The 57,671-nt window shown below is 40.5% G+C and carries 53 protein-coding genes and 2 pseudogenes (1 of these 55 running past the window's edge); 40 read left to right on the top strand and 15 right to left on the bottom strand.

Annotated features, from left to right (window positions below):
• Nucleotides 1–231 precede the first annotated feature (231 nt).
• From cysK to PCY08_RS06960, 3 genes and pseudogenes are all read right to left on the bottom strand, one after another.
• A complete protein-coding gene (gene cysK, locus PCY08_RS06950) occupies nucleotides 232–1,158 on the bottom strand; it encodes a cysteine synthase A (protein ID WP_301559896.1) in 927 nt (308 codons plus the stop codon).
• 96 nt (nucleotides 1,159–1,254) lie between these two features.
• Nucleotides 1,255–1,697: pseudogene (locus tag PCY08_RS06955) on the bottom strand (PH domain-containing protein).
• A gap of 16 nt (nucleotides 1,698–1,713) precedes the next feature.
• A complete protein-coding gene (locus PCY08_RS06960) occupies nucleotides 1,714–2,349 on the bottom strand; it encodes a YigZ family protein (RefSeq protein ID WP_301559897.1) in 636 nt (211 codons plus the stop codon).
• A 55-nt stretch (nucleotides 2,350–2,404) separates the two neighbouring features.
• On the opposite strand from PCY08_RS06960, the gene PCY08_RS06965 reads away from it, so the two are divergent.
• The 9 genes from PCY08_RS06965 to polA all read left to right on the top strand — a co-directional run bounded on the left by PCY08_RS06965 (nucleotide 2,405) and on the right by polA (nucleotide 13,150).
• Nucleotides 2,405–3,703, top strand: a complete 1,299-nt coding sequence (locus PCY08_RS06965; protein ID WP_301559898.1) for a DEAD/DEAH box helicase — start codon at nucleotides 2,405–2,407, stop codon at nucleotides 3,701–3,703.
• Nucleotides 3,700–4,362, top strand: coding sequence for a ComF family protein (locus tag PCY08_RS06970; protein ID WP_301559899.1), 663 nt, complete (start codon nucleotides 3,700–3,702; stop codon nucleotides 4,360–4,362). The genes PCY08_RS06965 and PCY08_RS06970 overlap by 4 nt, the downstream gene beginning before the upstream one ends.
• Before the next feature lie 79 nt (nucleotides 4,363–4,441).
• Nucleotides 4,442–4,984 carry a ribosome-associated translation inhibitor RaiA gene (gene raiA / locus PCY08_RS06975; protein ID WP_045762429.1) on the top strand — a complete coding sequence of 181 codons (543 nt, stop codon included), beginning with the start codon at nucleotides 4,442–4,444 and terminating at the stop codon, nucleotides 4,982–4,984.
• 146 nt (nucleotides 4,985–5,130) lie between these two features.
• On the top strand, nucleotides 5,131–7,104 hold the full coding sequence (locus PCY08_RS06980; protein WP_301559900.1) for a DHH family phosphoesterase: 1,974 nt from the start codon (nucleotides 5,131–5,133) through the stop codon (nucleotides 7,102–7,104).
• Entirely contained in the window at nucleotides 7,101–7,553 is a 453-nt protein-coding gene (gene rplI / locus PCY08_RS06985; protein ID WP_000864205.1) for a 50S ribosomal protein L9, read from the top strand. Before PCY08_RS06980 ends, rplI begins: the two co-directional genes overlap by 4 nt.
• Before the next feature lie 42 nt (nucleotides 7,554–7,595).
• Nucleotides 7,596–8,954: a replicative DNA helicase gene (gene dnaB, locus PCY08_RS06990; RefSeq protein WP_000852500.1), complete on the top strand. Its 1,359-nt coding sequence runs from the start codon at nucleotides 7,596–7,598 to the stop codon at nucleotides 8,952–8,954.
• Nucleotides 8,951–9,217 (top strand): Veg family protein, encoded by a 267-nt coding sequence (locus tag PCY08_RS06995; RefSeq protein ID WP_000128621.1) that lies wholly within the window; start codon nucleotides 8,951–8,953, stop codon nucleotides 9,215–9,217. The genes dnaB and PCY08_RS06995 overlap by 4 nt, the downstream gene beginning before the upstream one ends.
• A gap of 101 nt (nucleotides 9,218–9,318) precedes the next feature.
• Nucleotides 9,319–10,452: an SH3 domain-containing protein gene (locus PCY08_RS07000; RefSeq protein ID WP_301559901.1), complete on the top strand. Its 1,134-nt coding sequence runs from the start codon at nucleotides 9,319–9,321 to the stop codon at nucleotides 10,450–10,452.
• Nucleotides 10,453–10,516: 64 nt separating this feature from the next.
• Complete coding sequence (polA, locus tag PCY08_RS07005; RefSeq protein ID WP_301559902.1) at nucleotides 10,517–13,150, top strand: DNA polymerase I; 2,634 nt, start codon at nucleotides 10,517–10,519, stop codon at nucleotides 13,148–13,150.
• Nucleotides 13,151–13,265: 115 nt separating this feature from the next.
• Here polA and PCY08_RS07010 read toward each other — a convergent pair whose 3' ends face one another.
• Nucleotides 13,266–14,714 (bottom strand): APC family permease, encoded by a 1,449-nt coding sequence (locus PCY08_RS07010; protein ID WP_301559903.1) that lies wholly within the window; start codon nucleotides 14,712–14,714, stop codon nucleotides 13,266–13,268.
• Between the two features lie 424 nt (nucleotides 14,715–15,138).
• Nucleotides 15,139–17,223 carry a GH92 family glycosyl hydrolase gene (locus tag PCY08_RS07015; RefSeq protein WP_301559904.1) on the bottom strand — a complete coding sequence of 695 codons (2,085 nt, stop codon included), beginning with the start codon at nucleotides 17,221–17,223 and terminating at the stop codon, nucleotides 15,139–15,141.
• A gap of 171 nt (nucleotides 17,224–17,394) precedes the next feature.
• Here PCY08_RS07015 and PCY08_RS07020 point away from each other — a divergent pair, with 171 nt between their 5' ends.
• The 10 genes from PCY08_RS07020 to PCY08_RS07065 all read left to right on the top strand — a co-directional run bounded on the left by PCY08_RS07020 (nucleotide 17,395) and on the right by PCY08_RS07065 (nucleotide 30,948).
• Nucleotides 17,395–18,675 carry a glycoside hydrolase family 125 protein gene (locus PCY08_RS07020; protein WP_301559905.1) on the top strand — a complete coding sequence of 427 codons (1,281 nt, stop codon included), beginning with the start codon at nucleotides 17,395–17,397 and terminating at the stop codon, nucleotides 18,673–18,675.
• Between the two features lie 187 nt (nucleotides 18,676–18,862).
• The gene (locus PCY08_RS07025; protein ID WP_301559906.1) at nucleotides 18,863–21,508 is read left to right on the top strand and encodes an alpha-mannosidase; all 2,646 of its coding nucleotides are present in this window, start codon (nucleotides 18,863–18,865) and stop codon (nucleotides 21,506–21,508) included.
• A gap of 84 nt (nucleotides 21,509–21,592) precedes the next feature.
• Nucleotides 21,593–22,462, top strand: coding sequence for an ROK family protein (locus PCY08_RS07030; RefSeq protein ID WP_301559907.1), 870 nt, complete (start codon nucleotides 21,593–21,595; stop codon nucleotides 22,460–22,462).
• Nucleotides 22,456–24,336 carry a beta-N-acetylhexosaminidase gene (locus PCY08_RS07035; RefSeq protein ID WP_301559908.1) on the top strand — a complete coding sequence of 627 codons (1,881 nt, stop codon included), beginning with the start codon at nucleotides 22,456–22,458 and terminating at the stop codon, nucleotides 24,334–24,336. Before PCY08_RS07030 ends, PCY08_RS07035 begins: the two co-directional genes overlap by 7 nt.
• Before the next feature lie 206 nt (nucleotides 24,337–24,542).
• Nucleotides 24,543–25,472: a sugar ABC transporter permease gene (locus PCY08_RS07040; protein ID WP_301559909.1), complete on the top strand. Its 930-nt coding sequence runs from the start codon at nucleotides 24,543–24,545 to the stop codon at nucleotides 25,470–25,472.
• Between the two features lie 13 nt (nucleotides 25,473–25,485).
• Nucleotides 25,486–26,406: a carbohydrate ABC transporter permease gene (locus tag PCY08_RS07045; RefSeq protein ID WP_001074703.1), complete on the top strand. Its 921-nt coding sequence runs from the start codon at nucleotides 25,486–25,488 to the stop codon at nucleotides 26,404–26,406.
• A gap of 109 nt (nucleotides 26,407–26,515) precedes the next feature.
• Nucleotides 26,516–28,003 carry an ABC transporter substrate-binding protein gene (locus tag PCY08_RS07050; protein ID WP_301559910.1) on the top strand — a complete coding sequence of 496 codons (1,488 nt, stop codon included), beginning with the start codon at nucleotides 26,516–26,518 and terminating at the stop codon, nucleotides 28,001–28,003.
• A gap of 158 nt (nucleotides 28,004–28,161) precedes the next feature.
• Nucleotides 28,162–28,851 (top strand): CPBP family intramembrane glutamic endopeptidase, encoded by a 690-nt coding sequence (locus tag PCY08_RS07055; protein WP_045762441.1) that lies wholly within the window; start codon nucleotides 28,162–28,164, stop codon nucleotides 28,849–28,851.
• 128 nt (nucleotides 28,852–28,979) lie between these two features.
• Nucleotides 28,980–29,966, top strand: a complete 987-nt coding sequence (locus PCY08_RS07060) for a rhodanese-related sulfurtransferase (RefSeq protein WP_045762442.1) — start codon at nucleotides 28,980–28,982, stop codon at nucleotides 29,964–29,966.
• 124 nt (nucleotides 29,967–30,090) lie between these two features.
• The gene (locus PCY08_RS07065; protein ID WP_301559911.1) at nucleotides 30,091–30,948 is read left to right on the top strand and encodes a DUF4299 family protein; all 858 of its coding nucleotides are present in this window, start codon (nucleotides 30,091–30,093) and stop codon (nucleotides 30,946–30,948) included.
• A gap of 157 nt (nucleotides 30,949–31,105) precedes the next feature.
• On the opposite strand, the gene PCY08_RS07070 is transcribed toward PCY08_RS07065, so the two are convergent.
• From PCY08_RS07070 to PCY08_RS07100, 7 genes are all read right to left on the bottom strand, one after another.
• On the bottom strand, nucleotides 31,106–32,077 hold the full coding sequence (locus PCY08_RS07070) for a DUF6574 domain-containing protein (RefSeq protein ID WP_301559912.1): 972 nt from the start codon (nucleotides 32,075–32,077) through the stop codon (nucleotides 31,106–31,108).
• A gap of 88 nt (nucleotides 32,078–32,165) precedes the next feature.
• On the bottom strand, nucleotides 32,166–33,074 hold the full coding sequence (locus tag PCY08_RS07075) for a DUF4097 family beta strand repeat-containing protein (RefSeq protein WP_301559913.1): 909 nt from the start codon (nucleotides 33,072–33,074) through the stop codon (nucleotides 32,166–32,168).
• Entirely contained in the window at nucleotides 33,067–33,660 is a 594-nt protein-coding gene (locus PCY08_RS07080; RefSeq protein ID WP_251938738.1) for a DUF1700 domain-containing protein, read from the bottom strand. The genes PCY08_RS07075 and PCY08_RS07080 overlap by 8 nt, the downstream gene beginning before the upstream one ends.
• Nucleotides 33,647–33,973, bottom strand: a complete 327-nt coding sequence (locus PCY08_RS07085) for a PadR family transcriptional regulator (protein ID WP_000273853.1) — start codon at nucleotides 33,971–33,973, stop codon at nucleotides 33,647–33,649. The genes PCY08_RS07080 and PCY08_RS07085 overlap by 14 nt, the downstream gene beginning before the upstream one ends.
• A gap of 173 nt (nucleotides 33,974–34,146) precedes the next feature.
• Nucleotides 34,147–34,572 (bottom strand): hypothetical protein, encoded by a 426-nt coding sequence (locus tag PCY08_RS07090; RefSeq protein ID WP_223338573.1) that lies wholly within the window; start codon nucleotides 34,570–34,572, stop codon nucleotides 34,147–34,149.
• A 41-nt stretch (nucleotides 34,573–34,613) separates the two neighbouring features.
• A complete protein-coding gene (locus tag PCY08_RS07095; RefSeq protein WP_301559914.1) occupies nucleotides 34,614–36,110 on the bottom strand; it encodes a gliding motility protein in 1,497 nt (498 codons plus the stop codon).
• A gap of 566 nt (nucleotides 36,111–36,676) precedes the next feature.
• Nucleotides 36,677–37,843, bottom strand: coding sequence for an MFS transporter (locus PCY08_RS07100; RefSeq protein ID WP_301559915.1), 1,167 nt, complete (start codon nucleotides 37,841–37,843; stop codon nucleotides 36,677–36,679).
• A 219-nt stretch (nucleotides 37,844–38,062) separates the two neighbouring features.
• Between PCY08_RS07100 and PCY08_RS07105 the strand changes: the two genes are divergently transcribed.
• The 4 genes from PCY08_RS07105 (at nucleotide 38,063) to PCY08_RS07120 (ending at nucleotide 42,072) form a co-directional block, all read left to right on the top strand.
• Nucleotides 38,063–38,893, top strand: coding sequence for a glycosyltransferase (locus PCY08_RS07105; protein WP_301559916.1), 831 nt, complete (start codon nucleotides 38,063–38,065; stop codon nucleotides 38,891–38,893).
• A 70-nt stretch (nucleotides 38,894–38,963) separates the two neighbouring features.
• Nucleotides 38,964–40,814 (top strand): nucleoside-diphosphate sugar epimerase/dehydratase, encoded by a 1,851-nt coding sequence (locus tag PCY08_RS07110; RefSeq protein ID WP_301559917.1) that lies wholly within the window; start codon nucleotides 38,964–38,966, stop codon nucleotides 40,812–40,814.
• Nucleotides 40,815–41,077: 263 nt separating this feature from the next.
• Nucleotides 41,078–41,503, top strand: coding sequence for a DUF805 domain-containing protein (locus PCY08_RS07115; protein WP_301559918.1), 426 nt, complete (start codon nucleotides 41,078–41,080; stop codon nucleotides 41,501–41,503).
• Nucleotides 41,504–41,655: 152 nt separating this feature from the next.
• A complete protein-coding gene (locus PCY08_RS07120) occupies nucleotides 41,656–42,072 on the top strand; it encodes a DUF805 domain-containing protein (RefSeq protein ID WP_223338579.1) in 417 nt (138 codons plus the stop codon).
• 86 nt (nucleotides 42,073–42,158) lie between these two features.
• On the opposite strand, the gene PCY08_RS07125 is transcribed toward PCY08_RS07120, so the two are convergent.
• Genes PCY08_RS07125 through sdaAB form a run of 3 tightly spaced genes read right to left on the bottom strand, consistent with a single transcriptional unit; the run spans nucleotide 42,159 to nucleotide 44,376 of the window.
• Complete coding sequence (locus PCY08_RS07125; RefSeq protein WP_301559919.1) at nucleotides 42,159–42,800, bottom strand: HAD hydrolase-like protein; 642 nt, start codon at nucleotides 42,798–42,800, stop codon at nucleotides 42,159–42,161.
• 23 nt (nucleotides 42,801–42,823) lie between these two features.
• Nucleotides 42,824–43,696 carry an L-serine ammonia-lyase, iron-sulfur-dependent, subunit alpha gene (sdaAA, locus tag PCY08_RS07130; RefSeq protein ID WP_301559920.1) on the bottom strand — a complete coding sequence of 291 codons (873 nt, stop codon included), beginning with the start codon at nucleotides 43,694–43,696 and terminating at the stop codon, nucleotides 42,824–42,826.
• An 8-nt stretch (nucleotides 43,697–43,704) separates the two neighbouring features.
• Complete coding sequence (sdaAB, locus tag PCY08_RS07135) at nucleotides 43,705–44,376, bottom strand: L-serine ammonia-lyase, iron-sulfur-dependent subunit beta (RefSeq protein WP_001191178.1); 672 nt, start codon at nucleotides 44,374–44,376, stop codon at nucleotides 43,705–43,707.
• 241 nt (nucleotides 44,377–44,617) lie between these two features.
• Between sdaAB and PCY08_RS07140 the strand changes: the two genes are divergently transcribed.
• The 17 genes and pseudogenes from PCY08_RS07140 to rplC all read left to right on the top strand — a co-directional run.
• Entirely contained in the window at nucleotides 44,618–45,244 is a 627-nt protein-coding gene (locus tag PCY08_RS07140; protein ID WP_301559921.1) for a LysM domain-containing protein, read from the top strand.
• A gap of 196 nt (nucleotides 45,245–45,440) precedes the next feature.
• Nucleotides 45,441–46,562: a tRNA 2-thiouridine(34) synthase MnmA gene (gene mnmA, locus PCY08_RS07145; protein WP_301559922.1), complete on the top strand. Its 1,122-nt coding sequence runs from the start codon at nucleotides 45,441–45,443 to the stop codon at nucleotides 46,560–46,562.
• Between the two features lie 22 nt (nucleotides 46,563–46,584).
• A complete protein-coding gene (locus PCY08_RS07150) occupies nucleotides 46,585–47,016 on the top strand; it encodes an SseB family protein (protein WP_301559923.1) in 432 nt (143 codons plus the stop codon).
• A gap of 150 nt (nucleotides 47,017–47,166) precedes the next feature.
• Nucleotides 47,167–47,622 carry an NUDIX hydrolase gene (locus PCY08_RS07155; protein ID WP_301559924.1) on the top strand — a complete coding sequence of 152 codons (456 nt, stop codon included), beginning with the start codon at nucleotides 47,167–47,169 and terminating at the stop codon, nucleotides 47,620–47,622.
• A gap of 8 nt (nucleotides 47,623–47,630) precedes the next feature.
• On the top strand, nucleotides 47,631–48,062 hold the full coding sequence (locus PCY08_RS07160) for an NUDIX hydrolase (RefSeq protein ID WP_301559925.1): 432 nt from the start codon (nucleotides 47,631–47,633) through the stop codon (nucleotides 48,060–48,062).
• Nucleotides 48,052–49,968: a tRNA uridine-5-carboxymethylaminomethyl(34) synthesis enzyme MnmG gene (gene mnmG, locus PCY08_RS07165; protein WP_000221901.1), complete on the top strand. Its 1,917-nt coding sequence runs from the start codon at nucleotides 48,052–48,054 to the stop codon at nucleotides 49,966–49,968. The genes PCY08_RS07160 and mnmG overlap by 11 nt, the downstream gene beginning before the upstream one ends.
• A gap of 89 nt (nucleotides 49,969–50,057) precedes the next feature.
• Nucleotides 50,058–50,192, top strand: coding sequence for a hypothetical protein (locus tag PCY08_RS07170; RefSeq protein ID WP_301393357.1), 135 nt, complete (start codon nucleotides 50,058–50,060; stop codon nucleotides 50,190–50,192).
• Between the two features lie 44 nt (nucleotides 50,193–50,236).
• Entirely contained in the window at nucleotides 50,237–51,790 is a 1,554-nt protein-coding gene (locus tag PCY08_RS07175; protein WP_301559926.1) for a damage-inducible protein CinA, read from the top strand.
• A gap of 118 nt (nucleotides 51,791–51,908) precedes the next feature.
• Complete coding sequence (gene nrdD, locus PCY08_RS07180; RefSeq protein ID WP_301559927.1) at nucleotides 51,909–54,116, top strand: anaerobic ribonucleoside-triphosphate reductase; 2,208 nt, start codon at nucleotides 51,909–51,911, stop codon at nucleotides 54,114–54,116.
• Nucleotides 54,117–54,127: 11 nt separating this feature from the next.
• Nucleotides 54,128–54,268 carry a hypothetical protein gene (locus PCY08_RS07185; protein WP_045762464.1) on the top strand — a complete coding sequence of 47 codons (141 nt, stop codon included), beginning with the start codon at nucleotides 54,128–54,130 and terminating at the stop codon, nucleotides 54,266–54,268.
• A gap of 37 nt (nucleotides 54,269–54,305) precedes the next feature.
• Complete coding sequence (locus PCY08_RS07190; protein ID WP_045762465.1) at nucleotides 54,306–54,806, top strand: GNAT family N-acetyltransferase; 501 nt, start codon at nucleotides 54,306–54,308, stop codon at nucleotides 54,804–54,806.
• A gap of 5 nt (nucleotides 54,807–54,811) precedes the next feature.
• A pseudogene (locus PCY08_RS07195) lies at nucleotides 54,812–54,898 on the top strand (anaerobic ribonucleoside-triphosphate reductase activating protein); the annotation flags it as partial.
• A 339-nt stretch (nucleotides 54,899–55,237) separates the two neighbouring features.
• Nucleotides 55,238–55,738: a GNAT family N-acetyltransferase gene (locus PCY08_RS07200; RefSeq protein ID WP_301559928.1), complete on the top strand. Its 501-nt coding sequence runs from the start codon at nucleotides 55,238–55,240 to the stop codon at nucleotides 55,736–55,738.
• Nucleotides 55,739–55,743: 5 nt separating this feature from the next.
• The gene (gene nrdG / locus PCY08_RS07205; RefSeq protein ID WP_045762466.1) at nucleotides 55,744–56,340 is read left to right on the top strand and encodes an anaerobic ribonucleoside-triphosphate reductase activating protein; all 597 of its coding nucleotides are present in this window, start codon (nucleotides 55,744–55,746) and stop codon (nucleotides 56,338–56,340) included.
• Nucleotides 56,337–56,960, top strand: a complete 624-nt coding sequence (locus PCY08_RS07210; protein ID WP_301559929.1) for a uridine kinase — start codon at nucleotides 56,337–56,339, stop codon at nucleotides 56,958–56,960. Before nrdG ends, PCY08_RS07210 begins: the two co-directional genes overlap by 4 nt.
• Before the next feature lie 264 nt (nucleotides 56,961–57,224).
• Complete coding sequence (rpsJ, locus tag PCY08_RS07215; RefSeq protein WP_001284513.1) at nucleotides 57,225–57,533, top strand: 30S ribosomal protein S10; 309 nt, start codon at nucleotides 57,225–57,227, stop codon at nucleotides 57,531–57,533.
• Between the two features lie 82 nt (nucleotides 57,534–57,615).
• On the top strand, nucleotides 57,616–57,671 hold the beginning of the coding sequence (gene rplC / locus PCY08_RS07220; RefSeq protein ID WP_000160197.1) for a 50S ribosomal protein L3. Its footprint extends 571 nt past the window's final position; the window shows 56 of its 627 coding nt (coding positions 1–56); its start codon is at nucleotides 57,616–57,618; its stop codon lies beyond the right edge, outside the window.

The following is a 57,671-nucleotide window of genomic DNA, read 5'->3' on the forward strand; positions in this document are numbered from 1 at the left end:
CTCTTATTCAAGTGGGCTTTTATCTGTTTTATCATAGGAAGTACCTCCTTAACTATCAGTTTAGCACATAAAAAAAGAAACCCAAATACAGAATTGTATTTGAATTTCTTAACTTAATGACATTGGCAAATCTGCTTCCTTTTCTTTTGTTAGAGGGGACTCATAGGAATCCTTTTTTATTTTAAAAGATAAACAAAAAGCCCTATACAAGGGCTTAGTGTATTTAGGAGACTACACTTCGAATTCATAGAGTGCTGTAGATAGGTAACGTTCTCCGTTATCTGGTGCAAGCGCAAGGACTTTTTTACCTGCTCCAAGTTTTTTAGCGACTTCAATTGCTGCATAGATAGCTGCTGCAGAAGAAATACCGACTAAGAATCCTTCTTTTCCACCGATTTCACGGCCAAGTGCAAGAGCATTATCTGATGTTACACGAACGACACCATCGTAAGCTTTTGTATCAAGTGTATCTGGAATGAATCCAGCAGAGATACCTTGAATTTTGTGAGGACCTGGCTTTTCACCAGACAAGATAGCTGACTCGTCTGCCTCAACAGCAAAAACTTGAATGTTTAAGTTAGCAGTTTTAAGAGCATGAGAAACACCAGAAATAGTTCCTCCAGTACCAACACCAGCAACAAAGGCGTCTAAACCATCAGCTCCGAAATCAGCTAGAATTTCAGCTCCTGTTGTTCTTTCGTGAACCTCTGGGTTAGCTTGGTTATTAAACTGTAATGGTAGGAAACCATCACGCTCAGCAGCAATTTCCTGCGCTTTTGCAATCGCACCTTTCATTCCTTCGCTACCAGGAGTGAGGACTAGTTCAGCTCCATAAGCTTGGATAATTTTACGACGTTCCACGCTCATTGTTTCAGGCATAACGATAACAACTTTATAGCCTTTAGCAGCACCAACCCATGAAAGTCCGATACCAGTATTTCCACTTGTTGCTTCCACAATGGTAGAACCTGGTTTCAATTTACCTTCTTGTTCTGCTTTTTCAATCATGCTTAGGGCGATACGGTCCTTAACTGACGATCCTGGGTTAAAAGCTTCAAGTTTTACATAAACATCTGCTGCACCTTCTGGTACAATGTTATTCAATTTAACAATCGGTGTTCTACCGATGAGTTCTGTGATATTGTTATAAATTGCCATATTAGCACCTCTTTATATAAGATGCTACTAGTATAACGCTAACTTTAACTTTTGTAAAATATAGAAATCCTATCGGAGTGATAGGATTTTTTTATATCAGTGATTCAAACCATTAATATTCAAACGATTATGATAAGCTAAGTCAAATAGATAGGTGTAAAGAGGTACAATATCAGTTTTCTTTGGAAATTCAAATTTGTGAGAATTAAAATGCTCATTGTGAGATTTTAAAAAGGCATTTTCTAAATAAGTAATCGTAATCTCACTATCATCAATACCAAGTCCAGCAGTTTCCATTTCAACATTGACAATGTTCATGAGGAAAATTGATTTGATAGACATCTTCCGTCCGGTTGCCCTTGTTTATCTGTAAAGATGATTCGGATATTTGTAAAGATAATTGAGTCACGAATGAGTTTATATCCGCTTTGAATTTCTTCATTTTCTAATAAATATTGTCCAAACTCCTTGGTAAGAGCTTCTTTACTTTGCTCACTGAAGTTTCCAGCGAGTCCATGAATTAATCTTCCAAAAGCCATATGATATTTCCTTTCTTTACGATAGGTTTACAGGTACTTCAACGTCCCGTAAACCTTTATCAGTTAGAGTAACTTTTCCATTGAAAAATTCAATGAGATCAGCCTTGATATCGTCTTTCCTTTCTTTGTCAACGAAAATCATTGTGTCAACTTTATCTGTAAAGTTTGTCTCTAATTCTATAAGATTATGCTCTTTAAGAAAATTACCGTATTCTTGATATTGGGCATAGGTCATATGAATTTGGATCCCTGCCTGTTCTTTAATTTCAATAATACCAATTTCCTTAACTGCTAGGGCAACACTACCAGCATAAGCGCGAATCAAACCACCAGCTCCTAGTTTGATACCACCAAAATAGCGAGTAACTACCACACAGACATTAGTAAGGTTGTGATTCTCCAGAACTCCTAGCATAGGAAGGCCAGCAGTCCCACTAGGTTCTCCGTCATCACTGGTTCGCTTGATTTCACTACGCTCACCGACAATAAAAGCAGAGCAGTTGTGGGTAGCCTTATAGTGTTCTTTTTTGATAGCCGTTATAAAGTCACGAGCCTCTTCCTCACTATAGACACGTTTGGCATGACAGATAAAGCGTGATTTTTTGATTTCTTCTTGGACTTGTCCGTCCTCTTTTATAGTTCTGTATTCCATATTTTTATTGTACTAAAAAATAGCGTAAAGTTCTACATTTTACGAATAAAGAAATATGAAAGTAAATCCAAATTACCTCGGTCGCCTTTTTACCGAGCAAGAATTAAGTCATGAGGAGAGACAACAAGCAAAACAAATTCCATCCATGAAAAAAGAAAAGGGTCAACAATATTGTCAGCGTTGTGGTAATCAGATAGAAGAAGAATGGCATTTGCCTATTGGTGCTTTTTATTGTCGAGAATGCTTGATTATGAAGCGAATAAGAAGTGATCAAAATCTCTATTACTTTCCGCAAGAATGTTTTCCAAAACAAGATGTACTCAAATGGTCAGGTCAACTGACTCCATTTCAAGAGCGGGTATCACAAGGACTCCTTCAGACGGTAGATAAGAGGGAGGCTACCTTGGTACATGCAGTGACAGGAGCTGGTAAGACTGAGATGATCTATCAAGTTGTTGCTAAGGTGATTGATCAAGGTGGAGCTGTTTGTTTGGCCAGTCCACGAATTGATGTTTGCCTAGAGCTCCATAAACGATTACAAAATGATTTTGCATGTGATATTGCGCTACTACATGGGGAGTCGGATCCCTATTTTCGTACACCTTTAGTTGTAGCAACCACTCACCAACTATTAAAATTTTATCAAGCTTTTGATTTATTGATTGTGGATGAAGTGGACGCCTTTCCTTATGTTGATAACCCAGTACTTTACCATGCTGTCAATAATTGTGTAAAGGAGACCGGATTGAGAATATTTTTAACAGCAACGTCAACTGATGAGTTAGATAGAAAAGTTAAACAAGGGGAGTTAAAGCGTCTTAGTTTACCTCGTCGTTTTCATGGAAATCCTCTCATTGTTCCCAAGCCAATCTGGTTATCGCATTTTAATAGATATTTAGAAAAAAATGACTTACCTCCAAAATTAAAACTTTACATTGAGAAACAGAGAAAGACGGCCTATCCCTTACTAATCTTTGCCTCTGAGATTAAAAAGGGAGAAAAGCTAAAAGAAATTTTGCAGGCGAAGTTTCCGAATGAGAAAATAGGATTTGTATCTTCAATCACAGAAGACCGATTAGAGCAGGTACAGGCCTTTCGAGATGGAGAGTTGACGATATTAATAAGCACAACTATATTAGAGCGTGGAGTTACCTTCCCTCGTGTAGATGTTTTTGTGGTGGAAGCCAATCATCAACTCTTTACCAAGTCAAGTTTAGTACAAATTGGTGGACGAGTTGGAAGAAGCATGGATCGTCCTACTGGAGAACTTATATTTTTCCATGACGGACCCAATCTGTCCATTAAGAAAGCCATAAAGGAGATTAAACAAATGAATCAGGAGGCAGGAGTATGAAGTGTTTATTGTGTGGTAAAAACTTGCAAAAAGAGATAACCTTTACTAACCTGCTCTGTTTTAAAAAGGAGGAGGAACTAGTCTGTGAATCCTGTATTTCGTCTTTCGAGAGCATTGGTGGTGATCATTGTCCGAGTTGTTTTAAAAAAGGTTTGTCAACTATTTGTCAAGATTGTCAATTTTGGTGTAAAAGAGGTGTAAAGGTTGATCATAGAGCTCTTTATTCCTATAATCAGGCTATGAAAGAGTATTTTAGTCGCTATAAATTTGATGGTGATTATCTTCTTAGAAAGGTATTTTCTGAGATATTGCAAAAAGAGTTAAAGAAGTATAAGAACTATCAGATTGTGATTGTTCCTCTGAGTGACCAGCGTTTAAAAAGCAGAGGCTTTAATCAAGTTGAAGGTTTGATAAAGGATACTGGGTTAGCATATCTTGATATTTTGGTTAAAAAAGAAGTGGAGGCTAGTTCTTCAAAAAATCGATCTGATCGTTTACTTACAGAGTTTCCATTTTTATTGAAAGATGGAGTGAAGCCCCCAGAAAATATCTTACTCTTTGATGATATTTATACAACTGGAACTACCTTGAATCGTCTTAAAAGTATGCTTTTAGAGGCTGGTTGTCAGAATATTAAAACTTTTTCCCTCGCAAGATGAGGAAAAAGTTTGCAAAAATTTTATGAAAGCGTTATAATATAATTAGAAAAACAAATATGTTTAGAAAGAAGGTACTTATATGATTAAATATAGTATCCGTGGTGAAAACCTAGAAGTAACAGAAGCAATTCGTGATTATGTAGTTTCTAAACTCGAAAAGATCGAAAAATACTTCCAAGCAGACCAAGAATTGGATGCGCGTGTTAACTTGAAAGTTTACCGTGAAAAGACTGCTAAAGTAGAAGTAACCATTCCGCTTGGATCTATTACTCTTCGTGCAGAAGATATTTCTCAAGATATGTACGGTTCTATTGATTTGGTGACAGATAAGATTGAGCGTCAGATTCGTAAAAACAAAACTAAAATTGAACGTAAGAACAGAAATAAAGTATCTACAAGTCAACTCTTTACAGATGCTTTAGTTGAGGACTTAGATGTAGCACAACCAAAAGTTGTTCGTTCAAAACAGATTGATTTGAAACCAATGGATTTGGAAGAAGCTATCTTACAGATGGATTTATTGGGGCATGACTTCTTTATCTATGTAGATGTTGAAGATGAAACAACAAATGTTATTTATCGTCGTGAAGATGGAGACATTGGTCTTCTAGAAGTTAAATAATCAAAAAAATTAGTTTGTAAAAGTGGTTTACACTAGTGTAAACCACTTTTTAGTTTGGACATTACTCTTGATTGACTTTAGGGATACCTCTTTAAAAGTCGCATTTTGGCTACATTTATGGTATAATAATGCGCAAGAGGTTTGTAATGAAAAAAAATGAAATAAATCCCTTTTTTATGTATCTGATTGCTATGGTAACCTTTACGATTATGACCCTTTTGATTGTGTTAGTAAAGGATAATCTTATCACTATAGCAAGTCTATTTTTATTTATCGTATTCTATGTTCTGCTATTTAATTTCCAGAAAAAATATTACAAAAAAACGGATATCGAGCAAATCCAGTATGTCAATCATCAGGCTACGGATAGTTTGAGTGCCCTCCTAGAGCAAATGCCTGTCGGGGTTGTTAAATTAAACATGAACAGCAGTGAGATTGAATGGTTCAATCCCTATGCGGAATTAATTTTAACAACTGAGGATGGAGAAATTGATTTTCCTCAATTTCAAAAGATTTTGAAGAGTTCGATTTCTACTCCAGGGGCTTATGCCATTGTTGGGGAGAAACGTTATGCAGTGCATTTGGATAGAAATTCGGGTGTCTTATACTTTTTTGATGTTTCTGGTGAGTATGAGGCGACTGCTGAATTGGTAACAAGTCGTCCTGTAATTGGAATTATCTCAGTTGATAACTATGATGATTTGGAAAATGAAACATCTGAATCAGACATTAGTCATATTAATAGCTTTGTTGCAAATTTTGTTTCAGAATTTGCTGGGAAACATGCCATGTTTTCTCGTAGAGTGAGTATGGATCGGTTTTATCTATTTACTGACTACACTGTACTTGATCACTTGATGCAGGATAAGTTTTCTGTAATTGATACCTTTCGTGAGGAAGCTAAGCAACGGAATTTACCACTAACGATGAGTATAGGAGTTTCCTATGGTGATGGGAATCATGACCAGATTGGGAAGGTTGCTCTCCTCAATCTCAACTTAGCCGAAGTTCGTGGTGGTGACCAAGTAGTTGTAAAAGAGAATGATGAAACCAAAAATCCAATCTACTTTGGAGGCGGTTCAGCAGCATCTGTTAAACGAACTCGGACACGAACTCGTGCTATGATGACAGCTATCTCAGATAAACTTAAAAGTGTCGATCGAGTTTTTGTTGTTGGTCACAAGAATCTTGACATGGATGCTCTTGGTTCAGCAGTTGGAATGCAGTTGTTTTCGAGTAATGTACTAGAAGATAGTTATGTGGTTTATGATCCTACACAGCTGTCTCCAGATATCGCTCGAGCGGTCAATTATTTGGAAGATGAGGGTGTTTCAAAACTTCTTCCTTTAAATCAAGCGATGACAATGGTTACCAAACGCTCCTTACTGGTGATGGTTGACCATTCTAAGACAGCTTTAACCTTATCCAAAGAGTTTTATGACTTGTTTACCCAGACGATTGTCATTGACCATCATCGTCGTGACCAAGATTTTCCAGATAATTCGGTCATTACCTATATCGAGAGTGGAGCTAGTAGTGCTAGTGAACTAGTAACAGAATTGATTCAATTTCAAAACTCTAAGAAGAAACGTTTGAGTCGTATTCAGGCTAGTGTTCTTATGGGAGGGATGATGCTGGATACTAAAAATTTCACCTCTCGGGTAACTAGTCGAACTTTTGATGTTGCAAGTTATCTCAGAACGAGAGGGAGTGATAGCATTGTCATTCAGGAAATTTCGGCCACTGATTTTGAAGAATATCGATTGGTAAATGAACTCATTTTGCAGGGACAAATGGTGCAGCCATCAATCCTGGTTGCTCAAGCTTTGGAAGATAAAGAGTACGATACGGTTGTTATTAGTAAGGCTGCTGATGCTATGCTTGCCATGTCTGGTATAGAGGCCAGCTTTGTAGTTGCTAAGAATAGTCAAGGAGCAATCTCCATTTCTGCGCGAAGCAGAAGTAAGATCAATGTCCAGCGAATTATGGAAGAGTTAGGTGGCGGTGGTCACTTTAACTTAGCTGCGGCACGTTTGACAGATATGAGCCTGCAAGAAGCAGGAGATAAACTGAAAACAGTTATTTTTAATGAAACAAAAGAAAAGGAGTCAGAAGAATGAAAGTAATCTTTTTAGCAGATGTTAAAGGTAAAGGGAAAAAAGGTGAAATTAAAGAAGTACCAACTGGATATGCACAAAACTTTTTAATTAAGAAAAACCTTGCTAAGGAAGCTACAGCTCAAGCCATTGGTGAGTTGCGTGGTAAGCAAAAATCAGAAGAAAAAGCACATGCAGAGATGCTTGCAGAAGCGAAGGAAATTAAAGAAAAACTGGAAGCAGAAGAAACAATCGTTGAGTTTGTCGAAAAAGTTGGTCCAGACGGACGAACTTTTGGGTCAATTACTAACAAGAAGATTGCAGAAGAATTGCAAAAACAATTTGGTATTAAAATTGATAAACGCCACATTCAAGTTCAATCACCAATCCGAGCAGTTGGTTTGATTGATGTTCCGGTTAAGATTTATCAAGATGTAACAAGTGTAATCAATCTTCGTGTCAAGGAAGCTTAATTTACGATTGGTTGACAATATTGTAAAAGGAAGGAAAGTCTGATGGCAGAAGTTGAAGAACTGCGTGTTCAGCCTCAAGATATCTTAGCAGAACAATCTGTTTTAGGAGCTATTTTTATTGATGAGACTAAACTCGTTTTTGTCCGAGAATATATCGATTCACAGGACTTCTTTAAGTATGCTCACCGTTTGATTTTTCAGGCTATGGTTGATTTATCTGATCGTGGAGATGCTATTGATGCAACCACAGTTCGGACGATACTAGATAGCCAGGGTGATTTACAAACTATTGGAGGCTTGTCTTATCTGGTTGAGATTGTCAATTCGGTGCCAACCTCTGCCAATGCGGAATACTATGCTAAAATTGTAGCAGAAAAGGCTATGCTTCGACGTCTAATTGCTAAGTTGACAGAGTCTGTAAACCTAGCCTATGAAGCTTCTCAACCTGCGGACGAAATTATCGCTCGTGCAGAAAAAGGTTTGATTGACGTTAGTGAGAATGCCAATCGAAATGGCTTTAAAAATATTCGCGATGTATTGAATATCAACTTTGGGAATTTAGAAGCTCGTTCGCAACAGACTTCAGATATCACGGGTATTGCGACAGGTTATCGAGATTTAGATCACATGACGACAGGTCTGCATGAGGAAGAATTGATTATTTTGGCAGCTCGTCCTGCGGTTGGTAAGACAGCCTTTGCTTTGAATATTGCGCAAAATATCGGAACCAAATTAGACAAGACAGTTGCTATTTTCTCTCTGGAAATGGGTGCTGAAAGTTTGGTCGATCGTATGCTGGCTGCGGAAGGCTTGGTAGAGTCGCATTCTATCCGTACAGGTCAATTGACCGAGGAAGAATGGCGCAAGTATACGATTGCTCAGGGTAATCTGGCTAATGCAAGTATCTACATTGATGATACACCAGGGATTCGGATCACAGAAATTCGCTCTCGTTCCCGTAAACTGGCTCAAGAAACAGGTAATCTAGGCTTGATTTTGATTGACTATCTTCAACTTATCACAGGGACTGGTCGAGAAAATCGTCAACAAGAAGTATCTGAGATTTCCCGTCAGTTGAAAATCCTAGCAAAAGAACTCAAAGTTCCAGTTATAGCTCTTAGTCAGCTTTCTCGTGGTGTAGAGCAACGTCAAGATAAGAGACCAGTTTTGTCTGATATTCGTGAATCTGGATCTATTGAGCAGGATGCTGATATCGTAGCCTTTCTCTATCGTGATGACTATTATGAGCGCGGTGGTGAAGAGGAGGAAGGAATTCCAAATAATAAAGTAGAAGTGATTATCGAGAAAAACCGTAGCGGTGCTCGCGGAACGGTAGAATTGATTTTCCAAAAAGAATATAATAAATTTTCAAGTATTTCGAAGATGGAGGAACCAAGATGACAGACGCATTTACAGATGTGGCTAAAATGAAAAAAATTAAAGAAGAGATTAAGGCGCATGAGGGACAAGTGGTGGAAATGACCTTAGAAAATGGCCGTAAACGCCAAAAGAATCGTTTGGGAAAACTAATTGAGGTTTATCCATCGCTCTTCATCGTTGAGTTTGGAAATGTTGAAGGAGACAAACAGGCTAATGTCTATGTTGAATCTTTCACCTATTCAGATATTTTAACAGAAAAGAACTTAATTCATTATTTAGATTAAGGCTAATCATGAAAGTGAGAAGATTTCTCACTTTTTTTATTTTCTTTCGAATGATATAGATGAGGTCAACCTCAAAAATCTAATTATTTGAAGGAGAATGAATGACATTTACTAAAGCAGGACATAAAAAGGAAACTTTTCTCAGAAAGACAGCTGTAGGATCAGCTTCACTATTACTAGCAGGAGCTTTTTTGTTTGGTGGAGGAACTGTTCATGCCAACCAGGCAAACAATGGATCACAGGCACGTGGAGATGATTATCCCTATTATTATAAAAATGGAAGTCAAAAAATTGATAAGTGGCGCATGTACTCAGGACAGTGTACCTCTTTTGCTGCTTTTCGTTTAAGTAGTGTCAATGGTTTTGAGCTACCAGCTGCTTATGGGAATGCCAATCAATGGGGTTATCGAGCCCAAAAAGAAGGATATCGTGTGGACCAGCAACCAGCAATTGGTGCGATTGCTTGGAGTACAAGAGGGCAATATGGTCACGTAGCTTGGGTATCTAACGTGATTGGAGACATGATTGAAATCGAGGAGTACAATTACGATTATACAGAAACGTATCATCGTAGAATTGTAAAGGCGAGTTCTATGACTGGTTTCATTCACTTTAAAGATGTTGGGAATGCTAGAGTTGGGAATTATCAATCGACACTAGCTTCTAGTGGAACTCATTACTTTACAGAAAAAGCAGCTATTATGGATCAGCCATCATTGACATCTACTGTTATTGATTACTACGAAGCTGGAATGAGTGTTCATTATGATCAAACCTTTGAAAAAGAAGGCTATAAATGGATTAGTTATATTTCACGAAGTGGAAACAGACGCTATATCCCCTTAACTAAAACAAGTAGTTCTAAAAATGGTTGGGAAAAAGAGGGAACAGCTTGGTACTACTATGACAATGGTCAAAAAGCAGTCGGTTGGAAGAAGATTAATGGGAACTGGTATCATTTGCAAGTTGATGGTAGAATGACGACAGGTTGGTTAAAAGAAGGTTCGAATTGGTATTATCTGAAGTCATCTGGTGAAATGCAGACAGGTTGGCTGAAAGATAAGGGCGTTTGGTATTATCTGGAAAGTTCTGGAGCTATGAAAACCAGTCAGTGGTTCCAGGTTTCAGGAAAACATTATTATGTAAATGCATCTGGAGAATTGGCAGTAAATACGACTATCGATGGATTTCAAGTTGATGCTGATGGAGTTCGAGTAGAAAAACCAGCCTCATAAGTGTTATTCAGCATTTGGGCTCTTCCTAATGGTATTTTTCCCTGCTTTCCTTTATAATGGGTGTATGGACAAGAAAAAATTATTATTGATTGACGGTTCTTCAGTTGCTTTTCGGGCATTCTTTGCCCTTTATCAGCAACTAGATCGTTTTAAAAATGACAATGGACTACATACCAATGCAATCTATGGTTTTCATTTGATGCTAAATCACCTGTTGGAGCGTGTTCAACCGAGTCATATCTTGGTTGCTTTTGATGCGGGTAAAACGACTTTCCGTACAGAGATGTATGCTGATTATAAGGGTGGTCGTGCTAAGACTCCAGATGAGTTTCGCGAGCAATTCCCTTTTATTCGTGAGTTGCTAGATCATCTTGGGATTCGTCATTATGAGTTAGACCAGTATGAGGCGGATGATATCATTGGTACCTTGGGTCGTTTGGCTGAAAAGGATTCATTTGATGTAACTATCGTCAGTGGAGACAAGGACTTGATCCAGTTGACAGATGAACATACAGTGGTTGAGATTTCTAAGAAAGGTGTAGCTGAGTTTGAGGCATTTACACCAGAATATCTCATGGAAAAGATGGGCCTCACACCAACTCAGTTCATTGATCTTAAAGCCCTCATGGGAGATAAGTCAGATAATATCCCTGGTGTAACTAAGATTGGTGAAAAGACGGGTATCAAGCTCTTGTTAGAACATGGCTCGCTCGAAGGTATTTATGAAAATATCGATGGGATGAAGGCTTCTAAGATGAAGGAAAATCTCATCAATGATAAGGAGCAAGCCTTTCTGTCTAAAACACTGGCAACGATTGATACGAAAGCACCGATTGAGATTGGACTGGATGATTTGGTTTATAGCGGTCCAGATGTGGAAAATCTTGGGAAATTCTATGATGAGATGGGCTTTAAACAACTCAAGCAAGCCTTGAATGCTTCTCAGACTAACCAAGCTGAGACTTTGAATTTCACTATGGTGGATAAAGTGAGTCAAGATATGCTGAGTGAAGACTCCATCTTCCACTTTGAACTCTTTGGAGAAAACTACCATACAGATGACTTGATTGGCTTTGCCTGGTCTTGCGGAGACAAACTCTACGCCACAGACAATCTTGAACTTTTGCAAGACCCGATTTTCAAGGACTTTTTAGAAAAAACAGCTCTGAAAGTGTATGATTTTAAGAAAGCAAAAGTTCTCTTAAATCGCTTTGGCTTGAATTTGCAGGCTCCTGCTTTTGACAGTCGTTTGGCCAAATACCTTCTCTCTACTGTCGAGAATAATGAAATTTCAACTATTTCTAGTCTCTATGGTCAAACTTACCTAGTCGATGATGAAACCTTCTACGGTAAGGGTGTCAAGAAAGCTATCCCTGAGCGAGAGAAATTCTTGGAACACTTAGCTCGTAAGGTTGCTGTATTGGTTGAGACAGAGCCTGTCTTACTTGAAAAATTAAGCGAAAACGGACAACTTGACCTTCTTTATGATATGGAGCAACCTCTAGCCTTTGTCCTTGCTAAGATGGAAATCGCTGGAATTAAAGTTAAAAAAGAGACCCTACTTGAAATGCAAGCTGAAAATGAGCTTGTCATTGAAAAGCTGACGCAAGAGATTTATGACCTAGCAGGTGAGGAATTTAATATCAATTCACCTAAACAGTTGGGTGTCCTTCTTTTTGAAAAACTAGGTCTCCCTCTCAAATATACCAAGAAAACCAAGACGGGCTACTCGACAGCCGTGGATGTATTGGAGCGTCTAGCTCCTATTGCACCAATCGTCAAGAAAATTCTCGATTACCGTCAGATTGCTAAGATTCAATCCACTTATGTGATTGGTTTGCAGGACTGGATTTTAGCTGATGGCAAGATTCACACGCGCTATGTGCAAGATTTGACTCAGACAGGTCGTCTGTCTAGTGTCGATCCAAACTTGCAAAATATCCCTGTTCGTTTGGAACAAGGGCGCCTCATTCGTAAGGCTTTCGTGCCAGAATGGGAGGACAGTGTCCTTCTCAGCTCGGACTACTCACAGATTGAGTTGCGAGTTTTGGCGCATATCTCTATGGATGAGCACTTAATTAAGGCCTTCCAAGAAGGGGCAGATATCCATACCTCGACAGCCATGCGTGTCTTTGGAATTGAACGTCCTGAGGATGTGACTCCAAACGACCGTCGCAATGCCAAGGCTGTCAACTTTGGAGTGGTCTACGGAATTTCAGACTTTGGTTTATCGAATAATCTGGGCATCAGTCGTAAAGAGGCTAAGGCTTACATTGATACCTACTTTGAACGCTTCCCAGGAATCAAAAACTACATGGATGAAGTGGTGCGTGAAGCGCGTGATAAGGGTTATGTAGAGACTCTCTTCAAACGTCGTCGTGAGTTGCCAGATATCAATTCGCGCAACTTTAACATTCGTGGTTTTGCGGAACGTACAGCCATCAACTCACCTATCCAAGGATCGGCTGCAGATATTCTCAAAATCGCTATGATTCAGCTAGATAAAGCCTTGGTCGAGGGTGGTTATAAAACCAAGATGCTGTTACAAGTACACGATGAAATCGTTCTTGAAGTGCCTAAGTCAGAATTAGCTGCCATCAAAAAACTTGTCAAACAAACCATGGAAGATGCCATTCAACTCAGTGTGCCCCTCATTGCTGATGAAAATGAAGGCGTAACTTGGTATGAAGCCAAGTAAAAAATAGACTATTAAACAAAAAGAAATCCCCTTGAACAGTAACGTTTAAGGGGATTTTTGCTGAGAAAATTTTGCAAGAAAAGATAAAAGCGATTTTATCCAGCTAGTAGTAGACTTACTTGATTTGTTTCTTTTGTTCTTTTTTGGCAAGTACTGGTAGAATCACACCTAATCCAATCAGAATAATTGGGGTTAAGATGTTTGTAAGAAGAGAGAATTGCCAAGCAGTTGGATTCTCAGCGTAGTTAATTTTTGGAACCATACCAAGGATACAAGCAAAGGCAGTGAAGAGGAAACACCAAGTACCGATAACAAAACCAAGTTTAGGATTATTCACAAACTTGTATTCGGCATTTTTGTATGTTTTCCAAGCACGATTGAGCATCATATAGGCAAGGAATACCCAGAGGTAACGCATTGGCATTACGATCGAATTGAGGTTGGTCATCCATTTTACAAGTCCGTCAATTTCCTGAATACCAAAAATTGGAAGGATGATGATAAGGCTAACGAGGACACCTGTAAGAAGGTAGCCGTTAATGAGGACACCTTTTTCAGTACGTTTGCGAAGCCAGCTTGGGATGTAGTTTTCATCAGCGTTATTGAGAAGGATTTGTAATGGTGCGTCAATGGAGAAGGCAAGTGCTGCGATTTGTCCGACCATGTTTGTAAGAGCATAGATTACGACAAAGAGGTTTCCAACGCCCCAAGAATTTCCTAGCATTTGGAAGGCTTGATAAGCACCATTACGCATGAGATCTTCAGGGATGTTATTGCCATCAAATAGCATTCCCATTGCAACTGATCCGAGGATAGCAGAGAGACCAACCATGATGGCCATGACAATCATACCTTTTGGAAATTCTTTTGCAGGGTTGCGAGTTTGATTCACATAAGGGGAAATTTTTTCACAACCCCCAACTGCAAAGACTAGTAGTGAGATTGTTGTAAAATAAGAAAAATCAAAGTTTGGAATATAGGTGCTTAGTTGATCCATGTGTGGTGTCGCAAACTGAATATCTGGCTTGATGAAAGGCAGACCGACAGCCAAAAGCACAAAGAGTAAAGACATAATCAACATAGCACTTCCTGCCAAGCTACCAATGACTTTTAGAGTTGCCAATCCCTTTGTAGAAAGGTAGAGGAAAAGTCCAAAGATTAGCAAGCAGAGAATAACGATCCAGTGGATGTCGATTTGTTTAAGGAATTGTCCGTTACCTTGCAAGGCCCAACCAAGCGGAATTAGAATTCCTTGAGGTTTTTGTGCGAGATAAGGGATATGCACAACCCAGTAGGTCCAAGCAGCAAAGTAGGCGAGACGTTTGGTTGATGTTTTTTCAACCCAGTCACTAACACCGCTTCCGCTCTCCTTGAAGGTAGAACCTAGTTGTCCAACGATGAGAGAATAAGGGATAAAGTAGAGTGCGAGGATTAAAACCCAAGATACGACGACTGAAATTCCCTGTTGAGAATAGTTGTTGACGACGTTTCCTAGCCCCCAAACCATGTTGAAGGCAATCAGAGAAACCATCAGCCAATTAAGTTGGTGTTGATCTTTTTTCATAATGTCTCCTTTTCTATTAATTCAGTATATCATGTTTTTTTGAAAGCGCCTAACAAAATCCGAAATTTCCTATAAAAAATGTAGGGGGAATTTATCAGCTGGAGTTTGTAATTGAGTAAAAGTTATACACAATCTGTGGATAACTTTGTGAAATAAACAATTGTTTTCTAAATGTTAGTTTAGAAAAAAGAGATAGAATGTGTGAGTTGAGTACTAAGCTAGTCGGTTATAAAAACTGATAGAACAGGATATTGAGGGTGTTTTACTTTAGAATGTCAAAAAAATGGTTGAGAGAAATCGTTTGGAAGTACATGAAATTGATTTGAAAGTTGATTGAAAGTTATACACAATCTGTGGATAACTTTGTGGAGGATTTGGTATAAATCAGAAAATCCCCTTGTACAAGACAAAGGGATTTGAACTATTAGTGATTTGGTAACCAGCTGAGTGTAAAGTTGAGATTTTGGGCGTTTAGCAAATCCTGGTGACCAATACTCTGAACTTCTTTTCCGTCAAGATGACAGTCTTGTACAAAGTGGAAGTGTTCATGATTTTGCTGAGTACGAACATCCAACCACTGGTTTTTTTCTGTCAGATAGACACGAAGGTGATCAAAGAGCGGAATTCCAAGATCATAGCTTGCTTTTCCTGGGCAGGTTGGGTAAAGTCCGATAGCAGCCCAGACATACCAAGCAGAGAGGCTTCCGTTATCCTCATCACCTGGATAGGCATCCCAGCTAGCTCGGAAGGCTTTTTGACGGAGGGTCTTGATTAAGAGACTGGTATATTGGGGATAATTACTGTAGCGGAACAGATAAGGGATGTGGAAACTTGGTTGGTTTGAAATGGCTAGTTGCCCAAATGGCGCTGTTGCCATTTCACTCATCTCATGAATTTCATATCCATAACCCGTCGTTTCAAAGAGTGGGAGACTTTGACAAGCTTTCAAAAGATAGTTGCTAAAGGCTTCTTTCCCACCCATTAGCTGGCTCAGTCCAGAAATATTATGCAAGACACCGAGACTGGCTTGGATGGCTGAACACTCAGCATAATCACGGCCCCAACTATAAGGAGAAAAGTCAGGACGGAAGTTGCCATCTACATCACGCGCCCTCATGTATCCTGTCTCAGAGTCAAAGAGGTTTTGATAATTCTTAGCATATTGGGAATAGGTTTGGGCTAGCTCTTCTTGACCTAATTTTGCTGCGCAAGTAGAGATGCAAAAATCACTGTAGGCATAGTCTAGCGTGTGGCTGACACTTTCATGATAGTCTGTGGATAGGTAGCCTAGCTCTTGGTATTGGGCCAGACCGTGTCGTCCATTGATAGCTTTTGGATCTGCCTTGGTCGCAGTTTCAAGCATAGCTTTGAGAAATTCTTCTTCAAGATCAGGCGCCATATCTTTACAAGCACTATCTGCAATAAGACCATCGATCAAAGTACCAGGCATCATGCCTCGTTCGTCAGGCGCCAGCCATTTAGGGAGATACCCAGTATCTCGATAGCTATTAAGGAAGCCCTCAAGAAATTGGCGATAGTATTCCGGAATAATCAAGGCAAAGAGTGGGAAAGAAGTGCGGAAGGTATCCCAAAAACCATTGTTGGTAAAGAGAAGACCTGGTTTAATTGTTCCTGAAGCAAGGTCTATATGAATCTCTTCTCCCTGTTCACTCACTTCATAAAAGGTTTGCGGGAAGAGAAAGAGTCTATAAAGGCAGTGATCAAAAAATGTTCGATCTACAGGGCCGGTTTCCACGATATCAAAACGACCTAGAAGGTTTTCCCAACTTTCTTTGGCCTCTGTTTTCGTTTCTTCAAAGTCTTTCCTAGGCAGATTAAAGAGGGCCTGTTCTTTAGAAATAAAAGAAGTAGCTAGTTGAACTAGAGCTTCTGCTCCAGCCAAGTCGATACGCCAGTCTTGCCCCACTTGATTGATAGATAGAATATCCGTAGAGAATGCGAGAGCAGTAAACATGACGAGGGGACTTTTGTTGGTTTCGGTTAATCCGCTTTGACCAAGGCTGACAGTACGCTCATCTACTTGCTCTAATGATAAATCATCAGCTGCATGCAGATAGAGTGAGAGCTCCTTGCCTTGTATCTGTCTTAGTTGAATAGAAGCCCCATAGCAAGTAGGATTTAGCTGCGTTTCAATCTGATAACGCTCAGAAAAAATCTTTAGAAAATGAGGATTAAAAATAGCACGTTCAAGATTATAAGAAGATTGACGATGAAAGAGAGTATCGCCGCTGATTTCTCCTGTAATTGGTGTCAGCAAGAGCCAGGAGTAGTCACCAATCCAGGGACTAGGCTGATGGGTTAGTCGAATACCCTGAAAGATAGGAAGATGGGGATCAAAGAACCAAGATCCTTCCTGGTCACTAGTCTGGGGTACAAAGTAATTCATCCCAAAAGGAACTCCTGTGTAAGGTAGGGTGTTTCCTCGTGAAAAAGCATGTTTACTTGCTGTTCCAAAGCGGGTATCGATAGTTTCAAGTATAGGTTTCATAGCAGTTCCTTCAGTAGTTTTCTACATTATATCAGAAAAAGGAGACTTTTAGAAAGCGACTTCAAAATATAACAATTTTGTAGAATAATGACTAACATTTGTGTATATATTTTCTGGACTAAAAGCTATATACTGAAAATGAAAATCTGTTTGAAAGAGGCAAAATAGTTTATGGTATATTCAAAAGAAATTGTCAGAGAGTGGCTAGATGAGGTGGCAGAGCGTGCTAAAGATCATCCTGAATGGGTAGATGTCTTTGAACGTTGCTATACAGACACTTTAGACAATACAGTTGAAATCTTAGAAGACGGATCGACCTTTGTACTGACTGGAGATATCCCAGCTATGTGGCTCCGTGATTCAACTGCTCAGCTTAGACCATACCTTCATGTGGCAAAAAGAGACCCTCGTTTGCGCCAGACCATTGCTGGCTTGGTTAAACGCCAGATGACTTTGATTCTCAAGGATCCCTATGCCAACTCTTTCAATATTGAGGAGAACTGGAAGGGTCATCACGAGACAGACCATACAGACCTCAATGGCTGGATTTGGGAACGTAAGTATGAAGTAGACTCACTTTGCTATCCCTTGCAGTTGGCTTATCTTCTGTGGAAAGAAACAGGTGAGACTAGCCAATTTGATGAAACCTTTGTCACAGCGACTAAGGAAATTCTTCATCTCTGGACCGTTGAGCAAGACCACAAGAACTCTCCTTATCGCTTTGTTCGTGATACTGACCGTAAGGAAGACACTTTGGTAAATGACGGCTTTGGTCCTGACTTTGCCGTGACAGGGATGACCTGGTCAGCCTTCCGTCCAAGCGATGACTGCTGTCAGTATAGCTATTTGATTCCTTCAAATATGTTTGCAGTGGTTGTTTTGGGTTATGTCCAAGAAATCTTTGCAGAGTTGAATCTAGCCGATAGCGAGAGTATCATTGCAGATGCAAAACGCCTGCAAGCTGAGATTCAAGAAGGAATCGAAAATTACGCCTACACTACTAACAGCAAGGGTGAAAAGATTTATGCCTTTGAGGTAGATGGTTTAGGAAATGCTAGTATCATGGACGATCCTAACGTGCCAAGTTTACTAGCTGCTCCGTATCTGGGCTATTGTGATGTCAATGACGAAGTGTATCAAGCTACTCGTCGCACCATTCTTAGTCCTGAAAATCCTTACTTCTACCAAGGGGAATACGCAAGCGGGCTTGGAAGTTCTCATACCTTCTATCGTTATATCTGGCCGATTGCCCTATCAATCCAAGGATTGACAGCTACAGATAAAGCTGAGAAAAAATACTTGCTAGACCAACTAGTTGCCTGCGATGGCGGAACAGGTGTGATGCACGAAAGCTTCCACGTAGATGATCCGACCCTCTACTCACGCGAATGGTTCTCATGGGCCAACATGATGTTCTGCGAATTGGTCTTGGATTACCTAGATATTCGCTAATACTCTTCGAAAATCAAATTCAAACCACGTCAGCTTCGCCTTGCCGTACTCAAGTACAGCCTGCGGCTAGCTTCCTAGTTTGCTCTTTGATTTTCATTGAGTATAAGGAACTCGCCTTCGCTTCACTGATTCTTGTAAAGAATCACAAATCTATTTTTAAATTTAAGTTAGAATGAGGTTTTACTTCATGGAAAATGTTGTTGTACATATTATCTCTCACAGCCACTGGGATCGTGAGTGGTATCTACCGTTTGAAAGTCACCGTATGCAATTGGTGGAACTTTTTGACAATCTTTTTGATCTTTTTGAAAATGACCCTGAATTCAAGAGCTTCCACTTGGATGGACAAACCATTGTCCTCGATGACTATTTAGAAATTCGTCCTGAAAACCGTGACAAGGTGCAGCGTTATATTGACGAAGGCAAGCTCAAGATTGGTCCTTTCTATATCTTGCAGGATGATTACTTGATCTCCAGTGAAGCCAATGTCCGCAATACCTTGATTGGTCAGGCTGAATGCGCTAAATGGGGCAAATCTACTCAGATTGGTTACTTCCCTGATACCTTTGGAAATATGGGGCAAGCACCTCAAATCCTTCAAAAATCAGGTATCCACGTAGCAGCCTTTGGTCGCGGTGTTAAACCAATCGGATTTGACAACCAAGTCCTCGAAGATGAGCAGTTTACCTCTCAATTTTCTGAAATGTACTGGCAGGGTGCGGATGGTAGCCGTGTACTCGGTATTCTCTTTGCCAATTGGTACAGTAACGGGAACGAAATTCCAGTGGATAAAGACGAGGCTTTGACTTTCTGGAAGCAAAAATTAGCAGACGTTCGTGACTATGCTTCTACTAACCAATGGTTGATGATGAACGGATGTGACCACCAACCAGTTCAACGAAATTTGAGTGAAGCTATTCGTGTGGCCAACGAACTTTTCCCTGACGTGACCTTTGTTCACAGCTCCTTTGATGAATACGTTCAAGCTGTCGAAAGTGCACTTCCTGAACACCTATCAACAGTTACAGGTGAGTTGACTAGCCAGGAAACGGATGGTTGGTACACCCTTGCCAATACCTCTTCTTCACGTGTTTATCTCAAACAAGCCTTCCAAGAAAACAGCAATTTGCTGGAGCAAGTAGTGGAACCTTTGACCATCATCACTGGTGGATACAACCACAAGGATCAATTAACTTATGCTTGGAAAGTGCTTTTGCAAAATGCACCACATGATAGTATCTGTGGATGTAGTATTGACGAAGTTCACCGTGAAATGGAAACTCGCTTTGCCAAGGTCAACCAAGTTGGAAACTTCGTCAAAACAAATCTTCTCAATGAGTGGAAACACAAAATAGCAACTCAGGAAGCACAAAGTGAGCATCTTTTCACTGTTATCAATACAGCTTTGCATGATAAAGTGGATACCGTCAGCACGATTGTCGATGTAGCGGTCTGTCCATTTAAGGAATTGCACCCGACAGAGGGCTTCAAGAAAATGGCAGCTGTGACCTTGCCAGAGTATCACGTTGAAGATTTGGATGGTCATGTCATTGAAGCCAAGATTGAAGACTTGGGAGCAAGTTTTGGCTATACTTTGCCTAAGGATAAATTCCGTCAGCCTTATATCGCTCGTCAAGTGCGTGTGACAATTCCAATTCACCTTGCACCACTTTCTTGGGCAAGTTTCCAATTGGTGGAAGGGGTAGCAGAACACAGCGACGGCATCTTCCAAAATGGAGTCATTGATACACCATTCGTGACTCTTAGTGTAGACGAAGGAATCACAGTCTACGACAAGACTACAAATGAAGCTTACGAAGACTTTATCCAATTCGAGGATCGCGGAGATATCGGTAACGAGTACATCTACTTCCAACCAAAAGGAACTGAGCCAATTTTTGCTCAACTGAAAGGCTATGAAGTTCTGGAAAACAATGCTCGCTATGCTAAGGTCTTGCTCAAACATGACTTGACCATTCCAGTTAGCGCAGATGAAAAATTGGATGCTGAACAAAGAGGCATTATTGAGTTCATGAAACGAGATGCAGGACGTTCAGAAGAATTGACAACTATTCCTCTTGAAACTGAGATGACTGTCTTTGTGGACAATCCACAGATTCGCTTCAAGACGCGCTTTACAAATACAGCCAAAGACCACCGCATTCGCCTCTTGGTAAAAACTCATAATACTTGTCCAAGCAATGATTCTGAAAGCATTTATGAAGTTGTGACAAGACCAAATAAACCAGCAGCTTCTTGGGAAAATCCTGAAAATCCACAACACCAACAAGCCTTTGTTAGCTTGTATGATGATGTAAAAGGGGTGACAGTAGCCAATAAAGGATTGCACGAATACGAAATCCTTGAGGACGATACCATGGCTGTAACCCTTCTCCGTGCTTCAGGTGAGCTAGGTGACTGGGGCTACTTCCCAACACCAGAAGCCCAGTGCTTGCGTGATATTGAAGTTGAGTTTGCAGTAGAATTCCATCAAGCAGGCGAACGTTTCTCAGCCTTCCGTCGTGCCAAAGCCTTCCAGGTGCCATTTACAGCCCTTCAAGTTGCAAAACAAGAAGGTAGCGTTGCTGCAACAGGTAGTCTCTTCAACCATGCAGCCCTCAACTTGCCACAAGTCTGCCCAACAGCCTTTAAAGTTGCTGAAAATGAAGAAGGATACGTCCTTCGTTACTACAATATGAGTCAAGAAAATGTTCGCGTGTCTGAAAAACAACAAACTATTCTTGATTTGCTAGAACGCCCATATCCAGTTCATTCAGGACTATTGGCACCACAGGAAATTCGTACAGAATTGATTAAAAAAGAAGAAATTTAATTTCAAAAAGAAAACATAAACAGAAAGGAGGAGCGAAAAAGTAAGAACCAACTGCTGATTCGCTCCTTTTTACAGGTGAAAGAAATGACCCTTGCAACCATTGATATTGGAGGGACTGGGATTAAGTTTGCCAGTCTAACTCCTGATGGAAAGATTTTAGATAAGACTAGCACACCAACTCCAGAGACTCTAGAAGATTTGCTAGCTTGGTTGGACCAACGTTTGTCAGAACAAGACTATCGTGGGATTGCCATGAGTGTGCCAGGTGCAGTTAATCAAGAAACAGGGGTGATTGAGGGGATCAGCGCCATTCCATACATCCATGGTTTTTCATGGTATGAGGCGCTTGCTCATCACAAGCTTCCTGTCCATCTAGAAAATGATGCTAACTGTGTTGGACTGAGTGAACTGCTTGCTCATCCTGAGATTGAAAATGCAGCCTGTGTTGTGATTGGTACAGGAATCGGTGGGGCTATGATCATCAATGGCAAGCTACACCGTGGTCGCCATGGTTTGGGCGGTGAGTTTGGCTACATGACCACCATCGAACCAGCAGAAAAACTCAACAACTGGTCGCAACTCGCTTCTACAGGAAACATGGTTCGTTATGTGATTGAAAAATCAGGTCAGTCTGACTGGGATGGGCGCAAGGTTTACCAAGAGGCTGCAGCAGGAAACGCCCTTTGCCAAAAAGCCATTGAGCGCATGAATCGTAACCTAGCTCAAGGGCTACTCAATATCCAGTATCTCATCGATCCAGATGTCATTAGTCTGGGTGGCTCTATCAGTCAGAACCCAGATTTTATCAAAGGGGTGCAAAAAGCGGTAGACGTCTTTGTGGAAAGATATGAAGAGTATACAATTGCGCCAGTCATCCAAGCCTGCACCTATCAGGCAGATGCCAATCTCTACGGTGCTCTTGTCAACTGGTTACAGGAGGAGAACCAATGGTAATTTTTACAGGACTTAGTTCCAAACAAGCACAAGCTATTGAAGTATTAAAAAATCACATTTCCCTACCAGATGTAGAAGTGGCAGTCGCTCAGTCTGATCAAGCCTCTATCTCTATCAAGGGTGAGGGCGGAAAGTATCAATTGACTTATGACAAACCTCACCAACTCTATCGCGCCTTGTCGGTTCTCGCAACAGCTTTAGCAGAAGGGGACAAGGTAGAGATTGAAGAGCAGGCGGCCTATGAAGATTTAGCCTATATGGCGGACTGTTCGCGCAATGCCGTGCTCAATGTCGCATCTGCCAAACAGATGATTGAAGTCTTGGCTCTCATGGGTTATTCAACCTTTGAGCTCTATATGGAAGACACCTATCAGATTGAGGGGCAGCCTTACTTTGGCTATTTCCGTGGGGCATACTCAGCTGAAGAGTTACAGGAAATTGAAGCCTACGCCCAGCAGTTTGACATGACTTTTGTCCCCTGCATCCAAACCTTGGCTCACTTATCAGCCTTTGTCAAATGGGGTGTCAAGGAAGTGCAGCAACTCCGCGATGTAGAAGATATCCTCCTCATCGGTGAAGAAAAAGTCTACGACCTGATTGACGGTATGTTTGCGACGTTATCTAAACTACAAACTCGCAAGGTCAACATCGGGATGGATGAAGCCCACTTGGTTGGTTTGGGACGCTACCTTATCTTGAACGGTATTGTGGACCGTAGCCTCCTCATGTGCCAACACTTGGAGCGCGTGCTGGATATTGCAGACAAATACGGTTTCCACTGCCAGATGTGGAGCGATATGTTCTTCAAACTCATGTCAGCAGACGGCCAGTACGACCGTGATGTAGAAATTCCAGAAGAAACTCGTGTTTACTTAGATCGTCTCAAAGACCGTGTTACCTTGGTTTACTGGGATTATTATCAAGATAGCGAAGAAAAATACAATCGTAACTTTAGTAACCACCACAAGATTAGCCAGGATATCGTCTTTGCAGGTGGTGCTTGGAAGTGGATTGGCTTTACACCTCATAACCATTTCAGCCGTCTCATTGCTCTTGAAGCAAACAAAGCCTGCCGTGCCAACCAGATTAGGGAAGTCATCGTGACTGGCTGGGCAGATAATGGTGGGGAAACAGCCCAGTTCTCAATTCTCCCAAGTTTACAAATCTGGGCGGAACTCAGCTACCGCAATGATTTAGAGTATTTGTCAGCTCACTTCAATACCAATGTAGGTCTATCCGTTGAGGACTTTATGCAGCTTGACTTGGCTAACCTCTTGCCAGACCTACCAGGTAATATACATGGTATCAACCCCAACCGCTATGTCTTCTATCAAGATATTCTCTGCCCAATTCTTGACAAGCACATGACTCCTGAACAGGACAAGCCTCACTTTGCCCAGGCAGCTGAGATTCTTGCTGAAATCAAAGAAAAAGCAGGTATCTACGCCTATCTCTTTGAAACTCAGGCTCAGTTGAATGCTATTTTAAGTAGTAAAGTCGATGTGGGACGACGCATCCGTCAAGCCTATCAAGCAGGCGATAAAGAGAGCTTGCAACAAATTGCTAGAGAAGAATTACCAAAACTCCGAAGCGAGATTGAAAACTTCCACAAGCTCTTTAGCCAACAATGGCTAAAAGAGAACAAGGTCTTTGGCTTGGATACAGTGGACATCCGTATGGGTGGACTCTTGCAGCGGATCAAGCGAGCAGAAAGTCGTATTGAGGCTTATCTTGCTGGTCAAATTGACCGCATCGAAGAACTAGAAGTAGACATCTTGCCATTCAATGATTTCTACGGAGACAAGGACTTCGCAGCAACAACAGCTAACCAATGGCACACCATTGCGACAGCTTCGACCATTTATACGACCTAGAAAAACTCTATTCAGGAAGAAAGTTTCTCGTGAAACACACTTCTTATTATAAAAAAAGTTCTCCACATAAAATAATTTGTGGAGTTTTTTCTATAATTAGTAGTTTAAACTATCCTTAAAATAAGAGTATACTATTTTTGTAAACGTTATCAAGTCTAAAAATTGTGAGATTATCAAGTTTTAGAAAAATAAAAAGGGAGGAAATTATGAACAAGTTTTCAAAAACTTTGAGAGATAATTGGATATTTCTCTTAATGGTTTTACCAGGGACACTTTGGTTGATCTTATTCTTCTACATCCCAGTATTTGGAAATGTGGTTGCCTTCAAAGACTACCATATGACTGGTGAAGGATTCGTCCACAGTATTATAAATAGTAAATGGGTTGGACTAGATAACTTCAGATTCTTATTTAGTTCAAAAGATGCCTTTGTCATCACTCGAAACACTGTCCTTTACAACCTTGGATTTATCTTTATCGGTTTGATCGTATCGGTTGGGATTGCCATTATCCTTAGTGAACTTCGCTCTAAGCAAATGGTTAAAATCTACCAAACTTCTATGTTATTCCCGTACTTCCTATCTTGGGTTATCATCAGTTTCTTTACAGATGCTTTCCTAAATATCGATAAAGGGCTTATCAATCACACCTTAGAAGCTCTCGGGATGAAGGGTATTAACTTCTACGCAGACATCAGTATCTGGCCTTACCTCCTCCTTTTCCTAGGTATCTGGAAAGGCTTCGGATACAGTAGTGTTATGTACTACGCTACAATCATGGGTATTGACCCAACTTACTACGAAGCAGCGACAGTGGACGGTGCTAGCAAATGGCAACGTATCCGCAACGTAACCATCCCTCAGTTGACACCACTTGTGACAGTATTGACCATCCTTGCAGTCGGAAACATCTTCCGTGCAGACTTCGGTCTCTTCTATCAAATCCCTCACAACGCTGGTCAGCTCTATAGCGTAACAAACGTATTGGACGTCTATGTCTTTAATGGTTTGACACAGACAGCAGACATCGGTATGGCTTCAGCAGCTGGTCTCTATCAGTCAGTCGTCGGTTTGATTCTGGTTATCCTATCAAACTTATTTGCAAGACGTGTTGATCCTAACTCAGCACTATTCTAGAAAGGAGGAGCATATGGCAAAAAAAATTCAAAAAGAAAAAATTGATAATGTTGGCATACACTCCTTCAGCAAGAAAGCAGATATCTTCTTTAGTATCATTTCTGGTTTGCTGGCCTTCTCTTGTATCTTGCCTTTCATCTTTGTCATCATTATCTCAATTACAGATGAGAAGAGTATCGTTCAATATGGATATAGCTTCTTCCCATCACAGTTTGGATTAGATGGTTTTGAGTTTTTGGCTCAGTTCAAAGATAAGATTTTACAAGCGCTCTTTATCTCAGTATTTGTGACAGTTGTCGGTACATTGACAAACGTCTTTATCACTACAACTTACGCCTATGCCATCTCACGTTCAACATTTAAGTATCGTAAATTCTTTACAATCTTCGCTCTTCTTAGTATGTTGTTCAATGCTGGTTTGGTACCAGGCTATATCGTGGTGACTCAATTGCTTCACCTTGGTGATACTATTTGGGCCTTGATTGTTCCAATGCTTCTATCACCATTCAACATCATGTTGATGCGTTCCTTCTTCAAGAAGACCATCCCAGAAGCAATCCTCGAATCAGCTCGTATCGATGGAGCTAGTGAAGCTCGTATCTTCTTCCAAATCTGTTTGCCACTGTCACTACCAGGTATCGCAACGATTACACTATTGACAGCGCTTGGATTCTGGAATGACTGGTTTAACGCCCTTCTTTACATCAAGAGTGATAACTTGTATCCATTGCAATATTTGCTCATGCAAATTCAAAACAACATGGATTACATTGCTAAGTCAGTTGGTATGTCAGGACAGCTTGCAGTTGCCCTACCAAAAGAAACAGGTCGTATGGCCATGGTCGTAGTTGCGACTGTTCCGATTGCGATCCTCTACCCATTCTTCCAACGTTACTTTGTAAAAGGTTTGACTATCGGTGGTGTTAAAGAGTAAGGAAGTCTAAGAAACATTGTTTCTTCTCTAACTCTGATTTTTCTGACAAAGGAAAATCAACAATTTAATTTTGTTAATAACTTTAAAAATAAAAAAAGGAGTTTTTATAATGAAAAACTGGAAAAAATATGCTTTTGCATCTGCTAGCCTTGTCGCTTTAGCTGCTAGCCTTGCTGCTTGTGGAAACCTTAAAGGAAATAACCAAAAAGCTGCTGAATCATCATCATCAGGTGATACAACTGTTATCAAAATGTACCAAATCGGTGACAAACCAGATAACTTGGATGAATTGCTAGAAAATGCAAACAAAATCATCGGAGAAAAAGTTGGCGCTAAATTGGATATCCAATACCTTGGTTGGGGTGACTACAGCAAGAAAATGTCAGTTATCACTTCATCAGGTGAAAACTATGATATCGCCTTTGCAGATAACTATGTCGTAAACGCTCAAAAAGGTGCTTATGCTGACTTGACAGAATTGTACAAGAAAGAAGGAGCTGACCTTTACAAAGCTCTTGACCCAGCTTACATCAAAGGTAACACTGTAAATGGTAAGATCTATGCAGTTCCAGTTGCAGCCAACGTTGCATCTTCACAAAACTTTGCCTTCAACGGCCCACTTCTTGAAAAATATGGAATCGATATCTCAGGTGTAACTTCATACGAAACACTTGAACCAGTATTGAAACAAATCAAAGAAAAAGCTCCAGATGTAATGCCATTCGCTGTTGGTAAAAACTTTATCCCATCAGATAACTTTGACTACCCAGTTGCAAATGGTCTTCCATTTGTCATCGACCTTGAAGGCGACACTACTAAGATCGTAAACCGTTACGAAGTTCCTCGTTTCGTAGAACACTTGAAGACTATGCACAAATACTATGAAGCAGGATACATTCCAAAAGACGTAGCAACAAGCGAAACTTCATATGACCTTACTCAAGATACTTGGCTTGTTCGCGAAGAAACAGTAGGACCAGCTGACTACGGTAGCAGCTTGCTTTCTCGTGTTGCTAACAGAGACATCCAAATCAAACCATTTACTAACTTCATCAAGAAAAACCAAACAACTCAAGTTGCAAACTTTGTAATCTCAAACAACTCTAAGAACAAAGAAAAAGCAATGGAAGTGTTGAACCTCTTGAACACTAACCCAGAACTCTTGAACGGACTTGTTTATGGACCAGAAGGCAAGAACTGGGAAAAAGTTGCAGGTAAAGAAAACCGTGTTAAAGTCCTTGATGGATACAAAGGAAACACTCACATGTCAGGATGGAACACTGGTAACAACTGGATCCTTTACATCAACGAAAACGTTACAGATGAACAAATTGCACAATCTAAGAAAGACTTGGAAACTGCAAAAGAATCTCCAGCGCTTGGATTCATCTTTAACACTGACAATGTGAAATCTGAAATCTCAGCTATCACTAACACTATGCAACAATTCGATACAGCTATCAACACTGGTACTGTAGACCCAGAAAAAGCTATTCCAGAATTGATGGAAAAACTTAAATCTGAAGGTGCTTACCAAAAAGTATTGGATGAAATGCAAAAACAATACGACGAATTCTTGAAAAGCAAAAAATCATAAGAATAATTGATTTCGTGTATTCATTCCTAAAAATTGCAATCACTGCCTTGTCTAGAGTCTTCTAGATAAGGTGGTGATTCTTTTTATAATAAATGCATATAATTATCTGCGTTTGAAATCAGAAATTTGCTCTTACATGTAACATGGGTTATAGACATATGAAAAAATACCATCTTATTTTCAAAACTAGTACAATCTTATCCTACTTATTTTTCGTATATGGGCTTTCTCAGTTGACGCTTATGATCCAAAATTACTGGCAATTTTCTTCTCAGATTGGTAATTTTTTCTGGATACGAAATCTTGTTAGTCTAGTCTTTATTGGCATCATGATAGGGATTTTAATCAAGACAGACCATGGTTATCTTTTTGTCATTCCTAAGAAAAAATGGTTGTGGTATACAGTTTTGACGATTCTTGTAACTGTACTTTCCATATCTTTTAATTTCCAAACAGCTAGACATGTACAATCAACTTCTGAAGGGTGGGCTGTGTTGATCGGCTACAGTGAGACAAATTTTGCCGAATTGGGTCTCTACTTGACCTTATTTTTCCTAGGTCCTCTGATGGAAGAGTTGATATATAGGGGCTTGTTCCAACATGCCTTTTTTAAAGATTCGAAATTTGGGCTTGACCTGATTCTTCCTTCGGTTTTGTTTGCTCTTCCTCACTTTTCAAGCTTTCCCAATTTCCTAGATATTCTTGTTTTTTCGACATTTGGAGTGTTTTGTGCGGGTTTAACTCGCTATACCAAGAGTATCTATCCTGGCTATGCAGTTCATGTTATGAATAATATCGTAGCTACCTTGCCGTTTTTGCTAACCTTTTTTCAGCGAATATTTAGCTGAAACAAGATCTGAAACTGGGTCTTGTTTTCAATTTTCAGTCAAATAAATTGCATTCGCTTTCTTGGGAGAGTATACTGGTATAGTTGAATGAAAAATTCTGATAATTTAATCTTAGAAAAGAGAAGCAAATGTCAAAAGATATTCGAGTTTTACTTTACTATAAATATGTCCCAATTGAAAACGCAGAACAATTTGCGGCTGACCACTTGGCTTTCTGTAAATCAATCGGCCTCAAAGGTCGTATCCTAGTGGCTGACGAAGGGATCAACGGGACTGTTTCTGGTGACTACGAAACAACCCAAAAATACATGGACTATGTTCACAGCCTTCCAGGTATGGAAGATCTCTGGTTCAAGATTGACGAAGAAAGTGAGCAAGCCTTCAAGAAGATGTTTGTTCGCTACAAGAAAGAGATTGTCCACCTTGGCTTAGAGGATGATAACTTTGACAACGACATCGACCCACTTGAAACAACAGGTGCTTACTTGTCTCCAAAGGAATTTAAAGAAGCTCTTCTAGACGAAGATACAGTTGTCCTTGATACTCGTAATGACTACGAGTACGATCTTGGCCATTTCCGTGGTGCTATCCGTCCAGACATCCGCAACTTCCGCGAGTTGCCACAATGGGTCCGTGATAACAAGGAAAAATTCATGGACAAACGTGTCGTAGTTTACTGTACTGGTGGAGTCCGTTGTGAGAAATTCTCAGGTTGGATGGTCCGTGAAGGCTACAAAGATGTCGGTCAATTACACGGCGGAATTGCCACTTATGGGAAAGATCCAGAGGTTCAAGGAGAGCTTTGGGATGGGAAAATGTACGTCTTTGACGAGCGTATTGCAGTCGATGTCAACCATGTCAACCCAACAATCGTCGGAAAAGATTGGTTTGATGGAACACCATGTGAACGTTATGTCAACTGTGGAAATCCATTCTGTAACCGTCGTATCTTGGCATCAGAAGACAACGAAGATAAATATCTCCGTGGCTGCTCACACGAATGCCGTGTTCACCCACGCAATCGCTATGTTTTAGAACATGAATTGACACAAGATCAAGTCATCGAGCGTTTAGCAGCGATTGGTGAGAACTTGGATCATTCTGAAGTTGTATAAAAGTAGGACAGTCCTTAGGGGCTGTTTTTTTCTATGCTTTTGACCAAAAAATCTTAAATTTGTTTCTGCATCTTTCAGGAAAATGGTGTATACTATATGTAAACGATTTCAAAGGAGACCATTTATGGTGAAAACATTTTTTATTCCAAATAAAGAAAGCATTCTAGGACAACAGGAGATTTTAACAGCTAAGTCAGTCTTGGCCCTAGTAGATGGCTTAGAGTCACATAGCTATGATGCAGTCTATCTCCGTCAACCCTTCAATCGCCTTGAGTATATCGAGTGTGGAATCGTAGGCAAGTCTCAATTTCTCTTTAAAGTTCGTTATGCAGATGCTCAAAAAGGCTACCAAGTAATCATTCCTGATTTGATTACAAGAGCTGACTGGGAGATTGTAGAAGCTCTCTTACAAGCCTTGTCTAGCAAGGTTGGTGAAGCAGTTGAAGGATTGTCAGACTTTGATTTGGAAAACTATTTCCAAGAAACTGTCAAGAGCTATCTAGCTGATAAGGGTGCTCGTTTGGGCTTCTGCCAAGGAATTCTATCAACTATTTACTTTGATAAGAAGGACTTAGAAAACTTCTTGGAAGAAGATGGAGTGGCACGTTTTGAAGCATTAGTCAAAAAGGTTCAAGGGTCGGATGCATATCCAGCAAGTGCTAAATTCTATCCAGATGGTGAGGGTAAGATCCACGGCATCTATCACCTGGCTCAGGGGGTTAAGACAATTTTGCCGAAAGGTCCTGTTGTTCCCGTGCCTTATGTTGAGCAGTTGGCTGGTAAGGACCTTGTCTGGGAGATTGACTTGGTGAAAAAATCTGGAGATGGTTCAAAAGCTGAAGACTATGAAGCAGTAGCTAGACTCGATTACCAAGCCTTTTTAGAAGCTCTTCCAAAGGAACTTTGTCAGGATTTGGATGCCAACCAAGTAGAGGTAGGACCAGTTTCAGGAGAAGATTTTGAAGCCTTAGCAAATAGATAAAAAAGAAATTTGGGGTAAAAGTCCAAATATAAAGTTAAAAAGCGGACAAGATTAGTTTTCTGATTATCAGAATTCTGTCTTGTTCGCTTTTTTGTTTCTAAAATTTTATAGTAATGATCCCCTAAAACTAATATCTTTCTATCTCGCTGCCTTTATCTTACATAAAAGCTAGGATTCGTAGATATTCAAAAACTAGAGTCATTTCTGCTAGGAAGAAGAGAAATAGGATACCACCGTTGACTAGAAATGCCAAGAGAAGGCGATAGAAGGAATCAGTTTGGCTATCTTTACTTGGTCTTGAGATGGTATAGAGGTTGGCAAGAAGTACCAGACCAATGCTAATGAGGCAGAGAAGAGCCGCAAAGCGTAGACTATTAAAGAAGGCAAAGAAACTGGCAATACCTGTGAGCAGGAGAGGAAGGGCGAAGAGTCTGCTGTACTCTTGCAAGGATTTTTCCAGCGTCCAGTCATTGTCCTGATTGACAAAACGTTTAACTACAAATCCACCCATAAGGATAGAAAAGAAGAATAAACTTGTCGCTACCAAGATGGAGAAGATAGAAAAGAGATTCAGTGAAGGGAACTGCTCGCTGACATGAGAGTTGATAGCCGCCATATGGCCGTAGTAGTTATGCTTGATATGATAAATCGCACAGAAGAAACTAAGAGCAGAAAAGATAGTCAGCAGGGCAAAGGCATTATAACTATGTTTTTTATCTGTATCAATGCTTGCTGTCGGTTCTTTAAGGGCTCCTTGTAGCCAAACCCACTGATCAGCCAGTTCTTCTTTGAAAACTGCAAATACTGCTGTTTTTGTAGATACAGAATCTGGTAAAAATGGGCTTTCCAAAGACTTGCTAGTCAAAGATTGATTTTTCTGAGAAGCTTCTTTAACAGGTTCTTCTGACTCGTCTATCTTTTCTAATTTTTCAGCGAGCTCTTCAGTCTCTACAGTTTCCTCACTAGTTTCCTTATCTTCTGGGTTGGCTTGAGGATTTTCCTCAACTACTGGCGCCTCTTCTCTTGTCTCTGCATCTTCTTCAAGGAGAAGTGAGTCGGATGGGCTATCTTTTTTATCATTGTTGGCTGTTTTTTCGAAATCAGCACTTTCAAACCATTCTTGAGTCATAATAGACCTCCCTTTTTTTGATTAATTTTTGAGTAGTAACTACTAGTTGTCTTTATTCATGATTTCTATAAGAAAGCAAGCGATCTTATTATGGGAAATAGATACTTTGATTCGATTTTGCGACGAGGAGATCTTGCGTATCTTTTTTTTCTGTTTTGTAAGGGTTCGCTAATGCTTCACCTTTACTACCTCCCGTAGGTATGTCACGTCTGTCTCGATGCCAACGATAGATATCACCATGTTCAGCAGAAAACTCAACATTGATTCGATCAAGTTCCTTTTGAGATAACTCGAGTGAGATATCTTTTCTTGCCTCGAATTCCACTCGACCATGCACTTGGATATCGTCTGCCTTGATATGTTGATGGTCTGCTTGGATGCGGCTATCTGTTAGACTGGTTTCAAATACATTGACAATTCCAGTTGTGATCAGTTGGCTATTTTTAATCTCGCTATCAGTGATACGAAGGAGATATCCATTTGACAGAATCTTGGCATTGCTGAGTGTTGCATTGGCAATTGAAAGGATACGATGGTTTACCTGGGCAGTTAGATTTTTTAAGTCTTTTCCTCTTGGTAATGAGAGAACAACTTCATCATTGCGGCTAGAAATTCCGCTTGCGATAAAGAGGATACCTTCGATACTAGAACCTATAGAGCGACGTGTAGTTGATTTGGTATCAGTTATTTCAAGACTTTTCTCTTTGATAGAGTGTTGAAGATTTTCTTTTTCAGAGATGGTTGGATGATACTGGATGTGAATCTTATCATCGTTTGACTCCGTAATGACGAGCGAATGTTCTGTTAGTGAGATGCTAAGTTTTTCAATATCTTGATCAAAAACGAGTTCTTCCATTCGACTTTCAAATACTGGATTTTGAGACATTGCAAGGAGGCTTCTGACACCATCTGTTTGGATACCGATGATCATCATGGAAAAACCAATGATACTGGTGACAACACCAAAGATAAGAAATCCTTTTGTCCATTTACGCATGTCTTTCACCTCTCTTTCCTCTATTAAGAATCCATTGGATGAGTCGAAGGACTAGTAATCCAAAGAAACGTGTTACGTAAGAAGTGGCTAGTAAGACTAGGGATGAAGCTCCGATAGCTAGTAAACCACCACCAAAAATCAGCACAAAAGCAGATGTAGATTCAGCCAGAATGTAGAAGCTTTCAAATAGGAGAACAGCTCCGAGGACCATTCCAGCTGCTGATACAGCAAAGAAGGCAATAAGTACGCTGACAGCGGCGATAAAAATCCCGATGATAGCCATGAGAAGAGCAATTCCGACCGGAATTCCGATAGGAGCTGCAAGAAGGGCTAGTAGGGCGATGCGTAAAATATGGCGGTCGTTCTTGCTGGAATTTTCTTCGTTGATTTTCTTATCAAGAAGTGTAGTCAGGACATCATGGGCAGCTTCTTTTGGACTTCCCAGGCTAGCGATAAGCTCCTCCTCACCTTCTGGCCCAGCATCATCAAAGAGTTCTTTGAAGTAGTCCATGGCTTCGATACGATCAGATTGAGGTAGCTTCATCAGATAGGCTTCAAGCTGATTCAAATATTCAGTTCTTGTCATGGCGAATGCTCCCTTCTATGATGCCGTTGATAGTGTCAGTGTAGAGTGTCCATTCTTCTCGAAGGACAAAGAGTTGCTCCTCTCCGATTTCTGTCAAGGAGTAGTACTTGCGCATCCGACCTTGGTATTCGCGAGAGTATGTAGTCAGATAGCGGTTGGTATCCAGTTTTTTCAAGATGGGGTAGAGGGTAGATTCCTTGATTTTGGCAATGAGTTTAATGGTTTGGCTAATCTCATAACCATAGGAATCCCCTTGTTCTAGGATGGCCAAGATGAGAAATTCAATCAAGGCCGATGATGTTGGAAAATACATGGGGCACCTCCTTTTTTAGTATGTAAAAATTTTATATATAATTATTCTACACATACATCATACATCTAAATGTAAGCCTTGTCAAGCAATATGTGTAAAAATTTTATATATAAAAAATCTTCTAGTGAAAACTAGAAGATTGGAGGATGTTTTGCATCACTTTGAGGCAATGCCTATCTGTAATTCTCATCATAAATGGGCGGTAGATAAAAATACTTGTCTTCAATCTTGATTTTGGCACAGAGGATGCCGTTTTGATAGACATATCCGTTAAATGGAGGATAGCTATCCAAGTTTTTTAAGATATTCTCAGGTAAAGATCTGAAATTGTAATCCCTCAAGGCCCCAGAACCAATCAATCTTTCAGTCCGATAAGCCTTGATTTCTTTTTCATATTTTTTGAGAAATGCTTCTCGTTTCTTTTCAAAGAGAGCCAAATCTCCATCATCTAACTCGTAATAGCGGTCATAACCAGCAATCCAAGAAATATAAACACACAGTAAAGATTTTTCTATCTCAGGAGAGTAGCCTATTGTAAAGTAATTTTCTTTGTCGACCTGCCGATTTTCTACTGTGATAGTCTGTATAAAGTTAGTCATGATAATCTCCGTTTCAAGAATGAACTAGAAAGGCTTCTCATTTAAAAATCCTTTAGCTCATCAAAGATTTCTATAAATTTTTCTTTGTCCATTCCTAAATCTTCAGGTAGTAAATCTAAGATTTCAACCAGGGCATCATAGATATCCTCTCTCTCGATTGTTTCAATAAAACAGTTACGCTTGTCCATTTTATTGAAACCTTGAGTATACTCTCTTATGAGGGCTTCTATGTGTTCCATAGTGTCCTCGTTGGGGTTTTCTAGAAGCTTTATAACACTCGCTCTAGTCTTCCTATATAGAGAGGCTGCTTTTTTTGCGTTTGTGGTTGAAATATTCTCTTGTCCATCCCATGAGCGAAATGGATTGTCTAGGTTTTGGGCTAGCCATTCAGCTTTTCTCGGTTTTGTTATCCAAAGATTCAGTCCCTTGTCCTGCTGTTTTTTATAATATTTTTTGGCTACTTTAGCGGCCTCTTCTGGTAAGCTGCTCATCCAAAACATGCTTAATCGAGGTAAATCTTCTGGTTTAGGAATATCCTCTGCAGTAAAGCCAAACAAATCAACAGTTGAAAAATTGACTAACTCTTTGAACTCTGATAATTTATGGAAATTGAGAATATGACCAGGTTTCCCCCACAATCTCAATTCTCTAATCTTTGGATAGTTATTCAAGACTTGTGCAAAGTCTATTTCGAGGATGTTTGAACAATGGATAGCTCCTAAATCTTTTAATCCCAGCACCTTGGGTAGAGAGTTATCAAGGTGTAATCGTAAGCTGGCTCCATGGTCTTTTACAAGTATCTGACAATTGTCTCTCATGTCTCCTAATAAGAATAGTTCCTCTAAATCATCGTTCAATCTAAGTTCCTCTACACCTGTCAAATCAATGGAAAGTCGATGTATGGATGTCTTAGAAAAATCCAGTTTTGTTTGTCCATGATTTTCAAGAACTAGTTCTGTAATAAAAGGAGTCGATTGCAAATACTCATATATATTTTTGTGCCATTTAGTTAATGCCAACTTAGATAAACAAGGAAAGACTTTTAATTCTAATGCGTCTTCAAAAGGCGTCCACTCATCATTGATATTGTGTTTAGAAATACGATACTCATTTCCTGCAAATGAAACCTTTTCCTTGCTTTTATCTGCTTTCTTAAACAAATCTCTTTTTTCTTTTGGGATTTCTTGCCATTTCAGTTGCCTATAAATATCGTAACCATTCCCCCAAAACATAGCATATGTGTTTGTGCTTTCGGTTGTTAATGGTCTTGTATTCCCAATAAAAATATAATTTGACGGTACATGAAGATCAACATTACACAGATGTAAGTTTCTTTCCCAGTACATAAAATCTATATAGAGTGGCTTCAAAGAAGCTAGCTCTTCTTCTTTAAGAGGTTGATCTCCTGACCAGTCTAATGACAACAGGACAGCCTGAGGCTTTTTCTCCCCCTCTTCGATCTTGGTTATCTGGCAAGCTATGTATTTTTTTAGATGGAAATTGTAAACACAATAGACGTCCCCTACTTTTGCTAGCATAAAAATTTCTCCTTAAATGTTACTACATTTTCAATAGTCTTTTTAGACTTTTAAACAAATACTTGTTTGTAATTGAGTTAAAACAAGTAAAGTTCTTTAAGATTTTATTTTAGATAGATTTCTGGTTTCTCAATGACTGAGCTATCCTTCAATTTTGGGAATTGAAGGATTTTATGATGCAAAAGGTTAACCTCCTTGGAAGGTTTGATTGTTAGATATTCTAGCTTTATCAGATTAATGATTGAAGTTGCGTCCTTACTTTTTAGGATACCAGTAAAAAAGTTGAAATAGCGTAACTATGGTATATCATTTAAAAAGTTAGAGGAATCTACATGGATGTTTTTAGGGGCAAAACAATCCCCTTCAATTGAGAGATAAATTGTATAGTTGTTTCCATCATGGTCTTCTTTATCAAATTTAAACGATAAATCTTCCTAAGTATATTATAGCATGTTTTAGCTTAACGAAAGTCTTGTGAGGAGGCCTTTCAACCCTTTTTAAAAGAAAAAAGCCAGACAGATGTCTAGCTTGAAAAGTGAGTTTATTGTAGTAAATTCTAAAATTTTTTAAAGGATTTTATCCGCTCGATCCACCATAAAGAGGGCGATTGTCATGATGATATCAATTACTAGAAGAATCAGTACCGCTGGAACCCAAGACTGGAACATGTTAAAACTGTAACCAAAGAGAGTTGGTCCAAAGGCCGCTAGAATGTAACCACCGGTCTGGGCCAGACCAGATAATTGGGCCGTCTTTTCAGGAGAGCTGGTTTTGATGGAGAAGCAAACCATGAGGTAAGGGAAAAGAGCGCTACAAGCAGTACCAATCAAGAGATGGGCAACCAACCAATACAAGAAACTGTTGCTTGGGTATAAAAGCATGGCAATTCCTAACATACCAGCCAGAGAGATGATTGTTAACATGATTTGACGGTGACGATTTGACAAACGCGTCGTTAAACTTGGAATGGTCATGGAGAAGGGAATGCTAATTAGTGAAAAGATAGAAGCCAGAAGTCCGGCATCCGTATGAGCTAGCCCTGCACTGATGGCCATGGTTGGTAACCAGGTCATACTGGTATAGAAGAGTAAGGACTGAAGTCCACCGAAGACAATAATAGCCCAAACTTGCTTGCTTTTTAGGATATTCTCTTTTTCTTTTTTCTCTTCATGCCCTTCTAGGAAATGATTGTGGCCATGGTTGGGGAACCAGACCAATAAGGTTAGCAGGCAGACCATGGACAGGCAGAGAATCAGCCCCTTCCAAGATGTTGCCTGAGTAATGGGTACAGAGAGGTAGGAAGCTAGTGCTGTCGCGATTCCCATAGTCGTAACATAAACCGTTGTCAGAAAACTAATTTTTTGCGGGTAGTTTGCCTGAATCAGGCTAGGAAGAAGTACGTTAAAAATAGCGATACTAGCTCCGATGAGCAGGGTTCCCAGATAAAGCAATGGGAGATTGAAGATACGAAGCACTGAACCGACGGTTAAGACGAGGAGACTATAGGTAAAAAGATGCTCAAGTCCAATCTTCTGAGCCAAACGGGTTGCAAAAGAGGAGAAAAGAGCAAACATCAAGAGAGGAAGGCTGGTCAAAACACCAAGTGAACTGACCTCAACTCCTAAACCTTGAGCAATATCTCCCAAAACAGTTGGTAAGGCCGTAAAAGGAGCTCTTAAGACCGCTCCGATTAAGATAATTCCTAGAATAAAAAAGAGTGATCGTTTTTTCATGTGAACCTCAATAAGCTGATTTTAATAACAGCTTATTTTAAGGCTTTTTCCAATAGATGTCAAGATGGTGCGAGAAAATCCGCTCCTTAGTTGCGCGAAATCATGGGGAAAAAAGAAGGATAGATTTACTAGTTTTTTTCTGGGATTCAAATAAAAATAGGAAAGTCTGGGAATTTGTGATAAAATAGTGAAAGAAAATATATACATTGGAGAAAAACTGTGTCTGAAAATAGGAAATTTAGCGTCTTGATGTCAGTCTATATCAAAGAAAATCCTGTCTTTTTAGAAGAGGCTGTAAAAAGTATCTTACATCAAACGCTCAAACCTAGTGAAGTGGTTATCGTTGAAGATGGTCCACTGACACCTGAACTATATCAAGTTTTGGAAAAATTGGAAGCACAGTCAAGCATTCCAATCAAACGCTGTCCACTGGAGCAAAACCGTGGGTTGGGCTTGGCGCTACAGTATGGTGTTTTACAGTGTCAGTATGATGTCATTGCCCGTATGGATACGGATGATATTGCTGTTGAAGATCGTTTCGAGCAACAGTTTGACTTGATGGAAAAGGAAAACTTGGACTTGCTAGGTGGTCATATCGCAGAATTCATCGATCAACCTGATGAAATTGTTTCTTACCGTCGTGTGCCGACTAAGCACGAAGAGATTATCGCCTACCAACGTATGAGAAGTGCCTTTAATCATATGACGGTTATGTTTAAAAAAGAGATGGTTCTCAAGGCAGGTAACTATGAAGATGGGCTCTATATGGAAGACGATTTGCTCTGGCTTAATATGATTAGTGCTGGTGCTCGGACTGGGAATGTGGATCAGATTCTTTGTAAGGTACGCGTGGGAGCAGGGATGTTTGAACGCCGTGGTGGCCTTCGCTATCTCAAACTCTATCGCCAAGCACGTCAAAGAATGCACGCGCGTGGACAGATTTCTTATGGCGAATATCTGAAAAGTGTTTTAATCCAAGTTGTCGTTGCCCTATGTCCAGGCTTTGTCCGACAGTTTATATTTTTAAAACTATTGAGAAAAAGCAAATAACTAATCGGTTTTAGAAAAATATCTTGTAATTACTAGAAAATGTGATTTTGTGTAGGAGGATACCATTCACATGAATAAAAAAATGACAGATTATGTAATTGATCTTGTTGAAGTGTTAAATAAACAACAAAAACAAGTCTTTTGGGGGATTTTTGATGCTGCCAGCATGATTTCCTCAATCATTGTTTCTTATATCTTGTTTTATGGATTGATCAATCCAGCTCCTGTGGACTATGTCATCTATACAAGCTTGACCTTCCTTTTCTATCAAATCATGATTGGATTCTGGGGGCTCAATGCTAGCATTAGTCGTTATAGCAAAATCACAGACTTTATGAAGATATTCATTGGAGTAAGTGTCAGCAGTGTCTTGTCTTATCTCCTTTGCTATGCCTTCTTGCCACTATTCTCTGTGCGTTTCATCGTTCTCTTTATCTTGCTCAGCACCTTCTTGATCTTGCTCCCACGTATTACTTGGCAGTTGATCTATTCAAGACGCAAAAAGGGTGATGGAGAAGGGGAACATCGTCGTACCTTCTTGATTGGTGCAGGAGACGGTGGAGCTCTCTTTATGAACAGCTACCAACATCCTACGAGTGATCTTGAGTTAGTGGGTATTTTGGATAATGATGAAAAGAAAAAAGGTCAAAAACTAGGTGGAATCCCAGTCTTAGGATCTTATGAACAGTTGCCAGAACTCTCTAAACGTCATCAGATTGAAAAAGTTATCGTTGCGATTCCTTCTCTCGATCCATCAGAATATGAACGCATCCTAAAAATGTGTAACCAACTTGGCTTGAAGTGTTATAAGATGCCCAAGATTGAGTCAGTTGTACAAGGATTGCATCCTCAGGTAGGTGGTTTCCAAAAAATCGATATTACGGACCTTTTGGGACGTAAAGAAATTCAACTAGATGAGTCACGCCTAGGCTCAGAAATTACTGGAAAAACTATCTTAGTGACAGGTGCAGGAGGTTCTATCGGGTCTGAGATTTGCCGTCAGGTTAGTCGCTTTAATCCAGAGCGCGTGGTTCTCTTGGGTCATGGGGAAAACTCCATTTATCTGATCTATCATGAATTGATTCGTAGCTTCCAAGGAATTGACTATGTTCCTGTGATTGCAGACATCCAAGACTACGATCGCTTGCTTCAAGTATTTGAGCAGTACCAACCAGCCATTGTTTACCACGCTGCTGCCCATAAGCACGTGCCAATGATGGAACGTAATCCAAAAGAAGCCTTTAAAAATAATATCCTCGGAACTTACAATGTTGCCAAGGCAGTTGACGCCGCTAAGGTACCGAAGATGGTTATGATTTCGACCGATAAGGCCGTTAATCCACCAAACGTAATGGGAGCTACCAAACGTGTGGCAGAGTTGATTGTTACAGGATTCAACCAACGTAGTCAGTCTACCTATTGTGCGGTTCGTTTTGGGAATGTTCTTGGTAGCCGTGGTAGTGTGATTCCAGTCTTTGAGCGTCAGATTGCAGAGGGTGGTCCAGTGACTGTGACGGATTTCCGTATGACTCGTTACTTTATGACCATTCCAGAAGCTAGCCGTTTGGTGATCCATGCAGGAGCTTATGCTAAAGATGGGGAAGTCTTTATCCTTGATATGGGCAAACCAGTTAAGATTTATGATTTGGCCAAGAAAATGGTTCTTCTTAGTGGACGTACTGAAAATGAAATTCCGATTGTAGAAGTGGGGATTCGTCCAGGTGAGAAACTCTATGAGGAGTTGTTGGTATCTACTGAATTAGTTGATAATCAAGTCATGGATAAGATTTTTGTTGGTAAGGTTAATGTCATGCCACTTGAAGTTATCAATCAAAAGATTGAAGAATTCCGTGCCTTGCAAGGTTCAGAGTTGAAGCAAGCTATTATCAGTTTTGCTAACGAAACAACTCACATTCATTAAAAAAGTAAAAAGGTATGATTCCTAGCTTCATGTTAGAGGTGAGTGGAATTATACCTTTTCTTGATAACTGCTACTCCTTTACCAATTTTTTGAACAAACTTGTCATTGTTGAACATTTATGGTAAACTAAATTTATACTATTTGAAAATCAAAGTAAATGAGGTCTGCATCGTTTGACTGTACTTAGATATGGTTTATAACGAACTTTCTAATTTGCTCTTTCATTTTCATTTCGTATGAATTAAAAAAATAGGGAGTAACTTATGATTAACGCATATAAGAATTTCTTTAAAGGTTATGTAGATTTTACAGGCCGTTCAACACGCTCAGAGTATTGGTGGATTTGGCTAGGAAATATGATTCTCCTTGTCCCTTTTTACTCAGTATATTTTAAGGCACTCGCAAATCCAAGAAATGAGGCGGCTCTTATGGCCTTGGGTGGAATTGCTATTATCTATATGATCTTCGGTATAGCACTTTTCTTACCTGGACTTGCATTGACAGTTCGTCGACTACGTGATGCTGGTTTCCACTGGGCTCTAATCTTTATCATTTTTATTCCCATGGTTGGACCTCTTGCTCTTTTAGTTTTGTTAGCTATGCCAACGAAACAAGTAGAAGTAGTAACCATCAATGAAACTGAAGAAGTGGTAGAAGTTTCACCATTCGAAGAATCAGACAAAAACTAAGAAGTTTAGGTTTTATAAGTGAAACTGTTTTAGAGTTTTCTTTATATTGTTAAGCAAATATCTGACACTCCCATATCTAAAAATAGATTTGGGAGTGTTTTAAAACTATGTGGATGCTTGCTGGTATACCATTGTTAAAAAGGAGAAATATCTTGTTTAGGGCTTATATAAATTTTTTAAAAGGTTATGTAGATTTTGTAGGACGCTCAACACGTCCAGAGTATTGGTGGGTTTGGTTGATGAATCATATCTTGTTCCTACCCCTGTATATCCTTATCTTCAATAAAGAGATAAACCAAGGTCCTGCTCTGAACTTTACTTTAGTTATATTGGTTGTCAGTATTTATGCCATTTTGGCTCTACTCCTTTTGTTGCCTACTTTAGCGTTAAAGATTCGCCGTTTGCGTGATGGAGGTTTCCACTGGGCCTTTATCTTCCTTCACTTTGTTCCAATGGTCGGACGTTTTGCTCTATTAGTTCTGCTAGCCATGCCAAGTAAGGAAGTAGAAATAGTAACAATCAATAGACCTAAAGAAGTTGAAAGCGAAGAAGTTTCCCCTTTTGAATAATTGGACGAGTACGGGGAATGTCATTCTCCTCATTAAGATCAGACAAAAAGCTCCCAAACCTAACTTTTAGGCTGGGAGTCTTTTGTTTAACGTTTTAATTGTAGATGCTGTAAAATGTCTGCCGGGTGGTGAGCAATCCAGTCAGGATTATAGCCCATGAGGTCTTTCTCCTCACCGAATCCCCAGGTTACCGCTAGTTTTTTAATGCCAGTTTCTTGGGCACCAATCATATCAAACTTGGTATCTCCGATAATAACGACTGTTTCGGGCGCTAGATGATGAGTTTCCAGAGCCTGACGAATGACATCAGCCTTGTGTAGGGCTTGAGGGCTTGAACCATAAATGCCATCAAAGAGGTGGTCAATCCCAAAATTGCTAGTCATGTCAACTGCGGTTGGTGTATTCTTCGTAGTAGTGATATAAAGAGGATAATGCTCAGCTAGTTCTACGAGTAAATCTTTGATATGTGGAAAGAGTTGGGCTTCGTAAACACCCTTTTCCTTATAATAAGAACGATAGAGCTGGATGGCTTCCTCTATCTGCTCAGCTGGTAAACAACTAGCAAAGCTGGTTTCTAGTGGGGGCCCCATAAAACCTCGAATGGTTTTGGCACCAGGACTAGAAACTCCAAGTTGGTCAAAGGTATAGGTGAAACCATTATGGATACCGATAGAACTATCCACTAGCGTTCCATCTAAGTCAAAAAAGATAGCAGATATAGATGACATTGATTCTCCTCATAATGATGAAATTATTCGCCGAAGATTTCTTTTTGAAGGCGACGACCTGTAGGTGTGGCAGCGAGCCCCCCTTCAGCAGTTTCACGAAAGGCAGTTGGTAAACTAGATCCTACTTGATACATGGCGTCAATGACCTCATCAACTGGAATTTTTGATTTGATACCAGCCAGAGCCATATCGGCTGCGATGAAGGCAAAACTTGCTCCCATGGCATTCCGCTTGACGCAAGGAACTTCAACCAAACCTGCAACTGGGTCGCAAATGAGACCGAGCATGTTTTTGATAACGAAGGCGATAGCCTGGCTCGCTTGATAAGGCGTTCCGCCTGCAGCTAGAGTTAGGGCAGCGGCACTCATGGCTGAAGCTGAACCGACTTCGGCCTGGCAGCCACCTTCGGCTCCCGAGATAGAAGCGTTGTTAGCAATCACGAGTCCAAAAGCACCTGCAGCGAATAAGAAGTCTAGTTGTTGTTCATGAGTTAAATTCAACTTTTGAATAGCAGCAGTGAGAACGGCTGGAAGACAGCCAGCACTACCAGCGGTAGGGGTTGCACAAACGAGGCCCATCTTGGCATTGTGTTCATTAACGGCGATAGCATTACGAGCAGCAGACAAAACAGTAAAGTCTGATAAGGTCTTTCCTTTTTTGATGTAGTGGTCTAGTTTGGCCGCATCTCCACCCGTTAAGCCACTACGAGATTTTTTTTCACTAAGACCAAGCTCAACTGAAGCTTTCATGACTTCAAGGTTGCGCTCCATGAGAAGGATGACTTCTTCGCGTTCACGACCGGTTAGCTCAAACTCGGTTGTAATCATGAGTTCCGCAACATTGCCTTTAAAATCAAGTTCGGCTTGTTCGACTAATTCTTTGATAGAGTAAAACATATTTTCTCCTATTGAAAGAAATTGACATTATGCAAATGAGGAATTTTACGAATCTCTTCGATAGATTCATCACAGTTGCGACTATCAACTTCGATAATCATAATGGCTTTCTCACCAGCTTTTTCTCGGGTTACATTCATTTGGGCGATGTTAATGTCAAAGCGAGAGAGGGCCTCTGTTACGTGAGCGATCATACCAGGAACATCCTGATGAACGATGATAATGGTAGGAGTGTTCATGTTGAGGGATACGGCAAAGCCATTGAGCTCTGTCACCTGGATGTTACCACCGCCGATTGAAATTCCTGTCACACTGATGGTCTTGTGCTCATTCTTAACAGTGATTTTCGTAGTATTTGGGTGAGGGGCGTTACTATCTTTCTGGATAGTCCAGACAATTTTGATGCCACGCTTGTGGGCAATTTCTAAACTATTTGGAATTTCTGGATCATCTGTGTCCATTCCCAAAATTCCAGCGACAAGGGCTAGATCAGTTCCGTGCCCTCGATAGGTTTTTGCAAAAGAATTAAAAAGCTGGAACTCGACCTCGGTTGGAGTATCGTCAAAGATAGAAGAGACGATTTTACCGATACGAACAGCTCCTGCCGTGTGACTACTAGATGGGCCAATCATGACTGGGCCAATGATATCAAAGACAGATTGAAAACGAAGTGATTGCATCTGTTTCCCCTTAAAAAGATTCTTAACTCTATTATATCAAAGATTAGATGCAAGCGCTCAATTCCATGATAAAATATCTAAAATCCCCATAAAGCCTATAAAATCAAGCCTTTTGTAACAAAAAGAGGCTATTTAAGTGAAATAAAACATAGTCTTGTAACATTTCTACATAAAACCGTCAAGAAAAAGTAATAATAGTAGGGTATGATGGAAATATAAGAAAGAAGGAGAATCTTTTAATATGAAATCAACAACTAACAAAATTAAAACAGGACTTGTAGGAGTAGCAGCAGCGCTTGCTTTCCTTGCACCATCACTTACTTTTGCACAAGAAACAACAACTTACACAGTAAAATCAGGTGACACTCTATCAGGAATCGCTGAAAAATACAATACAACTGTTGAAAAATTGGCAGAAAAAAATAAGATTAAAGATATTCATTTGATCTATGTAGACCAAGTATTGGTTATTGATGGTGAAGCACCAGCAACTTCAACTACTTCAGCTGTGACAGCAGAAGCTCCAGTAGCAGCACCTGCAGCTACTGACACAACAACTTATGAAGCGCCAGCAGCAAGTGTAACTGTTGCAGAAGAAACCGTTGCTACAACAGAAACTTCAGCATCAACTTCAACCGTCAGCGGATCTGAAGCAGAAGCTAAAGAATGGATCGCTCAAAAAGAATCAGGCGGTAGCTACACAGCTACAAACGGACGTTACATCGGACGTTACCAATTGACAGATTCATACTTGAACGGTGACTACTCAGCGGAAAACCAAGAACGTGTAGCAGATGCTTACGTTGCAGGACGTTACGGTTCATGGGCAGCTGCTAAGAACTTCTGGCTTAACAACGGTTGGTACTAAGAACTAACTAGCAGAATAAGATGCAAAAGTCGAGGGATTTCCTCGACTTTTTTCGTGTTTCCTAATTGAAGGCCTCTGTCATCTTTCTTGTCTTCTCTAAGCAAGCATGTTATAATGAAAACTGCTCAAACGACCTTCAATCGTGAAGCACACACGACCTTCAATCGTGAATAAACGAATAGATGGGAGAACTACCATGAGTGATAACTCTAAAACACGTGTTGTCGTGGGGATGAGTGGTGGTGTCGATTCGTCGGTGACGGCTCTCTTGCTCAAAGAGCAGGGCTACGATGTAATTGGTATCTTCATGAAGAACTGGGATGACACAGATGAAAACGGCGTCTGTACGGCGACCGAAGATTACAAGGATGTGGCTGCAGTGGCAGATCAAATCGGTATTCCTTACTACTCTGTCAACTTTGAAAAAGAGTACTGGGACCGCGTTTTTGAGTATTTCCTAGCGGAATACCGTGCAGGACGCACACCAAATCCAGATGTTATGTGCAACAAGGAAATCAAGTTTAAGGCCTTTTTGGATTATGCTATGACCTTGGGAGCAGACTATGTAGCGACTGGTCACTATGCCCGTGTGGCGCGTGATGAGGATGGCATCGTTCATATGCTTCGTGGTGTGGACAATGGGAAAGACCAGACCTATTTCCTCAGCCAACTTTCGCAAGAACAACTTCAAAAAACCATGTTCCCACTGGGACATTTGGAAAAACCTGAAGTACGAAAAATAGCAGAAGAAGCAGGCCTTGCGACTGCTAAGAAAAAAGATTCGACAGGAATTTGCTTTATCGGAGAAAAGAATTTTAAAGAATTTCTCAGCAACTATCTGCCAGCTCAGCCTGGTCGCATGATGACTGTGGATGGTCGCGATATGGGCGAACATGCAGGTCTTATGTATTATACGATTGGTCAGCGTGGAGGACTTGGTATCGGTGGTCAACACGGCGGTGACAATGCCCCTTGGTTCGTTGTTGGAAAAGACCTAAGCAAGAATATCCTCTATGTCGGTCAAGGTTTCTACCATGATTCGCTCATGTCAACCAGCCTAGAAGCTAGTCAAGTCCACTTTACTCGTGACATGCCAGAGGAATTTACGCTCGAATGTACGGCTAAATTCCGCTACCGTCAGCCAGACTCGAAGGTGACTGTACATGTCAAAGGAGACAAGGCAGAGGTCATTTTCGCAGAACCGCAACGCGCCATTACACCAGGACAGGCAGTTGTTTTCTATGATGGCGAAGAATGTCTCGGTGGCGGTTTGATTGACAATGCTTACCGCGATGGACAAGTTTGTCAGTACATTTAAAGATGTTCTAAGAGGAATGAGAATGTTTCAATTTTTTAAGAAAAAAACGGCTAAAAAAGAGAAGTTAATGACTCTCTCGGACTATAAAAAAGAGTATTTGAGGGAGAAAACGACAGAGTCGATAGAGGCCTTGTTTAAGGAATTGAAGCAGGCTAAAGTCTGGGTTCCCTTCAATCCTTCTCTGATGGATGAGAGTGACGGACAAGAAGGTGCTCGCCTAAAACCGGATATTCTGCAAAAGGGAGATGACTACTTTTATCCTTGCTTCTCAGAAACTCAAGACATCCCCAAAGACTATTATGACCGCTTTTCTTGGTTGCAATTGTCTCTTACGGACTGTTTGTTTGCTGCGGAAGGGATAGAGAGTTTCCCTGTGAGAGGGATTGTTCTGGATGCTTTCTCTGCCCCAGTTGAGATTGACCAAGGAGCTTTTGAAGCAATTCGCCAATCATAGTACATTTAGATTGACAAATGTTCTCAATTTGCTACAATAATAAAAGCAATAGAAATGATGGTCAAAGCTCATGGATGTTGCAGGCTTTTTTGTCCTGCACTTCTTACGAGTTTTGACTGTTTTTGTGTCGTTTAAGGGAAAGGAAAAAAGATGATTCAACAAGACTTTCGGACAAAAGTAGAAAATACAGTTTTTGGTGTTCGGGCGACAGCCTTGATTGTCCAAAATTGCAAACTTCTAGTCACTAAAGATAAGAACCAGTATTACACCATTGGTGGAGCTATTCAAGTCAATGAGAGAACGGAAGATGCAGTAGTCCGTGAAGTGAGGGAAGAACTGGGTATCAAAGCTCAAGCTGGTCAGCTAGCTTTTGTGGTTGAAAATCGTTTTGAACAGGACGGTGTTTCCTATCACAACGTTGAGTTTCATTATTTGGTGGACTTGCTTGAAGATGCCCCATTGACCATGCAGGAAGATGAGAAAATGCAGCCCTGTGAGTGGATTGACTTGGATAAACTTGAGGGTATTCAGCTGGTTCCAGCCTTTTTAAAAACAGCCCTACCAAATTGGGACGGACAATTACGACACATCCATCTTAATGAATAGGAGAGAAAATGATGGTTAAGCTTATTGCCCATGTGCTTGTTCATAGTGGTGGTGATTATTTGCTCATTCAGCGTTCGGAAATTAAAAGAGGACAACCCAACGTTTATCCGACTTACTGGGATATTCCTGGTGGTGGGGTTGAAAAGGGTGAACTTCCGCGAGATGGAGCTCTTAGAGAATGTGTTGAAGAAGCGGGAGTTAGGCTAGACAGCAGTTCGCTCAAACTTCTTCACGAAGATAGTCAACTGGATACCTCTAAGGATACTGTCTTTACTCGCTTAGTTTATAAAGCAGAGTGGGTTGGGGAGAAGCCAATTATCAGATTAGATCCTGAAGAGCATACACACTTTAAATGGGTTACTATGGATCAAGCTCTAGAGGAGGAGAAGTTAGTTCCTTATTTGCGAGAAATTTTTGAAAGGTTAAGAAATGACTTATAATTTTACGGAAGAATACGATATTATTGTAATTGGTGCGGGACACGCTGGGGTCGAGGCTTCCTTGGCTGCCAGCCGTATGGGTTGCAAGGTCTTGCTTGCGACTATTAACATTGAAATGTTGGCTTTCATGCCTTGTAATCCCTCTATCGGTGGTTCTGCCAAGGGGATTGTCGTGCGTGAAGTGGATGCCCTTGGTGGCGAAATGGCCAAGACCATTGACAAGACTTACATCCAGATGAAGATGCTTAACACTGGGAAAGGTCCAGCTGTTCGTGCCCTTCGTGCGCAAGCTGACAAGGAGCTCTACTCTAAGGAAATGCGCAAGACAGTTGAAAACCAAGAAAATCTAACCCTACGTCAAACTATGATTGATGAGATTTTGGTGGAAGATGGCAAGGTTGTCGGTGTTCGTACAGCGACTCATCAAGAGTATGCTGCAAAGGCTGTTATCGTGACAACAGGGACTGCATTACGTGGGGAAATCATCATCGGAGACCTCAAGTACTCATCAGGTCCAAATCACAGCCTAGCTTCTATTAATCTAGCTGATAACCTCAAGGAACTTGGCCTCGAAATCGGTCGTTTCAAGACGGGAACCCCTCCACGTGTCAAGGCTTCCTCTATCAACTACGATGTGACAGAGATTCAGCCAGGAGACGAAGCGCCTAATCACTTCTCATACACTTCACGTGATGAAGACTATGTTAAAGATCAGGTACCATGCTGGTTGACCTATACCAATGGTACCAGTCATGAGATTATCCAAAATAACCTCCACCGTGCGCCTATGTTTACAGGTGTGGTCAAGGGAGTGGGGCCTCGTTACTGTCCATCGATTGAGGACAAGATTGTGCGTTTTGCGGACAAGGAACGCCACCAACTCTTCCTAGAGCCAGAAGGACGCAATACCGAGGAAGTCTATGTCCAAGGGCTTTCAACCAGCCTTCCTGAGGATGTGCAACGTGACTTGGTACATTCCATCAAAGGTTTGGAAAATGCAGAGATGATGCGAACTGGTTATGCTATCGAGTACGACATGGTCTTGCCTCATCAATTGCGTGCGACTCTGGAAACCAAGAAAATCTCAGGACTTTTCACAGCTGGTCAGACAAATGGAACGTCAGGTTACGAAGAGGCTGCTGGACAAGGGATTATCGCTGGTATCAATGCGGCTCTGAAGATCCAAGGCAAGCCTGAATTGATTTTGAAGCGCAGTGACGGTTATATCGGGGTGATGATTGACGACTTGGTAACAAAGGGTACCATTGAACCCTACCGTCTCTTGACCAGTCGTGCTGAGTACCGTCTCATCCTCCGTCATGACAATGCGGATATGCGTTTGACAGAGATGGGACGCGAGATTGGTCTTGTGGATGATGAACGTTGGGCACGCTTTGAGATCAAGAAAAATCAATTTGACAATGAGATGAAACGCCTAGACAGTATCAAACTCAAGCCAGTCAAGGAAACCAATGCCAAGGTCGAAGCGATGGGATTCAAACCATTGACTGATGCAGTCACTGCCAAGGAGTTCCTCCGTCGTCCAGAAGTCTCTTACCAAGATGTGGTTGCCTTCATCGGACCTGCTGCTGAAGAATTGGATGACAAAATTATCGAATTGATTGAAACGGAAATCAAGTACGAAGGATACATCTCAAAAGCCATGGATCAGGTTGCTAAGATGAAACGCATGGAAGAAAAACGTATTCCAGCCAACATCGACTGGGATGACATTGACTCTATCGCGACTGAGGCTCGCCAGAAGTTCAAACTCATTAATCCAGAAACCATCGGTCAAGCTAGCCGTATTTCTGGGGTTAACCCAGCAGATATCTCCATTCTTATGGTGTATTTAGAAGGTAAAAATCGAAGCATTTCTAAAAACTTAGAAAAGAAAGCTGACTAAAAATAAAGTGCTGAATTCTCTTTTGGGAATTCAGCTTTTTTGATAGAATCGTCCTCCATTTTCGAATAAAGAGAAAAGGAGGAATGACCATGCTGACGGTAGAAGAAAAAAATTTTTTAGACCACTATAAAAATGCTCCCTATCATCGTTTTTATGAGATTGAGCGCTTCACTAGTCTCTGTCAAAAGTTAGACAAATGGCCACCACAGGCTGACAAGCTTTAGACTTTTTGATATACTAGAACAAATTAAAACATAGGAGAGAATGAATGAACGTATATGGCAGATTAGAAGAGGAACCAACTCCATCTTGGACGGGAATTCAGGATGATTTAGTTGGGAGAGAGGAGCGCTTCGAGGATGAACCAAGTTCATTTGCTCCCTTACCATTATTTAAGATCCTAATCTGGAGCACTCTAGTTGTACTTGTATCTGTAGTTCTTCCTTTTTTGCTAGGACTAACTAGTCCAGAGCAGGCACAAGATTTTTATATGGGATGGGCGATGCACCAGGGTGGAGATATCTACACAGACTATTTTGGAACGAGTGGTCTTCTCTATTACTTTTTACAGTATCTAAGCAAGGGTAGTATTTTGTTTGCAGCCTTTACTTGGCTTGCTCTAGTGGGTGCTGGGATTTTTCTTTTCCGTTCAACTTACACCTTGACGGAGGAGAACAAGCAGTCGCAACAAGTATTGACCATCTTTTATCTTCTTGCTGGAGGACTTAGCTTTGGCGGTGGTTATGCCACCATTTTGGCCCTTCCATTCCTGTTTTACGCTCTTAGTTTAGTAACAAGGTATTTGGTAGAGTATAATCATGACAAAGGTTTCGTGCGTATTGGGATTAGCCTGGCTCTAGCATTTTTCTTTGCCCCTCTAGTTACAGCTCTATATGCTCTAGTCTTGTTATTTGCTTTGTTAGCCTTTAATATCGGGCGTGGTCGCTTGATTCATGGACTCTATCAATTCTTTGCAGCTGGTCTTGGATTCTCACTTTTCTTTTATCCAATTGGTTACTATACGGCTTATAATGGGAGTTTCGGGAATGCTATTAGTCAGATCCTCTATCCAGTAGATAGTTTGAAGTTTATGTCCAATCCAGCCTTGCTGGACAACCTCCTTTTTTATGGGTTATTAACAATTGGTCTTGGAGGATTAAGATTCGTATTTATAGGGCTTTTCCAGTCTAAACCAAGCAAGCAATATGTCTTATCTATTTTTGCTTCAGTAGCTATCTTACTGTTACTAGGATTGGAAATTTTCTCTACAGAACCGATTCACGGTAGTCGTCTAGCTACTTTTCTTCCGTTCTTGTCCATTCTTCTATTGACTCACATTCGAACTGGGGAATTAGAAGGAGCCAATCGCCGTAGAAGACATCGAGAAGTACCCTCAATATGGGCAATATTTCTTCAGGGTAATGTCTATTTGCCAGTGTTAGCTTTGGCCTACCTATTTTTGGCTCCTCTGGTAGCCCGTTATGTTCTTCACTCAGAACAATATCAAGAACGAACTCGTATAGAAACTACGGTTAAAGGACAAACACAGGCAACAGATCGTATTTATATATGGGATGATCTTACTAATGGTTATAAGACTAGTGAACGTTTAGCAGCTAGTCAGTTGCTATCACCAAAATTATATACTGGCCTTGATGCAAATCGTAGCAAACTTGTCAATGATTTACGTGATAATCAGCCTAAAGTGATTGTGGTCAATACCAAAACAGCTCTTTGGACGGAAGTAGAACAGCTTCTGGCAGAAAGTTATCAACCAGTTCAAAGTGAATTCAAAGACTTTAAACTTTACAAATTAAAATAAAATAATCAATATCTAGTGTAAATTTTATGAAAATATGAATTTTGACACTAGATATTGATTTTTATTTTTATAGTGATATAATACTTTAAGAAAGAAAATTTAAGAAAAGAGCCTGGATATGATTGTATTAGAAGAGAAAACAAACCCTGATCCAACCTTATTCGTCGAAAAGCGTGACGGCAGACGCGTCATTTTTGATGTAGATAAGATTGACAAAGCCTTGCATAAGGCTGCGGAAAAAGTCATGGATGTAACCCCCTTGGTAGAAAAGCGTCTTAATACTCTAGTTGAACGTATTGTAGAAGAGATTCATAGTCGCTTTCCTCAAGGTGTAAAAATCTATGAAATCCAAAATATCGTAGAACATGAGTTATTGGAAGCTAAAGAATATGCCTTGGCAGAGGAATATATCACTTACCGAACTCAAAGGGATTTTGAGCGTTCAAAAGCAACAGATATCAACTTCAGTATCCATAAACTTCTCAACAAAGACCGGGCAGTTGTCAATGAGAATGCTAATAAAGATAGTGATGTTTTTAATACCCAGCGTGATTTGACGGCAGGAATTGTTGGAAAATCAATCGGTCTTCAAATGCTTCCTAAGCATGTGGCTAATGCCCATCAAAAAGGGGATATCCACTATCACGATTTGGACTATAGCCCTTACACTCCGATGACCAACTGCTGTCTGATTGATTTCAAGGGCATGTTGGAAAATGGTTTTAAGATTGGGAATGCTGAAGTAGAGAGTCCTAAGTCTATTCAGACTGCGACTGCTCAGATATCGCAAATCATCGCCAACGTTGCATCAAGTCAGTATGGAGGCTGTTCAGCAGACCGTATTGATGAAGTCTTGGCTCCTTATGCAGAAAAAAATTACCAAAAACACCTCAAAGATGCAGAGGAATGGGTACTGCCTGACAAGCGCGAAGAATATGCCTGGAAGAAAACCCAAAAAGACATCTATGATGCCATGCAATCTCTAGAGTACGAGATTAATACCCTCTTTACATCAAATGGACAAACACCCTTTACTTCCCTTGGTTTCGGTCTAGGAACCAATCGTTTTGAACGCGAAATTCAAAAGGCAATCTTGAACATTCGTATCAAGGGGCTTGGTTCAGAACACCGCACAGCTATCTTCCCGAAACTTATCTTTACTCTTAAAAGAGGACTTAACTTGGAGGAAGGCTCACCAAACTACGATATCAAGCAGTTGGCCCTTGAGTGTGCAACTAAGCGCATGTATCCAGATGTCTTGTCTTATGATAAGATTATTGAGTTGACAGGTTCTTTCAAGGTTCCGATGGGATGTCGTTCATTCCTTCAAGGATGGAAGGATGAAAATGGAGTTGAAGTTAACTCTGGCCGTATGAATCTAGGTGTCGTGACGGTCAATCTCCCTCGTATTGCCCTCGAATCAGAAGGCGACCTGAACAAGTTCTGGGAAATCTTCAATGAGCGGATGAATATCGCTGAAGATGCTCTAGTTTATCGTGTGGAGAGGACCAAGGAAGCCACTCCAGCTAATGCGCCTATCCTTTATCAATACGGTGCTTTTGGCCGTCGTCTTGGTAAAGAAGAAAGTGTTGACGAGCTCTTTAAGAACCGTCGTGCTACTGTTTCGCTTGGCTACATTGGACTTTATGAAGTAGCGACAGTATTCTTTGGCAACAATTGGGAAACCAATCCAGAAGCTAAAGAATTCACTCTTGATATTATTCGAGATATGAAACATCGATTAGAAGAGTGGTCAGACCAATATGGCTATCACTTCTCTATTTATTCGACACCATCTGAAAGTTTAACGGACCGTTTCTGTCGTTTGGATACAGAGAAATTTGGCTCTATTCCAGACATTACTGATAAAGAATACTACACAAATTCCTTCCATTATGATGTGCGTAAAAATCCAACTCCTTTTGAAAAATTGGATTTTGAGAAGGTTTATCCAGAAGCGGGTGCATCAGGTGGCTTTATCCACTACTGTGAGTACCCAGTTCTTCAACAAAATCCAAAGGCTTTGGAAGCTGTTTGGGATTATGCTTATGACCGTGTAGGTTATCTAGGAACAAATACTCCGATTGATCGTTGCTACAAGTGTGATTTTGAAGGAGATTTTGATCCAACTGAGAGAGGCTTTGCTTGTCCCAACTGTGGTAATAGCGATCCTAAAACAGTAGATGTGGTTAAACGAACCTGCGGATATCTTGGAAACCCACAAGCGCGTCCGATGGTTAATGGACGCCACAAGGAAATTGCTGCGCGTGTCAAACATATGAATGGCTCAACCATTAAAACAGCAGGACATGAAGTAAGAAATTAGAAAGAGATAGAATGGGAAAATATCAATTAGACGATAAGGGCAAGGCCTTGGTTCAACGATTTCACGAAAAACATTCAAAGGGTGGAGTCAATAAGAAAGACCGAGTGGCTATACTTAGAGAACAATATTTAAACAAAAACAAGAAAAAGTGAGAGTTGCCTCTCGCTTTTCTCTTAGTAGGAGGTAAAAATGATACTACGCAGACCAACATTAGCAGATAAAGAAACAGTTTTAGAGATGATGGCAGAGTTTGAACAGAGCCAGTCAGCCCATGATGGCGGATTTTGGGATGCTGAGAATTTTGTTTATGAAGAGTGGTTGGAAAGTAATCAGAATCATGAAATGGGGATTAATTTGCCTGAAGGGTGGGTGCCTGATATTCAGTTAGTTGCTTTTGCAAAAGATGGTAAAGCAGTTGGATTCCTCAACCTTCGATTGCGTCTCAATGACTTCTTATTGGAAGAAGGTGGTCATATTGGCTATTCCATCCGACCGTCTGAAAGAGGCAAAGGTTATGCCAAGGAAGCTCTCCGTCAGGGCTTGCAAGTTGCTAAAGAAAAGAACATCCATCGTGCTCTGGTGACTTGTAGCACAGAAAATCCAGCAAGCCGAGCTGTTATCTTAGCTAATGGTGGGGTGTTTGAGGATGTTCGCAATGGTGTAGAACGTTACTGGATAGAGTTGGAGTAGAAAGCATGACATGGAATACACCAAAACCAGGCGAGTGGAAGAGTGAGGAGCTTAGTCAAGGGCGTATCATTGACTATAAGGCTTTTAACTTTAAACAGTAGATGTTGTTAAACGAACTTGTGGCTATCTTGGAAACCCACAAGCTCGGCCGATGGTCAACGGACGTCATAAGGAAATTGCTGCGCGTGTCAAACACATGAACGGTTCTACTATCAAAACAGCAGGACATGAAGTAAGAAATTAGAAAGAGAGTGGGAAAATATCAATTAGACGATAAAGGTAAGGCCTTGGTCCAACGATTCCAAGAAAAGCATTCGAAAGGTGGAAGCAGCAAAAAAGACCGAGTAGTTAGCCTTAGAGAACAGTTTTTAAACAAAAAACAAGAAAAAGTGAGAATTGCCTCTCGCTTTTCCTATAGCGGGGAGGGGAATATGGAACTACGCAGACCAAGATTAGCAGATAAAGAAACAGTTTTAGAGATGATGGCAGAATTTGAAAAAAGCCAATCAGCCCACGATGGCGGATTTTGGGATACTGAGGGTTTTTCTTACGAGAATTGGCTAGAAACTAACCTTAATAAAGAAATGGGAATAAACTTGCCTGAAAATCGCGTCCCATCAATTCAGTTCGTTTTGTTTGATGAATCAGGCCGTGCTTTAGGTTTTTTAAATTTACGGTTGAGACTGAATGAGGGACTGCTGAATTATGCAGGGAATATAGGATATTCTATTCGCCCATCTGAAAGAGGCAAAGGTTATGCCAAGGAAGCTCTCCGTCAAGGTCTACAAGTGGCTAAAGAAAAGAACATTCATCGTGCTCTGGTTACTTGTAGCACAGAAAATCCTGCCAGCCGAGCTGTTATCTTAGCTAATGGTGGAGAGTTGGAGGATGTTCGAAATGGAACGGAGCGCTACTGGATAGAGTTGGAGTAGAAAGCATGACATGGAATACACCAAAACCAGGCGAGTGGAAGAGTGAGGAGCTTAGTCAAGGGCGTATCATTGACTATAAGGCTTTTAACTTTGTGGATGGAGAAGGGGTGCGCAATTCTCTCTATGTAGCCGGCTGCATGTTTCACTGTGAGGGCTGTTACAATGTAGCGACCTGGTCTTTCAATGCAGGAATTCCTTATACGCCAGAATTGGAAGAACAAATCATGGCAGACTTAGCCCAGCCCTATGTTCAAGGATTGACTTTGTTAGGAGGAGAGCCATTCCTCAATACAGGTATTCTTTTGCCCCTTGTAAAACGCATTCGAAAGGAATTGCCAGAAAAAGACATCTGGTCTTGGACAGGCTACACTTGGGAAGAAATGATGCTGGAAACTACAGATAAGCTAGAGCTTTTATCTATGATTGATATCCTGGTCGATGGTCGCTATGATCGGAGCAAGAGAAATCTTATGCTTCAATTCCGCGGCTCTTCCAATCAACGAATTATCGATGTACAAAAGTCTCTCCAAAGTGGAAAGGTAGTCATTTGGGACAAGCTTAACGATGGAAAAGAAAGCTATGAACAGGTGAAGAGAGAATGAAGAAAAAAGAGTTAATAGAAAGACTAGTATCAGAAATAGACTCGGGAAGAATTAGGACGCTAGGTATCTACGGCCACGGCGCTTCAGGGAAATCAACTTTTGCTCAAGAATTATACCAAGTATTGGATGCTGAAAAGGTAAATTTACTAGAGACAGATCCCTATATTACTTCAGGACGACAATTAGTGGTACCTAAAGAGGCACCAGACCAAAAGGTGACAGCATGTTTACCGGTAGCGCATGAGTTGGCAAGTTTACAAAGAGATATTCTTGCTCTGCAAGCGGGTATGGACATCTTAACAATTGAGGAACCCTGGAAGGCTAGTGAGGTCTTATCGGGAGCAAAACCAATTCTGATAGTCGAAGGGATGTCTGTGGGTTTTCTACCCAAGGAACTTTTTGACAAAACCATTTGTTTCTACACAGATGAGGAGACTGAATTAAATAGACGTCTAGCTCGAGATACGACTGTGAGAAATGGTGATGCATCCTTTATATTAGCTAGTCAGCAGATGAGACGGGAGCAGTATCTACAATACTATAAAGAAACCGAGTCAAGAGCTGATATCTTGGTAGATCAATCAGATGATAAATTTCAAATTAAAACTAACATTATATAGAAGAAAAGACAGATAATCTAGCACTTAAATATGAAAATTTATTAAAATGGAATAAGAAAACAGTTTCATCTAAAAAATTTAAAAAAACCTGTCAAATCCCTTGCAATCGCAGGGGCTTTGTGTTATTCTATTATGGTGCTGTAAATTACAGCTTTAGCTTTGATGCAAGAGGTTGCGACACGCTCGGTTGCATTGCCACGCAACGCGCGTCGGTTTTCTTGTGGAGCTAGCCTATTATCTTAAATAGACGAAAAGGAGAAAAAGATGGCAAACAAAAAAATCCGTATCCGTTTGAAAGCTTACGAACACCGTACGCTTGACACAGCGGCTGCAAAAATCGTAGAATCAGCTACTCGTACAGGTGCACAAGTTGCGGGTCCAATCCCACTTCCAACTGAGCGTAGCCTCTACACAATCATTCGTGCGACTCACAAATACAAAGACTCTCGCGAACAATTTGAAATGCGTACACACAAACGTTTGATCGATATCGTTAACCCAACTCAAAAAACAGTTGACGCTTTGATGAAATTGGATCTTCCAAGTGGTGTAAACGTAGAAATCAAACTTTAATTTAAAGCTTGATAACTTGAGCATAAAAAACGCTCGTTAAAAACTTTTTGAATAAAAAATATAGAAAAGGAACTATTTTCTCATGACAAAAGGAATCTTAGGGAAAAAAGTGGGAATGACTCAAATCTTCACTGAAGC

It is taken from the genome of Streptococcus sp. SO4 (assembly GCF_030440055.1).
GTDB classification, from domain to species: Bacteria; Bacillota; Bacilli; order Lactobacillales; family Streptococcaceae; genus Streptococcus; species Streptococcus nidrosiense.

Coding starts and splice junctions, on each gene's coding strand:
- PCY08_RS06960 (WP_301559897.1), bottom strand. CDS start 2,349: ATGGAATACAGAACTATAAAAGAGGACGGACAAGTCCAAGAAGAAATC.
- PCY08_RS07015 (WP_301559904.1), bottom strand. CDS start 17,223: ATGAAACCTATACTTGAAACTATCGATACCCGCTTTGGAACAGCAAGT.
- PCY08_RS07085 (WP_000273853.1), bottom strand. CDS start 33,973: ATGTATTTTCCAACATCATCGGCCTTGATTGAATTTCTCATCTTGGCC.
- PCY08_RS07065 (WP_301559911.1), top strand. CDS start 30,091: ATGGTGAAAACATTTTTTATTCCAAATAAAGAAAGCATTCTAGGACAA.
- PCY08_RS07100 (WP_301559915.1), bottom strand. CDS start 37,843: ATGAAAAAACGATCACTCTTTTTTATTCTAGGAATTATCTTAATCGGA.
- PCY08_RS07115 (WP_301559918.1), top strand. CDS start 41,078: ATGATTAACGCATATAAGAATTTCTTTAAAGGTTATGTAGATTTTACA.
- mnmG (WP_000221901.1), top strand. CDS start 48,052: ATGACTTATAATTTTACGGAAGAATACGATATTATTGTAATTGGTGCG.
- PCY08_RS07160 (WP_301559925.1), top strand. CDS start 47,631: ATGATGGTTAAGCTTATTGCCCATGTGCTTGTTCATAGTGGTGGTGAT.
- PCY08_RS07070 (WP_301559912.1), bottom strand. CDS start 32,077: ATGACTCAAGAATGGTTTGAAAGTGCTGATTTCGAAAAAACAGCCAAC.
- PCY08_RS07090 (WP_223338573.1), bottom strand. CDS start 34,572: ATGACTAACTTTATACAGACTATCACAGTAGAAAATCGGCAGGTCGAC.
- PCY08_RS07020 (WP_301559905.1), top strand. CDS start 17,395: ATGGTATATTCAAAAGAAATTGTCAGAGAGTGGCTAGATGAGGTGGCA.
- PCY08_RS07155 (WP_301559924.1), top strand. CDS start 47,167: ATGATTCAACAAGACTTTCGGACAAAAGTAGAAAATACAGTTTTTGGT.
- cysK (WP_301559896.1), bottom strand. CDS start 1,158: ATGGCAATTTATAACAATATCACAGAACTCATCGGTAGAACACCGATT.
- PCY08_RS07000 (WP_301559901.1), top strand. CDS start 9,319: ATGACATTTACTAAAGCAGGACATAAAAAGGAAACTTTTCTCAGAAAG.
- sdaAA (WP_301559920.1), bottom strand. CDS start 43,696: ATGTTTTACTCTATCAAAGAATTAGTCGAACAAGCCGAACTTGATTTT.
- rplI (WP_000864205.1), top strand. CDS start 7,101: ATGAAAGTAATCTTTTTAGCAGATGTTAAAGGTAAAGGGAAAAAAGGT.
- PCY08_RS07110 (WP_301559917.1), top strand. CDS start 38,964: ATGAATAAAAAAATGACAGATTATGTAATTGATCTTGTTGAAGTGTTA.
- PCY08_RS07175 (WP_301559926.1), top strand. CDS start 50,237: ATGAACGTATATGGCAGATTAGAAGAGGAACCAACTCCATCTTGGACG.
- PCY08_RS07080 (WP_251938738.1), bottom strand. CDS start 33,660: ATGACAAGAACTGAATATTTGAATCAGCTTGAAGCCTATCTGATGAAG.
- PCY08_RS07095 (WP_301559914.1), bottom strand. CDS start 36,110: ATGCTAGCAAAAGTAGGGGACGTCTATTGTGTTTACAATTTCCATCTA.
- PCY08_RS07035 (WP_301559908.1), top strand. CDS start 22,456: ATGGTAATTTTTACAGGACTTAGTTCCAAACAAGCACAAGCTATTGAA.
- PCY08_RS07200 (WP_301559928.1), top strand. CDS start 55,238: ATGGAACTACGCAGACCAAGATTAGCAGATAAAGAAACAGTTTTAGAG.
- PCY08_RS07075 (WP_301559913.1), bottom strand. CDS start 33,074: ATGCGTAAATGGACAAAAGGATTTCTTATCTTTGGTGTTGTCACCAGT.
- PCY08_RS06965 (WP_301559898.1), top strand. CDS start 2,405: ATGAAAGTAAATCCAAATTACCTCGGTCGCCTTTTTACCGAGCAAGAA.
- PCY08_RS07045 (WP_001074703.1), top strand. CDS start 25,486: ATGGCAAAAAAAATTCAAAAAGAAAAAATTGATAATGTTGGCATACAC.
- sdaAB (WP_001191178.1), bottom strand. CDS start 44,376: ATGCAATCACTTCGTTTTCAATCTGTCTTTGATATCATTGGCCCAGTC.
- nrdG (WP_045762466.1), top strand. CDS start 55,744: ATGACATGGAATACACCAAAACCAGGCGAGTGGAAGAGTGAGGAGCTT.
- PCY08_RS06995 (WP_000128621.1), top strand. CDS start 8,951: ATGACAGACGCATTTACAGATGTGGCTAAAATGAAAAAAATTAAAGAA.
- PCY08_RS07210 (WP_301559929.1), top strand. CDS start 56,337: ATGAAGAAAAAAGAGTTAATAGAAAGACTAGTATCAGAAATAGACTCG.
- PCY08_RS07025 (WP_301559906.1), top strand. CDS start 18,863: ATGGAAAATGTTGTTGTACATATTATCTCTCACAGCCACTGGGATCGT.
- PCY08_RS07060 (WP_045762442.1), top strand. CDS start 28,980: ATGTCAAAAGATATTCGAGTTTTACTTTACTATAAATATGTCCCAATT.
- PCY08_RS07170 (WP_301393357.1), top strand. CDS start 50,058: ATGCTGACGGTAGAAGAAAAAAATTTTTTAGACCACTATAAAAATGCT.
- raiA (WP_045762429.1), top strand. CDS start 4,442: ATGATTAAATATAGTATCCGTGGTGAAAACCTAGAAGTAACAGAAGCA.
- PCY08_RS07140 (WP_301559921.1), top strand. CDS start 44,618: ATGAAATCAACAACTAACAAAATTAAAACAGGACTTGTAGGAGTAGCA.
- dnaB (WP_000852500.1), top strand. CDS start 7,596: ATGGCAGAAGTTGAAGAACTGCGTGTTCAGCCTCAAGATATCTTAGCA.
- PCY08_RS07190 (WP_045762465.1), top strand. CDS start 54,306: ATGATACTACGCAGACCAACATTAGCAGATAAAGAAACAGTTTTAGAG.
- PCY08_RS07050 (WP_301559910.1), top strand. CDS start 26,516: ATGAAAAACTGGAAAAAATATGCTTTTGCATCTGCTAGCCTTGTCGCT.
- nrdD (WP_301559927.1), top strand. CDS start 51,909: ATGATTGTATTAGAAGAGAAAACAAACCCTGATCCAACCTTATTCGTC.
- PCY08_RS07125 (WP_301559919.1), bottom strand. CDS start 42,800: ATGTCATCTATATCTGCTATCTTTTTTGACTTAGATGGAACGCTAGTG.
- PCY08_RS06970 (WP_301559899.1), top strand. CDS start 3,700: ATGAAGTGTTTATTGTGTGGTAAAAACTTGCAAAAAGAGATAACCTTT.
- PCY08_RS07040 (WP_301559909.1), top strand. CDS start 24,543: ATGAACAAGTTTTCAAAAACTTTGAGAGATAATTGGATATTTCTCTTA.
- PCY08_RS06980 (WP_301559900.1), top strand. CDS start 5,131: ATGAAAAAAAATGAAATAAATCCCTTTTTTATGTATCTGATTGCTATG.
- PCY08_RS07010 (WP_301559903.1), bottom strand. CDS start 14,714: ATGAAAAAAGATCAACACCAACTTAATTGGCTGATGGTTTCTCTGATT.
- PCY08_RS07030 (WP_301559907.1), top strand. CDS start 21,593: ATGACCCTTGCAACCATTGATATTGGAGGGACTGGGATTAAGTTTGCC.
- mnmA (WP_301559922.1), top strand. CDS start 45,441: ATGAGTGATAACTCTAAAACACGTGTTGTCGTGGGGATGAGTGGTGGT.
- polA (WP_301559902.1), top strand. CDS start 10,517: ATGGACAAGAAAAAATTATTATTGATTGACGGTTCTTCAGTTGCTTTT.
- rpsJ (WP_001284513.1), top strand. CDS start 57,225: ATGGCAAACAAAAAAATCCGTATCCGTTTGAAAGCTTACGAACACCGT.
- PCY08_RS07185 (WP_045762464.1), top strand. CDS start 54,128: ATGGGAAAATATCAATTAGACGATAAGGGCAAGGCCTTGGTTCAACGA.
- PCY08_RS07150 (WP_301559923.1), top strand. CDS start 46,585: ATGTTTCAATTTTTTAAGAAAAAAACGGCTAAAAAAGAGAAGTTAATG.
- PCY08_RS07055 (WP_045762441.1), top strand. CDS start 28,162: ATGAAAAAATACCATCTTATTTTCAAAACTAGTACAATCTTATCCTAC.